Source organism: Enterobacter sp. 342, from assembly GCF_036663495.1.
Classification (GTDB): Bacteria; Pseudomonadota; Gammaproteobacteria; order Enterobacterales; family Enterobacteriaceae; genus Enterobacter.
The window spans coordinates 57,672-115,342 of record NZ_JAWUEI010000008.1 but is presented as its reverse complement, the minus strand read 5'-3'; the positions used below and the strand labels follow the sequence as shown (position 1 = coordinate 115,342).

The following is a 57,671-nucleotide window of genomic DNA, read 5'->3' as shown; positions in this document are numbered from 1 at the left end:
ATCACATGCAGCACGTTCATGAGCTGACGTTTGTACTCATGGATGCGCTTGATCTGCACATCGAACAGCGCTTTCGGGTTGGCGACTACGTTCAGATGCAGCGCAAGATAAACCGATAAACGCTTTTTGTTCAGCAGCTTGGCTTCACGCACGGCTTTGTTGACCGTCGGGAAATCAATGTGCTGTTCAAGTTCGCTCAGTTGGCTCAAATCGGTACGCCAGGTGCGACCGATATTCTCATCCAGCACCTCAGAGAGCGGCTGATTGGCCAGCGCCAGCCAGCGTCGTGGTGTAACGCCGTTGGTCACATTGCAAAAACGTGTCGGGAAGATCTTCGCGAAGTCAGCAAACAGCGACTGCACCATCAGGTTTGAGTGCAGTTCGGACACCCCGTTCACCTTGTGGCTGATCACTACCGCCAGCCAGGCCATGCGCACACGGCGGCCGTTCGACTCATCAATGATCGACGTACGACTCAGCAGGCCGGTATCGTTCGGGTACTGCTCCTGCAACGTCTTGAGGAAGTAATCGTTGATCTCAAAGATAATCTGCAGATGGCGCGGCAGGATTTTGCCGAGCATATCCACCGGCCAGGTCTCCAGCGCTTCGCTCATCAGCGTATGGTTGGTGTACGAGAACACCTGACAGGTCACTTCAAACGCATCATCCCAGCTGAACTTATGTTCGTCGATCAGCAAACGCATCAGCTCAGGAATGGAGAGCACCGGGTGGGTGTCGTTGAGGTGAATCGCGGTTTTCTCCGCCAGGTTGGCGTAGGTTTTATGCAGTTGATAATGGCGATTAAGGATGTCCTGTACCGTTGAGGAGACAAGGAAATACTCCTGACGCAGGCGCAGTTCGCGACCGGAGTAGGTAGAGTCATCCGGGTACAGCACGCGGGACACGTTCTCGGAGTGGTTTTTATCTTCCACCGCCGCGAAGTAGTCACCCTGGTTGAATTTACCGAGGTTAATTTCACTACTGGCCTGGGCACTCCACAGGCGCAGCGTATTGGTGGCATCGGTGTCGTAACCAGGGATGATCTGGTCATAGGCCACGGCCAGGATCTCTTCGGTTTCCACCCAGCGGGATTTTTTCCCTTCCTGCTGAATACGTCCACCAAAGCGCACTTTATAGCGCGTGTTATGGCGTTTGAACTCCCACGGGTTACCGTATTCCAGCCAGTAGTCCGGCGACTCTTTCTGACGTCCGTCGACGATGTTCTGCTTGAACATGCCGTAATCATAGCGAATCCCGTAACCACGCCCCGGCAACGCCAGCGTCGCCAGCGAGTCCAGGAAGCAGGCCGCAAGGCGTCCCAGACCACCGTTACCGAGGCCAGGGTCATTCTCTTCGTCAATCAGTTCTTCTAAATCTAACCCCATCTCTTCCAGTGCGGTTTTGACGTCGTCATAAATACCGAGCGACAACAGCGCATTGGAAAGCGTGCGGCCAATCAAAAATTCCATCGACAGGTAGTAAACCTGACGCGTTTCCTGTGAGAGCTGGGCACGGTTGGAGCGCAGCCAGCGTTCAACTAAACGGTCACGCACGGCAAACAGGGTGGCGTTCAGCCACTCGTGTTTGTTCGCGATGACCGGATCTTTCCCGATGGTGAACATCAGCTTATAGGCGATAGAGTGTTTTAACGCCTCAACGCTGAGTGTGGGTGAAGAGTAGCTAAAAGGTGCATTCATATCAGTGACTCCGCCTTGTTACATCAAGCGTTGATAAAGATCGCGGTATGACTGCGCCGCAACGTGCCAGCTAAAGTCCATGCTCATCGCCTGGCGCTGAACATAACGCCACAAGGAAGGACGGGACCATAAAACGAAAGCACGCCGAATCGCCCGTAACAACGACCAGGCATTACTGTCTTCAAACACAAACCCGCTGGCGATACCGTCCGCCAGATTTTCCAGAGAACTGTCGGAAACTGTATCCGCCAGCCCACCCGTGCGGCGCACCAGCGGTAACGTGCCGTATTTCAGGCCGTAGAGTTGCGTCAGACCGCAGGGTTCGAAACGGCTTGGCACCAGGATGACGTCCGCGCCGCCCATAATGCGGTGCGAAAACGCTTCGTGATAGCCAATCTGCACCCCAACCTGCCCGGGATGTTCCGCTGCTGCCGCCAGAAAACCCTCCTGCAGCACCGGATCACCCGCGCCGAGCAGCGCCAGTTGCCCTCCCTGCTCCAGTAAACCAGGCAGAGCTTCCAGCACCAGATCCAGCCCTTTCTGGCTGGTCAGGCGACTGACCACGGCGAACAACGGTACTTTGTCGTTCACCTTCAGGCCCATGGCAATTTGCAGCTGGCGCTTGTTTTCGGCTTTGTCCTCGACCGAATCACGGCCATAGCGCGACGCCAGCAGGAGATCGGTTTCCGGGCTCCAGATCTTTTCATCAACACCGTTCAAAATACCCGACAGGCGCCCCTCACGATGACGCTGCCGCAGTAGCCCTTCCAGGCCATAACCAAACTCCGGCTGGGTAATTTCCCGGGCGTAAGTCGGGCTCACGGCGGTAATATGATCGGCATAGTAAAGCCCGGCTTTCAGGAACGAGATCTGCCCGTTAAACTCCAGCCCGTGCATGTTATAGAACGACAATGGCAGATCGATTTCATGCATGTGATGGGCATAGTACATCCCCTGATATGCCAGGTTATGCACAGTAAAAACTGACCTGGCCGGGTGGCCGCGCGCGGCCAGATACGCCGGGGCAAGCCCGGCGTGCCAGTCGTGCGCGTGCACCACATCCGGACGCCAGAACGGATCCAGCCCCGTCGCCATTTCTGCACCGACCCAACCGAGCAACGCAAAGCGCAGCACGTTGTCCGGGTAAGCAAACAGGTTGGTGTCGTGATACGGACTCCCGGGCCTGTCATATAAGTGCGGCGCGTCAATCAGGTAGATCCCAACGCCATTGTAATGTCCAAACAGCAGGGTGATGCGCCCGGCAAAGGTCTCACGACGCGTCACCACTTTTGCATCGGGAATACCACGCCGGATATCCGGAAATGCGGGCAGCAGGACTCGGGTATCCACCCCTCCGGCGATTTGCGCCGCCGGTAATGCACCAAGAACATCCGCCAGGCCGCCCGTTTTTAACAACGGGAACATCTCAGAACATACGTGTAAAACCTGCATCATCGCTCCTGTTTGATCTGCAGCTTCCGCAACATTTCCCGTGTTACTAACACGATTCCCTCTTCCGAACGGTAGAAACGACGCGCGTCTTCTTCCGCGTTTTCACCAATGACCATCCCCTCAGGAATGACGCAGGCGCGGTCGATAACGCAACGACGCAGGCGACACGAACGTCCAACCCAGACATCTGGCAATAAGACTGCCGAATCAATATTACAGAATGAATTTATCCGCACGCGGGGGAACAGCACTGACTGCACCACCACCGACCCTGAAATAATGCATCCGCCAGAAACCAGCGAGTTCAGTGTCATACCGTGACTACCCGAACGGTCCTGAACGAATTTGGCTGGCGGGAGCGATTCCATATGAGTACGAATCGGCCAGTTCTGATCGTACATATCCAGCTCAGGGGTCACCGAGGCCAGGTCGAGGTTCGCCTTCCAGTACGCTTCCAGCGTTCCCACATCGCGCCAGTAAGGTTCCGCATTTGGGTCGGATTGCACGCAGGACAACGGGAAGGGATGTACATACGCCATGCCAGCTTGCGTAATTTTCGGGATGATGTCTTTGCCAAAGTCATGGCTGGAATTTTCGTCTTTGTCGTCTTCTTCCAGCAGTTCATAAAGGTAATCTGCATCAAAGACATAGATCCCCATACTGGCGAGTGACTTCGTATCATCTCCCGGCATGGTCGGCGGGTTTGCAGGTTTTTCGACGAAGTCGATAATTTTGTCGTCCGCATCCACGTGCATTACGCCAAACGCCGTCGCTTCAGCAACGGGCACCGGCAGACACGCCACGGTGCAACGCGCCCCTTTTTCGACATGGTCGATGAGCATGTGGGAGTAGTCTTGCTTGTAAATATGATCCCCGGCGAGGATCACGATGTATTCCGCGTTATAACGACGAATGATATCGAGGTTTTGCGTCACCGCATCCGCCGTGCCCCGGTACCAGTTTTCGCCATGAACGCGCTGCTGGGCCGGGAGGAGATCGACAAACTCATTCATCTCTTCGCTGAAGAAGGACCAGCCGCGCTGGATATGCTGCACCAGCGTGTGTGATTGATACTGCGTAATGACGCCAATACGGCGGATGCCAGAGTTGAGGCAATTGGAGAGTGCGAAATCTATGATACGGAACTTACCACCAAAGTGAACAGCCGGCTTGGCGCGTTTGATGGTCAAATCTTTCAGACGGGTACCACGCCCACCAGCGAGTATCAGGGCAACCGTTTTTAATGGTAGCTGGCGTGCCAACATTAAGGGATCGTTTTTCTCTAATCTAACCATGACTAACTCCTTTTTTATCATCTTTGGAATACACACACTCCGTGCGCAGGCCCGTGCCAGACAGCCATTACTACCGGATTATCCGCTCCGGCAAAGGGGGGAACGGCGCGCCATTCCCCTTCAGGTAAAACAATCTCTGCGACATCATCCGTCGCGTTCAGCGTAACCAGCCATTTATCCGAAAGCAGGATTTGCAGCCGTGGTACACCGTGTTGCCACTCTTGCGCGCTTAGTGGTTGCGCGTCTTTATTCAACCAGCGAACGTTTCCGTCCCCCTCTTCCCACCAGCGGTCGGTGGTCAGGGCCGGGATTTGCTGGCGAAGGTGGATCAGCGCAGCGGTAAAATGGATCAACCCGCTGTTCGCCTCCCCCCAGTCAAGCCAGGTTAAGGTGTTGTCCTGGCAATACGCATTGTTGTTACCGTGCTGGCTGTGGCCGTGCTCATCGCCCGCCAGCAGCATCGGTGTCCCCTGCGACAACAGAAGCGTTGTCAGCAGTGCATGAACGCTGGCGCGCCGCCGCTCGATAACGTCAAGGCTTCCGCCTAACCCTTCTATACCATGATTGAAGCTATGGTTATTGTTAGTGCCATCGCGATTCTCTTCGCCGTTCGCCTCATTGTGTTTCTGATTGAAACAAACGCAGTCCCTGAGCGTAAAACCGTCGTGCGCCGTCAGCAGGTTGACGGTGGCCGACGGTCGCTTACCGTCGCGCTTAAAGAGATCGCTTGACGCGGCAAAGCGCCCGGCAAATTCCCCCAGCGAGAGATTTCGCTCAAGCCAGAAGCGGCGCGCGGCATCGCGATAGTGATCGTTCCATTCGGCAAACAAGGGGGGAAAATTCCCGACCTGATATCCCCCTTCCCCAATGTCCCACGGCTCGGCAATGAGCTTCACTTGTGATAGCACCGGGCAGTTTCTTATCGCCTCAAACAGCGGCGCCTGCTGGCTGAATGCCGGTGTCCGCCCCATCACAGGCGCCAGGTCGAAACGAAAACCATCCACGTGGTACGTTTCCACCCAGTATTTCAGGCTCTCATATGCAAATTGCATGACCGACGGATGGCTGAGATTGAGCGTGTTGCCGCAGCCGGTCCAGTTCTCATAATCACCATCCTGCCTGATCCAATAATAGCTACGGTTATCAATTCCGCGCATGGAGAGCGTTGGACCATCAAGATCGCTTTCAGCGCTGTGGTTCAGCACCACATCCAGAATGACTTCAATTCCCGCGGCATGGAGCGCTTTCACCGCATCGCGGAATTCGTCCCGCGCTTTTTCCGGATGGACGGCATAGCGGGGTTCGAGCGCGAACATCGCCAGCGGGTTGTAGCCCCAGTAGTTGCTCAACCCCAGCCGCTGCAGACGCGGCTCGCTGGCAAAATGGGCGACGGGTAACAGTTCAAGAGCGGTGATGCCGAGGTGTTTCAGGTAGGCGATCATGGTCGGATGCCCGAGCGCCTTGTAGGTGCCGCGCATCTCTTTGGGGATGGACGGATGCAGATACGTCAGCCCTTTGACATGGGCCTCATAAATGACGGTGTTGCCCCACGGCGTGGCTGGCGGCGCATCGTCTTCCCAGTCATAGTGATCGTGCACTACCACGCTTTTTGGCACCACATGGGCACTGTCACGATGGTCAGGTTCACCATAACCGACATGAAAAATCGGGTCGTCTTTAAACTCACCGTCCACGCGGTGCGCACACGGATCAATCAACAGCTTTGCAGGGTTAAACCAGTGCCCTTGAGCAGGTTCCCACGGACCATGAACACGAAAACCATAGTGCATACCTGGCCGTCCTCCGGCCAGGTAACCGTGCCAGGTATCCCCCGTGCGCGACGGTAAATCGTAACGGTGCTCGTTACCCTCACCGTCAAAAACACACAGTTCTACCCGCTCAGCGTGAGCAGAAAAGAGGGTGAAATTCACACCCTTTCCGTCGAAACTCGCCCCGAGCGGTTCGGGTTGACCTGCCGTAAGTTGCGTCATTCACCCTCCCGCATCAGCCAGATGGTGCCAAGCGGCGGTAACGTGAGACTCAGAGAGTTTGGCCGCCCATGACTTTCGATGGCATCACTTTGCACCAGACCACCATTACCGGTATTGCTGCCGTGGTAGTGCATGGAATCGGTATTCAGGATTTCGCGCCATTTACCCGGCTGGTTAATGCCGAAGCGATAGTGCTGGCGCGGCACCGGTGTGAAGTTGCTGGCGACGATGATCTCGTTACCCGCTTTATCTCGCCGCACAAAGACAAACACCGAGCGCTCATGGTCATCCACCACCAGCCACTCAAAGCCGTACGGGTCAAAGTCGAGTTCGTGCAGCGCTTTGTGATGACGATAGGTCAGGTTCAGGTCACGCACCAGACGTTGCACGCCATGGTGCCAGTTATCGCCACCTTCCAGCAGATGCCAGTCGAGGCTGGCGTCGTGGTTCCACTCGCGTCCCTGAGCGAACTCATTGCCCATAAACAGCAGTTTTTTGCCCGGGAACGCAAACATCCAGCCGTAGTAGGCGCGCAGGTTGGCAAATTTCTGCCACGCATCGCCCGGCATGCGGTCAAGAATGGATTTTTTGCCGTGTACCACTTCATCATGCGACAGCGGCAGCATGAAGTTTTCGGTGTAGTTGTAGAGCATCCCGAACGTCAGCTTATCGTGATGATACTGACGATAAACCGGATCGAGCTTCATGTAGTCGAGCGTGTCATGCATCCAGCCCAGGTTCCACTTGTACCAGAACCCCAGGCCACCTAATGACGGTGGTCGGGAGACACCCGCAAAGTCGGTCGACTCTTCTGCCATTGTTACCGCGCCGTCCACCTGCTCACCGATAATGCGGTTGGTGCTGCGCAGGAACTCAATCGCTTCCAGGTTTTCACGGCCACCAAACTCGTTCGGGATCCACTCTCCCTCTTTGCGGCTGTAATCGCGATAGATCATGGATGCCACCGCATCAACACGCAGAGCATCAATGCCAAAGCGCTCAATCCAGTACAGGGCATTTCCGACCAGGTAGTTCGCGACTTCGCGGCGACCGTAGTTGTAGATCAGCGTATTCCAGTCCTGGTGATAACCTTCTCGCGGGTCGCTGTGCTCGTACAGCTTCGTACCATCAAACTCTGACAAACCAAAGTCATCCGACGGGAAATGGCCAGGCACCCAGTCGAGGATCACATTCAGCCCGGCGGCATGCGCGGCATGGATGAAATAACGGAAGTCATCGCGCGTGCCAAAGCGGCGCGTAGGCGCATACAGTCCGGTTGGCTGATAACCCCAGCTACCATCGAACGGATGCTCGTTGACCGGCAACAGCTCAAGGTGAGTAAAGCCCATCCATTTGGCATACGGTACCAGTTGTTCGGCGAGTTCCCGGTAGCTGAGCCAGAAGTTGTTATCCGTGTGGCGACGCCAGGAGCCAAGATGCACTTCATAGACGGAGATAGGTGCATCGAAGCGGTTAGCCTGTTTGCGCTCTTCCGTCTGGGTGATCTTCTCCGGCAGGCCACAAATCAGCGACGCCGTATCCGGGCGCATCTGGGCTTCAAAGGCATACGGGTCGGCTTTAATGCGCAACTTGCCGTGGGCATCGATCATCTCGAATTTGTAGAGCTGTCCGTTGTGCGCCCCAGGGATAAACAGTTCCCAGATCCCCGTTTCCCGGCGCAGGCGCATCGGGTGACGACGACCGTCCCAGTAGTTGAACTGTCCGACAACGGAGACGCGTTGGGCGTTGGGTGCCCACACAGCAAACCGCGTGCCGGTGATACCATCCATCGTGTCTGCGTGGGCACCCAGCGTTTCATAAGGTCGCAAATGGGTTCCTTCAGACAGCAGCCAGGCATCCATCTCCTGCAAAAGAGGACCAAAGCTGTAGGGATCATCAATGAGATTTTGCTGGCCGTGCCAGATGACGGCAAGCTGATAACGAAAGGGGTTTTTACGACGGGGCATCACGCCTGAGAAGAAACCACGCGAGTCGAGGCATTCCAGATTGCCCACTTTGCGGCCGGTTTTGGGTTCGATAACCCACACTTCTGTCGCATCCGGTAACAACGCCCGAACTTCCAGCCCGGCCTCTGTACGGTGCATCCCCAGCACGGAAAAGGGGTCGGCAAAATGACCCGCAATAAGCGCATTAATCACGTCTCTATCCACACGATCGGACATGGTATTCATCCTGTTTTTTATGTCGTCCTTTTTTAGCGCCTGGGACGACTTTAATGTGACCTGAACGAGCATCCTCACAGCCCGTCCTAACCTCAGGTAAGAAATGACTCTTCCTTAAAGCATAGCCAACGCTCTAAATGACTCCTGATAAAAATAAGACATACGCGTTTTACTCCATGTAGTACGCAAAAAAAGGGGGCGAAAATCACCCCCGGTAGTTAACAAATTATTACGCCAGCTGGCGCAGCATGCGGCGCAGCGGCTCCGCTGCTCCCCATAAGAGCTGGTCGCCAACGGTGAACGCGGAGAGGTACTCCGGCCCCATGTTCAGCTTACGCAGACGGCCAACCGGCGTGGTCAGCGTGCCAGTCACGGCAGCCGGGGTCAGTTCACGCATGGTGATCTCGCGATCATTTGGCACCACTTTCGCCCATGGGTTGTGTGCAGCCAGCAACTCTTCCACGGTCGGAATAGACACATCTTTTTTCAGTTTAATGGTGAAGGCCTGGCTGTGGCAGCGTAGCGCGCCGATGCGCACGCACAGACCGTCTACCGGAATGGTATTCGCGGTGGCGAGAATTTTGTTGGTCTCGGCCTGGCCTTTCCACTCTTCGCGGGTCTGGCCGTTATCCAGCTGTTTGTCGATCCACGGGATCAGGCCACCCGCCAGTGGTACGCCAAAGTTGTCCACCGGCAGCTCGCCGCTGCGGGTCAGTTGAGTGACTTTTCGCTCGATATCGAGGATCGCGGACGCCGGGTTTGCCAGCTCGTGCGCCACGCTGTGGTGCAACTGGCCCATCTGGGTAAGCAGCTCACGCATATGACGCGCACCGCCACCGGAAGCCGCCTGGTACGTCGCCACGGAGACCCACTCCACCAGATCCTGAGCGAACAGACCGCCCAGAGACATCAGCATCAGGCTGACGGTACAGTTACCACCAACAAAGGTTTTCACGCCGTTATTCAGGCCGTTGGTGATCACGTCCTGGTTAACCGGATCAAGAATGATGATGGCATCGTCTTTCATACGCAGCGAAGAGGCCGCGTCAATCCAGTAGCCCTGCCAGCCGCTTTCACGCAGCTTTGGATAAATTTCGTTGGTATAATCGCCGCCCTGGCAAGTGACAATAATGTCGAGTGCCTTCAGCGCTTCCAGATCGAAAGCATCCTGCAACGTGCCAGTGGTGCCGCCGAATGAAGGCGCAGCCTGACCGAGCTGGGAAGTAGAGAAGAAGACCGGGCGGATGGCGTCGAAATCGCGCTCTTCAACCATGCGTTGCATGAGTACAGAGCCGACCATACCGCGCCAGCCGATAAAACCAACGTTTTTCATAGCATTTTTTTCCTGCAGAGGGTGTGTGCTGTTTGTGCAAGCCAGTATTGAACTGGGATATGCTTCACATTACAAAATGCAGCCAAAGTCGCAAGCGAAATTAATCGATGATTGCCCGGCAATCAGAAAAAGAGCTAATCATCATAATAACCATAGAGAGTTTCAGGGATAATTTACATGAGTGAAATCATTTCCGCGGCGGTTTTATTGATCCTGATAATGGATCCTCTCGGAAACCTGCCGATCTTCATGTCGGTGCTAAAACACACCGAACCAAAGCGCCGTCGGGCAATCATGATCCGCGAGCTGCTCATCGCCCTGCTGGTGATGTTTATCTTCCTGTTTGCGGGCGAAAAAATCCTCGCATTCCTGAACCTGCGCGCCGAAACCGTTTCCATTTCCGGCGGGATTATCCTGTTCCTGATTGCCATAAAGATGATTTTCCCGAGCGCAGAAGGCAGCAGCAGCGGCCTGCCTGCGGGTGAAGAGCCGTTTATTGTGCCGCTGGCAATTCCACTCGTCGCCGGGCCGACCATTCTGGCCACGCTGATGCTGCTGTCACATCAGTATCCGAACCAGATGAGCCATCTGGTGATTGCCCTGCTGATCGCCTGGGGCGGGACATTTATCATCCTGCTGCAGTCGTCCCTGTTCCTGCGCCTGCTGGGTGAAAAAGGGGTGAACGCGCTGGAACGTCTGATGGGGCTGATTCTGGTGATGATGGCAACGCAGATGTTCCTGGACGGGATCCGGGTGTGGATGAAAGGATGACTTTCTCCCTCTCCCCGTGGGAGAGGGCCAGGGTGAGGACATCAGGCCGCGGAGGACTAACCCTTACGAATCAAATACCGGTACGGCAGCGCCTCGGTCTGCTGTGCCACCAGCTCATGCTCCATAAAGGTACAAAACCCGGGGATATCGCGGGTGGTCGCCGGGTCGTCGGCGATGATCAGCAGCGTTTCACCGGATTGCATGTTACGCACGGTTTTGCGCACCATCATTACCGGCTCCGGGCAGCGAAGGCCCTGGGCATCAAGGGTGTGGTCTGGGCTGGAAAACAGGTCGGTCATGATCTTCTCGGTCAGGTAAAAACGGCTGTAGTTTACGCCCCGTAGCGATCAATGCAAACCAGGTTAACGATTGCGTAAAAACTAACCATTGCAATGTCTGACCAAAGCAGTATCATGCTGCGGTTTTTATTGGGTTCCCTCACCCCAACGTATAAAAAGGTCAAAATATGACGCAGTTTTCTGAATCGCAGCGCGTAAAAGCGTTGTTCTGGCTTTCGCTTTTCCATTTGCTGGTGATCACCTCCAGCAACTATCTGGTGCAGCTCCCCATCTCCATCTTTGGTTTTCATACCACCTGGGGCGCGTTCAGTTTTCCGTTTATTTTTCTCGCCACCGATTTGACCGTGCGAATTTTTGGCGCACCGCTGGCTCGCCGCATTATTTTTGCGGTCATGCTCCCGGCACTGTTCGTGTCTTACGTGATTTCGTCCCTGTTCTACATGGGTAGCTGGCAGGGCTTTGAGGCACTAACCCACTTCAACCTGTTTGTCGCACGCATCGCCACCGCAAGCTTTATGGCTTATGCGCTGGGGCAGATCCTCGACGTGCATGTGTTTAACCGCCTGCGTCAGAATCACCGCTGGTGGATGGCCCCGACCGCCTCGACGCTGTTCGGTAACGTGAGCGATACGCTGGCCTTCTTCTTCATCGCCTTCTGGCACAGCCCGGATGCGTTCATGGCCGAGCACTGGATGGAGATCGCCCTGGTGGACTACTGCTTCAAGGTGCTCATCAGTATCGTCTTCTTCCTGCCAATGTATGGTGTATTGCTGAATATGATGCTGAAAAGGCTGGCAGATAAATCTGAAATCACGGCATTGCAGGCTGGTTAAGGGTTCGCTTTATCAGTTGTGATAAGATGAGCGAATGAGCCGTTATGGCCGTTTATCGAAAGGAAGAAGTCAATGCGCAATCTGGTTAAATATGTCGGGATTGGCCTGCTGGTTGTGGGTCTTGCAGCCTGTGATAACAGCGACACGAAAACGCCTGCTCAGGGTGCATCTGCAGAGAGTAATGCGACCGGTCAGCCGGTGAATCTGCTGGATGGGAAACTCAGTTTCTCTCTGCCAGCCGATATGACTGACCAGAGCGGTAAGCTGGGCACTCAGGCGAACAATATGCACGTTTATTCCGACGCAACCGGGCAGAAAGCCGTCATTGTGATTGTGGGTGACGACACCAGCGAAGATCTTGGCGTGCTGTCAAAACGTCTGGAAGATCAGCAGCGCAGCCGCGATCCGCAGCTGCAGGTGGTCACCAATAAATCCATCGAACTGAAAGGCCACACACTGCAACAGCTGGACAGCATCATCTCCGCAAAAGGCCAGACCGCATACTCTTCAGTGGTGCTGGGTAAGGTTGATAATAAACTGCTGACCATGCAGATCACCCTGCCAGCGGACGATCAACAGAAAGCGCAGACTGCGGCTGAAAACATCATTAACACCCTCGTGATCCAGTAATCCTTCACGAGGATGACGTGGCCTCCGGTGCCTGCACCGGGGGCCATTTTTTTAGCTGCCATGTCAGCATCAATGCGATAACCACCAGACCCGCCGCAGCAAGATAAATAACCGGTACCCCTGCCCAGGTCATCACCAGCCCCGCCAGCGGGCCGGTAATGCCTAAAGACATATCCATAAATACCGTATACGTTGCCAGCGCCGCCCCCTGGTTCTGCTGCGGCACGGCTTTTACCGCCACCACACCCAGTGCCGGGAAGACCAGTGAAAAACCCGCGCCGGAGAGAAATACGCCTGTTTTCGCCATCCAGGGTGCCATAGCAATGCCGGTCAACAGCAGCCCAACTATCTCTACTGCAAAGCAGATCATCGCCACGTTCAGTCCACCCAGACGGTTGATACCGTTCGGGAAAAGTAAACGCGCACCAACAAACGCACAGCTAAACAGGGTTAACGCAAAAGCTGCACCGTCCCACCCTTTGGCATCATAGAACAAGGTAATGAAGGTCGCGATCACGCCGAACCCCGTAGTTGCCAGTGCCAGAGCCATACCATACGGCCAGACGCGCCCCAGCACTGCGCGAAACGGTAGCGGTTTGCCTTTGCTGGCCTTCACTTTCGGACGTGGCAACGCAAAGATAATCGCCAGAGCAGCGACCGCCATAATGGTAATCGCCAGTCCATACAGGCCGCCAAACGCATAACAAGCCACACCAAGCGGTGCCCCCAGAGCCATTGCGCCGTATGTGACAATGCCATTCCACGAAATCACCCGGCCAATGTGCGGCGCACCCACGACACCCACGCCCCACAGCGTCGAACCGGTTCCCGCCAGACTTTGACCGATACCCAGGATCACGCGCCCAAGACAAAGCAGCACCAGGCTAACCAGGGGCCAGTGGCTGGTTGTGGCGGCCAGCAAATAGCTCAGACCACTCAGGAAACAGCCGCATAGTCCCACAATAACGATGCTTTTTGGCCCGAACAGATCTGCGTAGCGCCCGGCATGTGGGCGACTCAGAAGTGTGGCGAAATACTGGAGGCTAATCACCAATCCCGCCCAGAACGCACTAAAGCCCATCACGTCATGGACATAGCCAGGCAAAACCGCCAGCGGCAGGCCAATGGTCAGATAACTGGCAAAATTGAAAATAACAACGGTAACGATGCGCAGATTGAGGCGCAGTCCGCTCAGCGCCGGTTCAGCGGCAGGTTCGGGCATGAGGTTCTACCTGGATTTTTACAACAGTGTTTCACTATTACCACGACACAATAAGAAAATCAGCACCGACTTTCAGATTAACGGAGCCAGACGAAGCGAAGCCCGGACACTACACTTTATGGGTCAGCATATTAAGGAACACGCATGATCGCCAACCCGTCCGACAAAGCAGGGCTCCACATCTTATTAAAACTCGCCTGCCTGGTGGTTATCCTTGCGGGTATCCATGCTGCCGCTGACATTATTGTTCAGCTCCTGCTGGCGCTCTTTTTCGCCATTGTGCTTAACCCGCTGGTGACCTGGTTTTTACGTCGGGGCGTCAGCCGCCCGGTGGCCATCACCATTGTGGTTATCGTCATGCTAATTGCCCTGACAGCGCTTTTTGGTGTGCTGGCGGCATCACTTAGCGAATTCTCCACGATGCTGCCACAGTACAACAAAGCGCTGACGCGTAAGCTAGTCGCACTACAGGAGATAGTGCCCTTTCTTAACCTGCATATCTCGCCAGAACGGATGCTACGCAGGATGGATTCAGAAAAAATCATGACCTACGCCACCACACTGATGACCGGCCTTTCCGGGGCAATGGCCAGTATTCTACTGCTGGTGATGACCGTGGTGTTTATGTTGTTCGAAGTGCGCCACGTGCCCTATAAGCTGCGTTTTGCACTCAATAACCCGCAAATCCACATCGCCGGTTTACATCGCGCATTAAAGGGCGTCTCCAAGTATCTGGCACTGAAAACGCTTTTGAGCGTCTGGACGGGTGTGATTGTCTGGCTGGGACTGATGTTGATGGGCGTGCAGTTCGCGTTGATGTGGGGCGTACTGGCGTTTTTGCTCAACTATGTGCCCAATATTGGCGCGGTACTCTCCGCCGTACCACCGATGATTCAGGCATTCCTGTTTAATGGTTTCTACGAATGCATGTTGGTCGGGGCACTTTTTCTGGTCGTGCATATGGTGCTGGGGAATATTCTCGAACCGCGCATGATGGGGCACCGGCTGGGCATGTCGACGCTGGTGGTATTCTTATCTTTACTGATTTGGGGATGGCTTCTGGGCCCGGTCGGCATGTTGTTGTCAGTCCCGCTAACCAGTGTGTGTAAGATCTGGATGGAGACCACCAAAGGCGGCAGCAAACTGGCGATTCTGCTTGGACCTGGGCGCCCCAAGAGTCGGCTCCCGGATTAAGCATCCGGAGCGGGGCAGCATAGTACTCTACGGGAAATTTTTAGGATAAACGTTATTCGCAAGCCTACAACAACACTGTACGATGTATGCTGCAACATAGCGCTTGCGAAGAAACATCACAGAAACAGGTTTATCGCGGACGCGCGTAGATGAAATTTACACTCTCTCTTATCGACTGGCAGGCAAGAGCGCCAGGACTCAGCGATGCCAGCGCATGGCAGGCATGGTCACGCCAGTCTGACGCCATCGATCCCACCGCGCCGCTTGCGAAACTGACCGACCTGCCGATGATGACCGCCCGCCGTCTCAATTCAGGCAGTAAGCTGGCCGTCGATCTCGGTCTTGCGATGCTGCATAAACATCGTATTGATGCCGTGGTCTACAGCAGTCGCCATGGCGAACTGGAACGCAATTATCGTATTCTGCAAGCGCTGGCGACAGAGCAACCCGTCTCCCCCACCGATTTTGCGATGTCTGTCCACAACGCCGCGGTTGGCAACCTCACGATAACCGCTGGTCAGCCTATTGTTTCATCCTCGGTCTCCGCCGGTATGGACACTTTCCAGCAAAGTTTGTACGAAGTATTGAGTCTGCTCCACGCGGGCTACTCCCGCGTTTTGCTGGTAGATTTTGACGGCGTCCTGCCTGAGTTTTATCAAGCCGGGCTCCCCCCGCAGATGCCTGTCTGGCCTTACGCCCTGGCGCTGGTGATTGAAGCCGGTGACGCACTCTGCTGTGAAACCCAAAGTGGGCGTGCCGGGGAAGAGCCGGCGTTGCCGCAAAGCCTTCAGTTCCTGCGACATTACCTGAGCGACACACAGCGATTTGCCCTTACGGGCGAGCGTTTGCAGTGGCAGTGGACACGCCAATGAGCCGTCTTCTGTCCCGCATCAATCGGTTATGGCGCATGCTGATGACCGGCTTCTGCTTTGCGCTGTTTGGCCTTGGCGGGCTGCTGCTGTCGCTGGTCTGGTTTAACCTGCTGCTGATTTTTCAGCGCGATCGCACGAAACGCCGTCGACTGGCGCGACGCAGTATTTCAGCCAGTTTTCGGCTGTTCCTCGCGGTCGTTCGCGGTACCGGCGTGCTGGATTACCGCTTCAACAACCTGGATGTTTTACGCGCCGAGCGCGGCTGCCTGGTGATAGCGAACCATCCTTCGCTACTGGACTATGTGATCCTTGCTTCGGTGATGAACGAAACCGACTGTCTGGTGAAAAGCACCTTGCTGCGTAACCCGTTCGTCAGCGGCGTGATCCGCGCAGCTGACTACCTGATCAACAGCGAAGCAGAAACGCTGCTTCGTGCCAGCCAGCAGCGTCTGACCCAGGGCGACACCCTACTAATCTTTCCGGAAGGCACCCGCACCCGCGTTGGCGAAGCCATTTCCCTGCAACGGGGCGCGGCGAATATTGCCGTTCGTTGCAACAGCTCCCTGCGCGTGGTGGTGATCCACTGTAGCGAACGCATGCTGGATAAACACAGCCGCTGGTACAATGTGCCGCCTGATAAACCAATTTTTACCGTGGATGTTCGCGAACGCATCAACATTCATGATTTTTACGATGCAAGCCAGCACGAACCTGCGCTGGCGGCAAGGCAGTTAAACCGGTATATGCAGCAGCAATTAACATCCGGTCTTCAATCTTTGTCAGGAATGAAAGATGCAAGCGCTCTATCTTGAAATTAAGAATCTCATTATCTCTACGCTGAATCTGGAAGATCTTACCCCAGAGGATATTGATACCGACGCTCCGCTGTTTGGCGACGGACTGGGTCTGGACTCTATTGATGCCCTGGAACTGGGGCTGGCTGTGAAAAATCAGTACGGCGTAGTGCTTTCTGCCGAAAGCGACGAGATGCGTCAGCACTTCTATTCCGTTGCCACGCTCGCCGCTTTTATCCATCAACAACGCGCCTGAGAATGACCCGCTATGACAGAACAAGAAACGATTTATCAGGAAGTCTCTGCGCTTCTTATTAAACTTTTTGAACTCGACCCTGAGATCATTACACCGCAAGCCCGGCTTTACGAAGACCTGGATCTCGACAGCATTGATGCCGTGGATATGGTGGTTAACCTGCAGAAGAAGACGGGTCATAAAATTAAACCTGAAACCTTCAAAGCGGTGCGTACCGTTCAGGACATCGTCGACGTTGTGGAACAACTCCAGCGCGACGCCTGACGTGCCTGCCATTCCATTCATCCCGATACTGACGGGTCTGATGCTGCTGGCATGGCCATTTTTGATTGGCTACGGCCTTGCAAGCCACAATCTGCAGTGGATATTGCCCCTGATGGTTCTGGTGTTGCTGCTGCGTGTCTGGCAGGTGCGCCAGCATCGCGGTCCTTTGCGCTACGTGATCCTGAGTGTGGCACTGGCCGGGGTGGTGCTGTGCGTGGCGAGCGCGCTTTTGCACGCTCACCAGTGGGTGCTGTTTTATCCGGTGGTCGTCAATCTGGTGATGCTGGTGGTATTTGGGAGTTCGCTGTGGACAACCATGCCGATGGTAGAACGGCTGGCGCGGATACGGGAACCCAACTTGTCTCCTGCCGGAGTTCGTTACACGCGCAAGGTGACTAAAGTCTGGTGCGGTTTTTTTATTGGCAACGGGGCTGTCGCGCTGTTTACCGTGCTGTACGCCGACATGCGCCTATGGACGCTGTGGAACGGGATAATTGCCTACATCCTGATGGGCACGTTGATGGCGTGTGAATGGCTGGTGCGACAACGGGTAATTAAACACGATGTATAAACCGCTTCCTCTTAGCCAGTGGCTAAATGCCCCGCGTCCTGATGATACGCCGATCGCCTGGCTTGACGACCGTATCTGGACGCTCGGCGAGCTGCGCCACGATGTCACGCAACTGGTCGACATACTGCGTCAGGAAGAGGGTGAGCGCTGGGCGCTCTGTTTTGATAACGGCTATCTTTTTATCGTCGCCCTGCTGGCGGCGCTGCATGCAGGAAAAATCCCCGTGCTTCCCGGGCACAGCCGGGCGGCACAGCTTAACGAACAGCGGTCCCTGTTCAGTGGCGTCCTGAGCGACACAACGCTCGATTTTTCGGGGCGACAGCAGTTGCTCACTTCCACAGTGCCGACTAGCAACGACTTTTCCCCCTTGCCTGCCATTGACGATACGCGCGTGATCGAGCTTTACACTTCTGGCTCTACTGGTGCGCCGCAGCGAGTCATTAAGCCTGTTATCAGTCTGGATCGTGAAACCCGTTTACTTGCTGACCGGTTTGGCGAACGATTGACAGGCTGTCGCGTCGTGGCTTCCGTGGTGTTGCATCATCTGTATGGCCTGACGTTTCGTGTCGTCTTACCCATGGCGCTCGGTCTGCCGGTGCATGCCAGCCTGCTCAACTATGCCGAGCAACTCTCAGCCCTTCCCCACGACAAACGCTATCTTTTCATCAGCAGCCCGGCATTCCTCAAGCGGCTGGATACGGCCCTGACGCCTCCTCCCGTTGCCCTGCTTTTCTCCGCAGGTGGCGTACTGCCCTGGCGGGATATCACTGCGTTTCAGGGCTGGCTGAATATCTGGCTTGATGAAATCTACGGCAGCACCGAAACGGGCGTTATGGCCTGGCGTCACCGTCAGGATGAGACGACACTCTGGCAGCCGTTCCCCGGTGTGACGTTCCACGGCGATCGTGTGACGTCGCCGCTGATCCACGAGGCGGAGGGAATAGTGCTGGATGATATCCTGCATTTCGCGGCTGACGGACAGTTCAACATCGTCGGACGCCGTGGTCGGGTGGTCAAAATTGAAGATAAACGAATTTCGCTCGATGAGATTGAACAGCGATTGCTGGCGCTGGACGGCATCTGCGACGCCGCCGCGCTGGTAGTGATGCGCGGGGGACGCCAGAGTATTGGCGTGCTGCTGGTGCTCAATGACGCGGCGCGTTTGCACAGAGATAACGTGGGTAAAAATGCCCAGGAATCAGCCTGGCGTCGCGCCCTTCGTCCCTGCCTTGAGCCGGTTGCCGTGCCTCGCTACTGGCGGATCGTTGATGAAATCCCGGTCAACAGCATGAACAAGCGTGTGACTGCGCAGCTACAGGAGTTATTTCATGAAGATCCATGAAATCGAACGCCACCAGACGCATCCGGAGCATCTGGAGATAACGCTCTATCTGGATCCTGACCTTCTCTGGTTTAAGGGACATTTTGCCATCCAGCCGCTGCTCCCTGGCGTGGCACAACTCGACTGGGTAATGCATTACGCCATCACCCTGATGGCTCCAGGCTACCGTTTTCACAGCATTCAGAATGTGAAGTTTGCGGCCCCACTGTTGCCAGACAACACAGTGACGCTGGTCCTTGACTGGCACCCTGCCCGTGAGATGCTCAGCTTCAGCTACCAGCGCCATGCGGGCAGTGAGCGCCATACCGCCAGCAGCGGGAAGATTCGCCTATGTCAGTAACCTTCCGCCCCTGCGTGTTGATCCCCTGCTACAACCACGGTGCGATGATGGCAACGGTGCTCGCACGACTGGCACCGTTTAACCTCCCGTGCCTGGTGGTGGACGACGGCAGTGAAGAGCATACGCGTCGTACGCTTGCGTACTTAGCGGAGCAGCATCCTCAGGTCACGTTACTACACCTGGCAAAAAACAGCGGCAAAGGCGCGGCGGTGATGGCGGGACTGAAAGCCTGCGCAGAGCGCGGCTTCACCCATGCGATCCAGGTGGATGCCGACGGTCAGCACGCCATTGAAGATATCCCCCGCTTTCTGGCGCTGGCGCAACGTCATCCTGATGCACTGATTTCCGGTCAACCTGTTTACGATGACTCAATTCCACGCGCGCGTCTCTACGGACGCTGGGTAACCCACGTCTGGGTCTGGATTGAAACCCTGTCCCTGCAACTGAAAGACAGCATGTGCGGCTTTCGGGTCTACCCGGTTGCGCCGGTGATGCAGCTTGCCGCGCGTACCCCGCTCGGCAAGCGAATGGACTTTGATACCGAAGTAATGGTCCGCCTCTACTGGCAGGGCACGCCCAGCTATTTTCTGCCCACCCGCGTCACCTATCCGCCAGACGGTGTCTCTCACTTCGATGCGCTAAATGACAACGTGCGCATCTCGCTGATGCATACCCGCCTGTTCCTGGGAATGTTACCGCGCATCCCTTCCCTGCTGATGCGCCGTAGGCCGCAGCACTGGGCGCAACAGCAGGAAGTCAAAGGGCTGTGGGGAATGCGCCTGATGTTACGCGTCTGGCAGTTACTTGGGCGCAAGGCCTTCACCCTCCTGCTGTGGCCGGTCACAGCCGTTTACTGGCTTACCGCCCGTTCGGCGCGTCAGGCGTCGCGGCAATGGCTGAGGCGGGTTAAGCAGGTCATGGCACAGCGACAGATCTCTCAGCCCCCCCGGCTGCACAGCTTTTTTCACTTCCTGCGTTTTGGTCATGCCATGCTGAACAAAGTGGCGAGCTGGCGCGGCGAGATGCACCTTCATCGCGATCTGGTGTTTGCGCCGGGGGCCAGCGAGGCGCTGGGGCTGGATGACCCTCAGGGTAAATTGCTGCTGGCCTCGCATCTTGGCGATGTGGAAGCCTGCCGCGCGCTGGCGCAGCGTGAAGGAGGGAAAACCATCAACGCCCTGGTCTTTAGCGATAACGCCCAACGCTTTAAGCAGATCATGGAAGAGATGGCTCCACAGGCGGGTATTCACCTGATGCCCGTCACCGACATCGGCCCTGAGACCGCTATTCTGATCAAAGAAAAACTGGATCGCGGCGAATGGGTGGCCATCGTGGGCGATCGTATCGCCGTCACGCCGCAGCGCGGCGGCAACTGGCGTGTGATCTGGAGCGATTTTATGGGCCAGCCCGCACCGTTTCCGCAGGGGCCGTTTATCCTGGCCTCCATTCTGCGTTGTCCGGTGGTGCTGATTTTTGCCCTCAGCCAGCAGGGAAAGCTGACCCTGCACTGCGAACCGTTTGCCGACCCGCTGCTGTTACCGCGCGCTGAGCGCCAGCAGGCGCTGCAACACACCGTCGATCGCTACGTCCGGCGGCTGGAGCATTACGCCTTACTGTCGCCGCTCGACTGGTTTAATTTTTTCGATTTCTGGCAACTGCCCGAGATCACCGAGAAGGAGTAAAGGGTGCTGACCGATCCCCGCTTTACGACGGAAGTCGAGATGACCATCCCGTTCCACGACGTCGATATGATGGGCGTGGTCTGGCACGGCAACTATTTCCGCTACTTTGAGATCGCCCGCGAGGCGCTGCTCAATCAGTTTGATTATGGCTATCGCCAGATGAAGGCCTCCGGCTATGTCTGGCCGGTTGTCGATACGCGGGTGAAATATCGCGATGCGGTGACGTTTGAGCAACGCATCCGGGTCCGGGCGCACATTGAAGAGTATGAAAACCGCCTGCGTATTGCCTATCAAATCTTCGACGCGCAGACCGGTAAACGCACCACCACCGGTTACACCATCCAGGTAGCAGTCGACGAGGCCACCCGCGAAATGTGCTTTGTCAGCCCGGCGATATTGTTTGAACGTATGGGAGTAACGCCATGAAATGGTTGCCTTTACTGGCGTTGATCTTCAGCCCGCTGGTCAGTGCCGTAACGCTGGATGAGCTGCAGCAGCGTTTCACAGAACAACCTGTGGTGCGCGCGCACTTCGAACAGGTTCGCACGATCAAAGATATGCCGCAGCCGCTGCGTTCGCAGGGCGAAATGGTGATCGCCCGTGACAACGGCCTGTTGTGGGATCAAAAAGCCCCGTTTCCGATGACGCTGCTGCTGGATGACAAACGGATGGTGCAGACCATCAACGGCCAACCGCCACAGACCATTACCGCCGACAATAACCCGCAGATGTTCCAGTTCAACCACCTGCTGCGGGCGTTATTCCAGGCCGATCGTAAGGTGCTGGAAGAAAATTTCCGCATTGATTTTAAAGACCTGGGGGAAGGGCGCTGGTCTCTGGTGTTGACCCCCACAACAACACCGCTGGACACCATTTTCGCTACCCTCGATTTGGGCGGTGCAACGTATCTGGAGTCTATTCGTCTCAACGACAAACAGGGCGACCGCACGGATATCACCCTCTCTAATCACCGACTGACACCCGCCAGCCTGACCGATGACGAACGCCAACGCTTTGCCGCACCGTAAATCGCTGCGCCCGGCACTGCTGTGGACCACGGTATGCCTGATCCTGCTGGGTCTGCTGGTGTCGCTGCTGCCCGGCGCGCGCCTGAACAGCAGCGTGCTGGCCATGTTGCCGACACAGACGCTGGGAGCCGTTCCTCCGGCGCTCAACGACGGGTTTATGCAGCGGCTCGACCGTCAGCTTGTCTGGCTGGTCAGCCCCGGCAAAAAACCCGATCCGCGCGTTGCACAGCAGTGGCTGACGCTGCTGCAAAGCAGCGGAGCGCTGAGCGAGGTCAAAGGGCCAATGGACGCCGCCGGACAAAAAGCCTGGGGTGAGTTTTTCTGGCAGCATCGCAACGGGCTGATTGACCCCGCTACCCGCGCCCGCCTGCAAAACGGCGGTGAAGCACAGGCGCAGTGGGTTTTATCCCAGCTCTACTCGGCCTTTTCCGGCGTGAGCGGCAAAGAGCTGCAAAGCGATCCGTTGATGCTGATGCGCGGCGCGCAGCTCGCGCTGGCGCAAAACAGCCAGAAGCTGCGTCTGATGGACGGCTGGCTGGTGACGCGGGATGAAGCCGGAAACTACTGGTATCTGCTGCATGGCGAGCTGGCGGGTTCCTCCTTTGATATGCAGCAAACCCACCGGCTGGTCACCACCCTGAACGCACTACAGGCGACGCTGAAAACACATTATCCACAGGCACAGCAGCTGTCTCGCGGCACGGTGTTTTACAGCGATTACGCCAGCCAGCAGGCCAAACGGGATATCTCCACGCTGGGTGTGGCCACCCTTCTGGGCGTGTTCCTGTTGATAGTGGCGACGTTCCGCTCCCTGCGTCCGTTGCTACTATGCGCGATCTCCATTGCCATCGGAGCGCTGGCAGGCACGGTCGCCACCCTGCTGCTGTTTGGCGAACTGCATCTGATGACGCTGGTGATGAGCATGAGCATCATCGGTATTTCGGCAGATTACACCCTCTACTACCTGACCGAACGGCTGGTACACGGTGGCGAAAATTCACCGTGGCAAAGCCTGGATAAAGTACGTAATGCCCTGCTGCTGGCGCTTCTGACAACCGTCGTGGCATACCTGATTATGATGCTGGCCCCCTTCCCCGGGATCCGCCAGATGGCGCTGTTTGCTGCCGTGGGGCTGAGCGCCTCCTGTCTGACGGTGATATTCTGGCACCCCTGGCTGTGCCGTGGGTTGCCGGTCCGCCCGGTTCCGGCCAGGAGAGTGATGTCGCGCTGGCTGACCGCCTGGCGACGTAAAAAAACGCTCGCTGTTGGCCTGCCTGTCACGCTGGCGCTCCTTTCCGCTGTCGGGATTGCTACTCTGAAGGTGGACGACGATATCACCCAGTTGCAGGCGCTGCCGAAAACGCTTCTGGCGCAGGAGAAAACCATCACCGCCCTGACCGGCCAGCGCGTCGATCAGAAGTGGTTTGTGGTTTACGGCGCGTCAGCCCAGCAAACGCTGGAGCGGCTGGAGGCCTTTACCCCGGCGCTGACTCAGGCGCAAAAAGCGGGTGAGCTTGCCAGTTGGCGAACCCTGCCACTCAACTCAATGAAGCGTCAAAAAAGCGATCTTGCGCTCCTGCACAACGCTGCACCTGCGGTAACGAACGGGCTGCGCAGCGCGGGCCTTAACACCGTATCACCGAATCTGGCGGCGATGCCTGTCAGCGTGGAGGCCTGGCTTGCCAGCCCGGCCAGTGAAGGCTGGCGTCTGCTCTGGCTGACCCTGCCAGACGGCGAAAGCGGCGTGCTCGTCCCGGTGGATGGCGTCAAAAACAGCGCGGCACTGAGTGAACTGGCTGCACAGCATAAAGGCGTCGTCTGGGTCGATCGCAAGGCCAGTTTTGACAACCTGTTTGCCCTCTACCGCACGCTGCTGACGGGGCTACTGTGCGTGGCGCTGGCGGTGATCGCCTGCGGCGCGATGATCCGTCTTGGCTGGCGCCAGGGACTTATCAGCCTGGTGCCATCGGTGCTGTCGCTCAGCTGCGGGCTGGCGGCACTGGCCGTCGTCGGGCACTCCGTCAATCTGTTTTCACTGCTGGCGCTGGTGCTGGTACTCGGCATTGGCATCAACTACACGCTGTTTTTCAGCAACCCGCGCGGTACGCCGCTAACGTCGATGCTGGCCATCACCCTGGCGATGATGACCACGCTGCTGACGCTGGGCATGCTGGTATTCAGCGCGACGCAGGCCATCAGTAGCTTTGGGATTGTACTGGTAAGCGGTATTTTTACCGCCTTCCTGCTGGCCCCGCTGGCGATGCCGGTCAAGAACGAGAGAAAACGATAATGAACGCTTTTTACCGCGCCGCCGCGCTGGCAGCGACGCTGCTACTGGCAGGCTGCAGCCATTCAACCGATACTGAAGGGAATCGCCCGCAGGCCTGGCTTCAGCCTGGCACTCAGGTGACGCTGCCACCGCCGGGCATTACGCCGGCCATCCGTTCTCAGCAGTTGCTGACCGGTCGTTTTAACGGCCAGACCCAGTCGCTGCTGGTTCTGCTGGACGCCGACGGGCAAAAAGTGACGCTGGCCGGGCTCTCCTCAGTAGGGATCCGCCTGTTCCTCGCAACCTATGATGGCACCGGGATCCACACCGAGCAGTCAGTCGTGATGCCGCAGCTGCCGCCCACCAGCCAGGTACTGGCAGATGTGATGCTCAGCCACTGGCCACTCAGCGCCTGGCAGCCTCAGTTGCCGAAAGGCTGGACGCTAAAGGATACTGGAACCCGACGCGAACTGCGTAACCCCGACGGCAAGCTGGTGACAGAGATTGTCTACCTGCAACGCAAAGGTAAGCGTGAGCCGATCAGCATTGAGCAGCACGTCTTTAAATACCACATCACCATTCAATATCTGGGTGACTGAGATGATTTACATTTCCGCTGTTGGCATGGTCAACGCGCTGGGCAACTCAGCCGATGAGATCGCGGCAAACCTGAACGCCGGGGTTGCGCCGGGTATGCGTCATCGCGCCGGATGGCTGCAAGGGTTACCCGATGCCATGCTGGGTGGCGTAGAGGGTGAACTACCGCCGATACCGGATAACATGTCAGCACATCGCAGCCGTAACAATCAGCTGTTGTTAGCTGCGCTGGCACAGATTCTGCCTGCCGTCGAGGCAGCCATTGCGCGCGTGGGTCGCGACCGCGTGGCGGTGGTGCTTGGCACCAGCACCTCGGGGCTGGATGAAGGCGATGAGTACGTGCGCCTCTCCCTGAACGGCGAGCGCAGCCCGCAATGGCAGTATCCGCAGCAGGAGCTGGGCGACCCCTCTCGCTTCCTGGCCAACTGGCTGCAACTGGATGGCCCGGCATATACCATTTCGACCGCATGCTCCTCCAGCGCCCGGGCGATCATCAGCGGACAGCGTCTGATCGATGCCGGACTGGTGGACGTGGCTATTGTTGGTGGTGCAGATAGTTTAAGCCGGATGCCGGTCAACGGCTTTAACAGCCTTGAATCGCTCTCGCCGACGCAGTGCGAACCGTTTGGCCGCGACCGCCGGGGGATCACCATCGGTGAAGCGGCGGCACTCATGGTACTGACCCGCGAACCGGATCAAGTTGCGCTGCTGGGGGCGGGAGAATCGAGCGATGCTTACCATATCTCTGCCCCACATCCCGAGGGGGAAGGCGCTATTCGCGCGATTACCCAGGCACTGAACGAGGCGGGAATGACGGCAGATGACGTGGGCTATATTAATTTGCACGGCACCGCCACCCCCCTCAACGATCGCATTGAGGCACACGTGATTAACGCCCTCTTTGGCGACCGGGTACCGTGCAGTTCTACCAAACACCTCACCGGCCATACGCTTGGCGCAGCCGGGATCACCGAAGCCACATTAAGCTGGCTGATCCTGACTCGTGATCTGCCGCTGCCACCGCAGGATTTTTCCCGCTACGCGCCGGACGACACGCTGCCGCCTTGCGGTTTACTGCATCAGAGTGCGCCGCTAAAAAAACCGGTGATTTTATCGAACTCATTCGCCTTTGGCGGTAACAATGCCAGCCTTCTGCTGGGGAGAGTGTCATGAGTTATTTATCCCCCAGTGACTACCTGCCTCACGACGCGCCGATGATGCTGCTGGAGCGCGTTGAGCGTGTCACCGACAGCAGCGCGGTGTGCAGCGTCACGGTCGACGGGCACGGTGTGCTTGCTCCGTTCCTGAACGCTGACGGCGATCTGCCTGGCTGGTTTGCGCTGGAACTGATGGCCCAGACTGTGGGCGTCTGGTCTGAATGGCACCGTCTGCAAAAAGGCTTGCCCCACAGCGCGCTGGGCATGGTGTTGGGTGCGCGCGAGCTGGTATGCAGCGCAGGGCGCTTTACCGCAGGCACCACGTTAACCATCACCATCGAACGCCTGATGCAGGATGAACGCTTTGGTAGCTTTGAATGCATTATCCAGACAGATAACGCCCCTCTTGCCACGGGCCGCGTAAATACCTTCCAGCCCAGCGAGGACGAACTCACCTCACTTTTCACTCAGGGAGCTCCATCATGACGCGTTCCGTACTGGTTACCGGTGCCAGCAAAGGCATTGGCCGCGCAATCGCCTGTCAGCTTGCGGCTGACGGTTTCACCGTGGGCGTGCATTATCATCGTGATGCTGACGGCGCTCAGGAGACGCTGGATGCGATTGTTCAGGCCGGCGGCACAGGCCGTTTACTGATGTTTGACGTGGGTAATCGCGAGCAGTGCCGCGAGGTTCTGGAACAGGAAATCAGTACGTTTGGTGCATGGTATGGCGTGGTCAGTAATGCCGGGATCGCCCGCGATGGCGCATTTCCGGCGCTCAGCGAAGAGGACTGGGACAGTGTCATCCACACCAACCTCGACAGTTTTTATAACGTCATTCATCCCTGCATTATGCCGATGATAAGCACCCGCAAAGGCGGGCGAATTATCACCCTGTCGTCCGTGTCAGGCGTGATGGGCAATCGTGGACAGGTGAACTACAGTGCCGCCAAAGCCGGTATTATCGGCGCCACCAAAGCGCTGGCCATTGAACTGGCAAAGCGCAAAATTACCGTTAACTGTATCGCGCCAGGGCTGATTGATACCGGCATGATCGAGATGGAAGAGGCTGCGCTGAAAGAGGCAATGTCCATGATCCCGATGCAGCGCATGGGACAGGCCGACGAGGTGGCCGGTCTGGCGAGTTATCTGATGTCGGACCGGGCAGGCTATGTGACACGCCAGGTGATCTCGATCAACGGGGGGATGTTATGACACGTCGGGTGGTGATCACAGGAATGGGGGGCGTGACCGCCTTTGGCGAGGACTGGCCGACCATTTCACAGCGTCTGCTTGGCTACGAAAATGCTGTACGCACCATGACGGAGTGGCAAGAGTATGCCGGTCTGCAAACGCTGCTGGCCGCCCCCATCGAGGATTTCACCCTCCCGGCACACTATACCCGCAAGCGCATTCGAGCCATGGGCCGCGTGTCGTTGCTCTCCACCCGCGCCACCGAACTGGCGCTTGAGCAGGCGGGCTTGCTCGATGACGCGGTACTGACGCAGGGGCAAACCGGCATCGCCTATGGTTCATCCACGGGCAGTACAGGACCGGTCAGCGACTTCGCCTCCATGCTGATGGAAAAACACACCAATAACATTACCGGCACCACCTATGTGCAAATGATGCCACACACCACCGCGGTCAATACCGGCCTGTTCTTTGGGTTACGTGGCCGCGTAATCCCGACGTCGAGTGCCTGTACTTCCGGCAGTCAGGCCATCGGTTACGCCTGGGAAGCCATTCGCCACGGCTATCAGACCGTCATGGTCGCCGGGGGTGCCGAGGAGCTTTGTCCGTCAGAAGCGGCGGTATTTGATACGCTGTTCGCCACCAGCCAGCGCAACGACGCGCCGAAAACCACGCCGTCACCCTTCGATACAGAGCGCGATGGTCTGGTCATTGGTGAAGGTGCTGGCACGCTGATTCTGGAAGAGCTGGAGCACGCCAAAGCGCGCGGGGCGACCATCTACGGTGAGATCGTGGGCTTTGCCACCAACTGCGATGCGGCGCACATCACCCAACCACAGCGTGAAACCATGCAGATTTGCATGGAGCAATCGCTGGCGATGGCAGGTTTACGCGCAGCGGACATTGGGTATATTTCTGCGCACGGTACCGCCACCGATCGCGGTGATATCGCCGAAAGCCAGGCCACTGCTGCCATCTTTGACGACAGTGTCCCCATCTCCTCACTGAAGAGCTATTTTGGCCACACGTTAGGTGCGTGTGGTGCGCTGGAAGCGTGGATGAGTGTGCAGATGATGCGTGAAGGCTGGTTTGCCCCAACGCTCAATTTAACGCAGCCGGATGAGCAATGCGGTGCTTTAGATTATATTATGGGAGAGGCCCGTCAGATTGACTGCGAGTATCTGCAAAGCAATAACTTCGCATTTGGCGGCATCAATACCTCTATCATCATCAAACGCTGGGCGTAACTATGTACCAGTTTATACTGGGAAAAATCTCCACCCTTAGCGCGGACCCGCTGGCGTCAACGCTCGCAGATATGGCACCTCAGGGTGCGAGACACCGTTCCTGGCTGGCTGGCAGGACGCTGCTCGCCCGGGCATTGTCCCCTTCTCGACTGCCTGACATTGTGTACGGCGAACAGGGAAAACCCGCCTTTGCAAAAGACCATCGGCTCTGGTTTAACCTGAGTCATAGCGGGGACGACATCGCCCTGCTGGTGAGCGATGAAGGCGAAGTGGGCTGTGATATCGAAGTGATACGCCCGCGCGAGAACTGGCAGGCACTGGCGAACGCCGTTTTCAGCGTGGCGGAACATGCGGAGCTGGAGCGCGAAGCGCCGGAGGCAAAGCTACCGGCGTTCTGGGGGATCTGGACGCGAAAAGAGGCGATTGTGAAGCAGCGAGGCGGCAGTGCCTGGCAAATTGTCAGTATCGACAGCACCTCACAGAGCCACTCAGTGAGCCAGCTTCAGTTTGGCTCGCTCAGTCTCGCCGTCTGCACCCCCACCCCGTTTACCCTTACTCCCGGGGTGATTTTGTACCACGAGACGTGCGGGGCAGAAATATCACCAGCACGCCGAGAATAATAAACCCCACCCCCACCAGCCCGTGCCAGGAGAAACGTTCCCCCCAGCCTGGCAACAGGATTGCAGCGCCCCACACCAGAATATAACTGAGACTCAGCAAGGCATACGCTTTGCTGAGCGCCATACGATGTAAGGCCAGATACCAGCAGCCCATAGAGGCTACATACCCCGTTAACCCCAGCAGCAGCGCACCGGTACCGGATGAGAAGTGCCACAGGGCAGAAATTAACGCCAGGACATCACTGACAGGGGGAAGCGCCTGCATGGCGCTTCGCAGCAGCAGCTGCGCGGCGCTGACTAACAGTACGCTGCATAAGGCCCAGAACGTCCCTTTCACAGGCTTCCTCCCAGCACAATAATGCCAATGATGATAAACCCGACCCCCAGCCAGTGATGCGAAGCAACGTTCTCACGCCAGACGGTCTTCGCCGCCAACGTCACCCAGACAAAATTGAGGCTTAACATAGGGTAAGCAATGCCCACAGGCAGACGTTGTAAGACCACCAGCCAGACCAGCATCCCGCAGCCCAGTGCCAACAGGGCCAGGCCAAGCCACAGCGCGATATGTACACCACGCCGCCCGACTTTCGCCGGACGGGTGGCTTGCTTCTGGCAAAGCTGCCCCGCGCAGCTGAGCAAGCTTGCCAGTATCAGCCAGAGCCAGGTCATCACTTCGGTAGATACTGAAGGTAGGCCAGACGACCCTGGATATACAGGCTATCCGGTTCTGGCAAATTAGCCCGCTTAAGATCGTCGCGTTTTGACAGCAGAATCACCAGCGATATACGCCCCTGCTGGCGATGTTCCGCCAGCCACCCGTCGAAATCAGATTTACCGACAAAACGGTCTTTCGCATCAAGGTAATCCAGGCCATAGCGCAGTTCGCCACTCTGACCAAACAGAATGATGTCATTACGCTTAAGCTCCCACGCCAGGCCAGAGGCCACACCGACGTTATTGGCCAGCACAAACCGGCTTTCCTGCAGCGGTTCGCGCACGGTGTCGACCAGCGATTGCGGCTGTTTGGAATCCACCACCAGGTTAGGGATCGCATAACCAATCAGCAGCGCCAGACCCGCTGGACACAACGCTGCCAGCCACCAGCGTTGCTGGCTCTGCCTGAGAGTAAACCAGCCCACCACGGCCCAAATGAGGAACGCGACCACCGCGCAGAAGACTTTATACAGTTCTACCGACGTCCAGACCGGGTGTTTAGAGAGCCCCCACGGCGAGACGACCAGAGCGGCCACCACGCCGATGGCACCAAACGCCAGGTTGATCCCCCCGTTAATGCGCAGCACTCGGGCACTTTTCTCTGCCGCGAGGCAGGCATAGCGCGCCATCAGAATCGCCAGCGGGGCAAAACAAGGCAGGATATAGGTCGGGAGCTTGCCTTTGGCAATACTGAAGAACAGCAGCGGCATCACCACCCATCCCAGCAGATAGAATCCACCAGCCGTGTTTTGTCTGTCATTCCAGCCAAGACGGAACGCGCCTGGCAACAACGCTAACCACGGCAGACTACCCGCGACCAGGAATGGCAGGTAATACCAGAATGGCGCTTTGTGCTGGGCATCGCTCTGGGCAAAACGCTGAATATGCTCAACCCAGAAGAAGTAACGCCAGAAATCAGGTTCACGATGTGCAATCGCCAGTGCCCAGGGCAGAACGATAAGCACACAGCTCAGGATCGCCAGCCAGCCAAAAATCAGCACCTCTTTCCAGCGCTTCTGAGCGATGACCCACGGCAGCACGCCAATCACCGGTACTGCCAGCGCCAGGAAGCCTTTGGTCATCACTCCCATGCCGCAAGCCAGCCCAAGGAGCACGTACCCCCCTGCTTTTCCGGCTACGGTTTCAGCCTGAGAGGCCAGCCAGAAGCTGCACATCGCCGCCACCAGCCACAGGGTGATGATGGGATCCAGCACGGCATAAGTACCGATGCCGTAAACCAGGAACAGCGTCAGGAAGATAAGGCCGGAGAATATGGCAACGCGTTTATCCCGCCAGAGACGCCAGGCCATCCAGATGACCAGCAGCGCCGCAAACCCGGTGGAGAATATGGCCCCGGCACGCACGGCAAGGTTGGTATGCCCAAACAACAATTGCCCGATACTGTTGATCCAGTAGCCAGCAATCGGCTTTTCAAAGTAACGCAGCCCCAGGAAATGCGGGACAACCCAGTCTCCTGATGCCAGCATTTCGCGGCTGATTTCTGCATATCGCGTTTCATCAGGTTGCCACAGCAGGCGGATATCGACAGGGATGAGGTAGTAAACGATAAACAGTGCGAGAAGCGCTAAGCCATAACGGGCTGTTTTCATGGGACCGGACTCACGGTTTGTTGATAGCCAAGCCAGCCTTCCCGGCCAGCCATTTCATTACGTACTATTTTGCCCGCGGGCAGGACGCTGAGATCGTCTGGCAGCAGCTCACTCAACGGACAGAACTGAATTCCCTCCTGAGCAGCCATCGTCAGCAGTTCATCGAAATCATGCTGATACGCAATCCCTTCCACTTCTGCGTGGATGGTATACACCGGCGTACCGGTATCGCGATGCATGCGGTCCAGAATGTAGCGATTGAACTCCTCAGCCTTCACCTCGCGGCCAACCACTTCATCCCAGGTGGGAAGCGTGACCGGGATCTGCACCGTCCCGTAGCGATTTTCCCCTAACAGCGGTAAGAATGGCCCGGTACCGCGACAGTCGCTGTTGTAGCGGAATGCGAAGGATTCTTTGGCTTTCACAACACGTTGATCCGCACGCCATCCCGCCACGGCGGAACAACGCACAGGCTGGCAGGTAATGGCCTCCAGCTCCAGCATACCGCGCTCGACTTCACGGGTCAGGCGCGATATGTCCCAGACGCCAGCCCACGCTTGCCAGGCATGGTGATCCCAGGCATGCAGGCCGACCTCATGTTGCCGTGTCGCTTCACGGATAATCGCTTCATTACCCGCACCGATACGCCTGCCGGGCCATGCGGTCCCGGCCAGCAAAATATCCCAGCCATAGAGGGATGCTGCGCGTGAGCGCAGCATTTTGAACAGAAATGCCGGTTTAATCAGACGCCATAAATGGCGTCCCATGTTGTCAGGCCCCACGCTGAAGAAAATGCTGGAACGCACATCGTGCTTGCTCAGCAGTTCCAGCAGTTTGGGTACGCCGTCACGCGTCCCCCTGAAGGTGTCGACATCAATGCGTAAACCGACTTTTTTCATGAGTCCTGTTCCGAAAGCTCCACAGTGCGCAGGAAGAAATCGAGCGTCTCATCAATGGTCTGCTCCATCTTAACCGTTGGCGTCCAGTTCAGGCAGCGCTTCGCATTGCGAATGCTTGGCTTACGGTGCTCAACGTCCTGATACCCTTTGCCATAATAGCTGCTGCTTTCCACTTCACGGAAACCGGCAAACGGCGGGAATTTATGGCGCAGTGGATGGCGCTCAAAGCTTGCCAGCAGCATCTCTGCCAGTTCACGAATGCTCGCTTCGTTGTCCGGGTTACCGATGTTGATGATCTCACCGTTGCAGCGGTTATCTTTGTTTTCGATGATGCGGAACAGCGCTTCGATACCATCGCTAATATCAGTAAAGCAGCGTTTCTGTTTGCCACCTTCGATAAGCTTGATTGGGGAGCCCTCAACCAAGTTCAGGATCAGCTGCGTGATCGCACGTGAGCTACCGATGCGCGCCGCGTTCAGGTTATCCAGACGTGGACCCATCCAGTTAAACGGACGGAACAGGGTAAAGCGCAGGCCCTCTTTCTCACCGTAGGCCCAAATCACGCGGTCCAGCAGCTGTTTGGAGACAGAGTAGATCCAGCGCTGTTTGTTGATCGGCCCGACCACCAGATTGGAGGTGTCTTCATCGAAGTTTTTGTCGGTACACATGCCGTACACTTCAGAGGTAGACGGGAAGATGATGCGTTTGTCGTATTTTACGCAATCGCGGATGATCTTCAGGTTCTCTTCGAAGTCCAGCTCGAACACGCGCAGCGGGTTACGGGTGTACTCAATCGGCGTGGCAATGGCGACCAGCGGCAGCACCACGTCGCATTTTTTAATGTGATATTCGATCCATTCGGAATGGATGCTGATATCCCCTTCCACGAAGTGGAAACGCGGGTTATCAAGGAAACGGCTGATCGCATCAGAGCCGATATCCAGGCCATAGATTTCGTAGTTATCGTCCTTGAGCAGACGTTCAGTCAGGTGGTTACCGATAAAGCCGTTCACGCCGAGGATCAACACACGGGTGCGGCGTTTGATGGCAACAACTGGCGCACTGGTGATCAGCGCCCCTGTCACCAGACCTAAAGACTGTGCCAGTTGAGTACCCTGAACATACAGACCGTTATCGGTTTGTCCGGTAACGATCTCCAGAGCCTGCTCACCACAGCTCACGATCAGCGGGGAGACAGAAACAACGGTACCTGGTTTTGCCGCTGGAATGTCGTCGCGCACGCGGGATTTCCAGACGATAAATTTGCTGACACCCGCAAAGCTGTATGCACCCGGCCACGGGTCGGTTACCGCACGCACCAGGTTGTGCAGCTGGCGAGCGGGTTTGTTCCAGTCCAGACGACCATCTTCCGGCGCGCGGCGGCCAAAGGTGCTCGCTTTGCTCTCATCCTGTGCAGTTTCGCTGAAGGTGCCATTGAGGATGGTGGGAAGCGCATCACGCAGCAGTGTCTGCGCGGTTGCATTCAGTTTTTGATGCAACTGCAACGCCGTTTCGTCGGCATCAATAGCCACTTTCTGCTGTGCCACGATAGCGCCTGCATCCGCACGATGCACCATACGGTGCAAGGTCACGCCGGTTTCGGTTTCACCATTGACCAGAACCCAGTTCAGCGGCGCGCGACCACGGTAGGCCGGCAGCAAGGAGCCGTGAAGGTTGAATGCCCCTTTGGCGGCCAGACCTACGATCTCGTCGGAAAGCAGGTTACGGTAGTAGAACGAGAAAATAACATCAGGCGCGAGCGCGCGGATGCGATCCACCCACAGCGGGTGGTTTACATCGTCTGGCGCATAAACCGGAATACCACGCTCAGCGGCGATACGCGCTACAGAGCCGAAAAAGTTATTCTCTCCCGCCGTGTCCGGATGAGTAAAGATTGCAACAATGTCGTAGCCCGCTTCCAGCAGGGCCTGCGTGCCCGTGCACCCCATATCGTGATAGGCAAATACAACAGCTTTCATGGGTGTTTTTCCTCTTGAGATGCTTTGTGTTCCTGGCGGACAACACGTTGAATAAAGTAGCGCGGACGTGCGCGAACATCGTTATAAATACGGCCAATGTACTCACCCAGCAGACCCATCCCGACAAACTGGGCACCGATGAACATAAACAGCACGGCAAAGAGCATGAAGACCCCTTCTGCCGCCCACTGTGGGCCAAAAACCAGGCGCAGCACGACCAACAGCACGGACAGCGCAAACCCGGCCACGGCGATGATGCTGCCGAAAACGCTCAGCAGACGCAGCGGTGTGGTGGTCAGGCAGGTGATGAGGTCGTACATCAGGTTGATGAGGCGCATAAAGCTGTACTTCGACTCCCCATGCTCGCGCTCGGCATGCATAACCGGGATTTCCGTTGCCTTACGGGCAAAGGTATTAGCGAGGATCGGAATAAAGGTGCTGCGTTCATGACAATGAAGCATGGCGTCGACAATATGGCGGCGGTAGGCGCGCAGCATGCAGCCATAATCGCCCATCGCTTTACCGGTGGTGCGCTGGATAAGGCGGTTGATGGTGCGTGAGGCCAGCTTACGGAACATACTGTCCTGGCGGTTCTGACGCACTGTACCGACGACGTCATAACCCTCATCAGCTTTCGCCACCAGACGCGGGATCTCTTCCGGCGGATTTTGCAGGTCAGCGTCCAGGGTGATGATCAGATCGCCCGTGACATGGCTGAACCCGGCCATAATGGCGGAGTGCTGGCCGTAATTACGGTTGAGCAACACGGCAACAACATGGCTGCCCTCTGCCTGTGCGGCTTCGGTCAGCATCAGTGCGGAGTTATCGCTGCTGCCATCATCCACCAGCAGAATTTCATACGCTTTGCCCATGGTGTCGCAGGCGGCGGTTGTGCGGCGGATCAGTTCAGGCAGGCTCTCCTGCTCGTTATAAACGGGGATCACCACAGAAACTTTTTGTACAGGCGGTGCACTGAACATATCAATTTCCTGCAAGCTGATGGAGCGCGGTAATGACGCGGGTTGTGTCGTCATGAGTCATGTCCGGGAAAAGAGGGAGAGAACAAATACGCGCGCTATTCCATTCTGAATTCGGGAGCGATACATCAGGAAAACGCTCGCGGTAGTATTTTTGGGTGTGAGCCGCGCGGAAATGGAGGCCGGTACCGATGCCTTTCTCTTTCAGCGCTGCCATCAGGTTATCGCGTGAAATCCCGCAGCGAGCTTCATCAACACGAATGATAAACAGATGCCAGGCGTGCACATGCGGCCATGACGGAATAGTGAGTGGCTGGAACGGGGTATCGGCAAGCTCCCGCAGGTAGCGTTCAGCAATTTCCTGGCGACGTTTGTTGGCTTCTTTCAGTTTGCCCAACTGCACCAGCGCCAGCGCGGCGTTAATATCCGCCAGGTTGTATTTATAGCCCGGGGAAATCACTTCTGCCTGCGGAGCGCGACCGTGCGTCTGGCGGTCATACGCGTCGACACCCAGACCGTGGAATTTCAGGCTGCGGATCCGTTGTGCCAGTTGGGCATTGTCCGTGACGACTAAGCCGCCTTCTGCACAGGTCATATTTTTAATGGCGTGGAAAGAGAAAATCGCTGTTCCCTTCCAGCCGACATGACGGTCTTTGTAGTAAGTACCGGCAGCATGGGCCGCATCTTCAATTACCGGAATACCATGGCGTTCGCCAATGGCGTGGATGGCGTCGATTTCACACGGCGCGCCGGCATAATGAACGGGAATAATCGCTTTGGTACGCGGAGTGATGGCAGCTTCAACCGCTTCGGGTGTCACCATCAAGGTATCTTTGTCCACATCAATCATTACCGGCGTTGCACCCAGTAACACGATCATATTCAGTGTGGAGACCCAGGTCTGGGAAGGAGTAATGACTTCATCGCCCGGGCCAATATCCAGCGCCATCAGCGTGACGTGCATTCCCGCGGTTGCTGAACAGACGGCAATTGCATGCTGATTTCCGGTAAGCTCACAAAATGCCTCTTCAAGCGCCTGATTTTTCGGCCCGGTCGTGATCCAGCCGGAGGTTAATACCTCCTGCAACGCCGTTAATTCCTCATTGCCCATGGACGGGCGGGAAAAAGGCAAAAAATCGCTCATCATTAATTTCCTTGCAATAAAAATGGTACGCTTCTGATATTAACCAATTACCGGCTCGTTTATTTCAACGGTTCATCAACTCATATCAAGGTAACGCTCATTTCTTAGGGAAAAATTAAGATGGGCATTTAAAATGTAATGAAAGGCATGTAATTAAGTTTATAAACAACAGGTTGCAGAATTATGAATTATTTATTTTGTGATCACGTTCAATTTTTGCAAAATGTAACGATTAAACTAAACCTCAACAAACAAAAAAAATCCCAGTTATTTCTACAAATAGCAGAAATAACCGGGAACTTTTCTTTTCAGTTAATTGTCGCGCTTATTATAGGTTTTCTGGAAAGTTTTTGGGTAATTCGCTGGCTGCGCAGGCGATAACGCTTTCATTATCCGCACCGCAATCGCGCACAAAGGTAATAGTGGCAAACTCATCAATGACTTCCGTTGGATAAGCTGGACCAGCATCGCGATAGCTATTCATTAGAGGAATATGATCGTTCTGGAAACAGACGGTTTTTTCCGGGTTGTTCATGACCCAACGTGGGAAGAAGATAGTGCCATGGAACAGTTTGTCACCCAGGTTCACAATCAGGCTAACATCGGTTCCGGTTGGCTCGGTCCAGGAAATTTTATAAATACTCTCCCCTACTCGCACAATGTAAGCTCGTTGATCTTTTACCCAACGATTGCCTACCAGGCCGCTGTGAATACGGTAGTCGAGCGTGTTTTCATTTTTGACGTAAATCTCGTAGTTCCAGCCATTGTCATAAGTATAAACAAGGTGTTTGCCAACGAAGCCGCTTAAATCATGTTTGTCGAAGGTGTTCATAAGATGTCTCCTTTGTTTTGATGAGACGATCGTACCCCTTCAAAAAATGGATGAATAACGCTATGTTTTAATCAAATTCATCCAAAATTTAGATATTTTCATGCATAAGACGACACTGGAACAATGGTCTTTACTGGTGAAAGTGGTTGAGGCAGGCAGCTTTGCCAAAGCCGCGGAAGAAACCCACCGTAGCCAGTCTTCAGTCAGTTATAACCTGTCGCTGTTGCAGGAGCGACTGGGCGTGGCGCTGCTGGCGCCAGAAGGACGACGAGCGGTGCTAACCCCCGCAGGAGAACTTCTTCTCAACCAGGTGAAACCGTTGCTGAAAGCCTTTTCGTATGTCGAGACGCGCGCAGGAACCCTTCGCAACGGGATGCGCACGCGGTTGGATCTGGTAGTAGACACGGTTTTCCCGCGTCGCCGCCTGTTCGCCATTCTGCGTCAGTTCCAGCAACAGTATCCGCAAACTCAGGTACGCCTAACCGAAGTGCTGGAAACTTCCCGTGCCGATGCCATGAATGACGAAGCCGATGTAATGGTCCTGACGCGCCGCCAGGACATGACCGGGCTCGGCGAATGGCTGATGAATATCGACTTTGTTGCCGTGGCGCATCATCAGCATCCCCTCTTTAACCTCGACGCACCGCTTAACGACGACATGCTGCGCCCGTGGCCGCTCATCCAGATTGCGGACAACCAGACTACCGCGCGTGCTGCCGGCGAGTCATGGACCTTCTCCACCATCGATGCCGCCATTGAGGCCGTCGTCTCTCAGGTTGGCTACGGCTGGCTGCCAGAAGAACGCATCCAGACCCAGTTGGATCAAGGTGTACTGAAACGTCTGCCGCTGAGCCACGGCGCGCGCAGGGCAACGCCGCTTCACCTGATTGTTAAGCGCTCCTTCGCCCCGCTTGATGAGCAGGTCGAAACGCTATTGCGCCTTTTTAGCCAGGAGCCGTCATCATCACCTGCTACGCTTTAAGGTCCGAACGTTAAAACGATAGGGAGCAGATGATGAAAATCGACTTTGCGGGAAAAGTGGCGCTGGTGACTGCCTCAACCGGTGGGATCGGGTTCGCGATTGCCAGAGGTCTGGCGGAAAGTGGTGCGGAAGTGATCGTCAATGGCCGTAGCACGGAATCAGTAAATAAAGGCATTCAACAGCTCCAGCAGGTAGTGCCTGGCGTACAGGTGCGTGCCGCGATTGCCGATCTCAGCACAGCAGAAGGGGTCGAAGCGCTTCTGAAGGTCGCGGGCAACGTCGATATCCTGGTCAACAACGCCGGGATTTACGGACCGCAGGATTTCTACGCCACCGACGATGAGACCTGGGAACGTTACTGGCAGACCAACGTGATGTCCGGCGTGCGCCTCTCCCGCGCCTTACTGCCGGGCATGGTGCAGAAAGGCTGGGGACGCGTGGTATTTATTTCCTCCGAGTCAGCCTGCAATATCCCGGCGGATATGATCCACTACGGCGTGACCAAAACGGCACAGCTTTCACTGGCGCGCGGCCTGGCGAAGTTCGTGGCGGGAAGTGGTGTGACGGTCAACAGCGTGTTGCCAGGGCCGACGATGTCTGACGGTTTCGCCGAAATGATGAAAGATGAAATCGAAAAAACCGGCAAATCGCTGGAACAGCTGGCGAAAGAGTTTGTGATGGCCAACCGCCCCAGCTCGGTTATCCAGCGTGCGGCCACGCTTGAAGAGGTGGCCAATATGGTGATTTATGTCTGTTCGACCCAGGCCTCCGCCACCTCGGGTGCGGCATTGCGCGTTGATGGTGGCGTCGTGGATGACATCATTTAATGTCGTCAGGCCGTACTGCCTGCGACCCGACGGGCAGTAATGTAGTGTTCTTGCCAGTAGTCATCCGTCAGAGTGGAGACCGTTACTCCCTGGCTACTTGAGGCGTGAATAAACTGGCTATTGCCAATATAAACGCCAACGTGCTTGCGGTTCGGTCCCGTCTGGAAGAACACCAGGTCTCCTGCCTTCAGGCGATATTGCGCCACCTGCACACCGCGATGGATCTGTTCGCTCGTCGTGCGCGGTAAATTAAGGTGTACCGCTTCGCTGAACAGATGTTGTATCAGTGCGGAGCAATCCACTCCGCGATGCGTGGTTCCGCCCCACTGATAGTGAGTCCCCTTCCACTTCTGGTATTGATCGAGAATGCGCGAGCGTAGCGGGCCTGTTTCCTGGTGAAACAGAGCCGATTTCGCTGGCGATACTGCAAATGCGCTGTTCATCGAAATCATGGACGCGGGCAATTGAAAACTGAATGCAGAAAATGAAGCAAAACTTAACGTGAGGATTGAAATAAGCGATCTGAACGTCATATATAAAAAAGGATCTGAGAGTGAATTATTCCTTACCTGTGAGGGCCAATGTTCCCCCGAAAAATCTTTCAATGCGGCGATAATATAGGCAGGTCATTTTTTCACCAATCTTTATGGTGACTAAAATTGGACTCATTTCAGATCGCAAGATCGAGAAAAAAGTGGTTGTGATGTAAGGACTGTCCAGGTAAAGCAGGTAAACTGATCAACAGAATGTGTATTTCAGCTAAGACGTATTTATGACCAATATGATTGCCGACGAGACGGTGGCAAAATCCAACGTGCTCTCTGTCTTTGACTTTGATGGAACATTAACGCACCACGACAGCTTTATCCCTTTCCTGCGTTTTGCCTTTGGTAAACGTTACTTCGCGGGCCGTCTGGTGCGTATGGCGCTGCCAACGCTCCATTGCGTTCGCCGCAAGCTGACGCGCGATGAACTGAAGGAAGTGCTGATTAAAACGTTCCTGACAGGTGTGGATGAGCACTGGTTACGCCAGCAGGCGGAAGCCTTTTGCGAAAAATACTGGAACAAGCTGATGCGCCCGGAAGGGGTTCTGGCGGTGGCGGCTGAGGTGAACTCCGGTGCAGAAGTAACGATCTGTTCCGCGTCTCCTGCGCTGGTATTGCAGCCGTGGGCTGACAAACTTGGCATTAAGTTAATTGGCACGCAGCTGGAAGTGAAAAACGGTAAGCTGACAGGACGTATCACGGGCAATAACTGCCGCTGTGCTCAGAAAGTGGCAAGGCTGGAAAAGGTGTATGGCGATCTCAACGCGTATCACCTGCGCGCCTGGGGAGACACCCGTGGCGATCACGAACTGCTGGCAGCCGCGCAGGATCCGCACTGGCGACATTTCCATCACCCGCGTAAGCGCCGGAACTCACCGATTAAGTAGCCTTTTCTCCCTCTCCTGCATGGAGAGGGAGAAAAGCGGGGCATCAGGCCTCACGTTTCCCAGGGAACATCACACTCGCAATAATGCCCAACGCCAGCACGCCTAATACCACAAACAGGCTGGCCGTCGCGCCAATGCTGTAACCATGATGCCAGAAGTGGTCGGTTGCATTCAGACCCAGCTTGAAGGCCACGAAGAACAGCAACAACACCACTGCTTTCTCAAGGTGCACCAGATACTGTTTCAGCGCTTCCAGTACGAAATAGAGCGTACGCAGGCCGAGAATGGCGAACATCATGGCGCTATAGATAATCAGCGGTTCACGGCTAACGGCAATAATCGCCGGGACCGAGTCAAAGGCGAACATTACGTCAGAAAGCTCCACAACCGCCACGCAGAGCAGCAGTGGTGTTGCGTAGCGCTTCGCCTTCTTAACACGCCCAACCATCACGTCCTGGTTTTCCGGTTTTTCAAGCTCAGCATCGACCTCTTTCTGGGTCAAAATAAAGGCATTGCTGCTGATTTTCGGCCAGACAGGATAGAAGCGTTTCACCAGACGATAAGCGAGATGACCAGAGTAATCTTCCACTTCGTCACTCTCTTCATTGCGTTTGAGCATCATCACCGCTGTCCAGCCGACGACTAGCGCGAAAATCACTTCGACGTAAGGTCCAAGACTCAGCAGGCTGGTACCAATGGCCACGAAGATGCCACGGAATACAATCGCGCCGAGCACACCCCAGTAAAGTACGCGATGACGATACTTATCCGGCACACCAAACCAGGCAAAAATGGCCATCATTACAAACAGGTTATCGACAGAGAGCACCTCTTCAAGCGCGTAACCCGTGAGGAACAGACTTGCCATCTCTGCGCCGTGGTGAACATACAAGAATCCGGCGAACGCCATTGCCATCATGACCCAGAACAGGGACCACATGGCGGCACTTTTGAGCGAGATCGGTTTATCGTGACGGTGCATAAAGAGGTCGATAAACATCGCCCCAACGGCCATCACAACAAAGACAACAACGGTTTCCGTCGGGAAACCGAGATGAGCAGCAGACATACACAACACCATACAAACTGACATAAGCCAGTAACAGAAAAAGATCGTTACTTTAGCACACCCGTTGTTCAGGCGCTCATGCCACGCAAACGCTGCAGTACCGCCACCAGAACCGCCACAGACCAGCCCACCATCAGCGCGCCCACTAGCCCTTCCACACCACCGATCAGCCGCCAGTGCTCGGGTAACGTGACGTCGCCGTAGCCGACAGTGGCGTAACTGACCAGTGAAAAGTAGAAACTGGTGTTCCAGTCATTAAATGCATCAATGACAAAATAAAACGCCGCAAATAGCCCGGCTTCAAGAAGATGGGCGAAAATCATGGAGATAACGATGCCGACATTACGTAAAACAATACGTACCGCAGAATCGACTTCTAACTTAATGAATTTGAGAACGATAAACATCCACAGTGAATGGATAACCACAGTAAGGCTAAGCAAAATAATAATGCTGAGTATCTGCATGACGTGTGCTCTGACCAAAAGGAATACGGCCCCGCGAACGCAGCGGGGCACCTGGTCGAAGCTTAGTTGAATGGACGGAAAAAGTTGGTGCAATAATTGCGGGGCGTGATTATTTCTCTGCCAGCGCCTGAGCACACGCCCAGGCACTTGCCCATGCCCACTGGAAGTTATACCCGCCAAGCCAGCCGGTCACATCCATCACTTCGCCAATAAAATAGAGTCCCGGTACGTTGCGCGCTTCCATGGTGCGGGAAGAGAGTTCATTCGTGTCGACCCCGCCCAGCGTGACTTCCGCGGTGCGGTAGCCTTCCGTGCCGTTTGGCTGCACACGCCAGTTTGTCAGCGTCTCAACCAGCATCTCCTGCTCGCGGCTGTTAAGCTGCTTGAGCGAAACATCCGGGATCTGACCAAGCACCTGCAAACATTCCACCAGACGCTTCGGCAGCAGCATTGCCAGGGTGTTTTTCAGGCTCTGATTCGGGTGCGCAGTACGTTGCTCGTTGAGGAACGCGTCCAGATCGCAGTCCGGCACCAGGTTCACAGTGACAAACTCTCCCGGCTGCCAGTAACTGGAGATCTGCAGTACTGCCGGGCCGGAGAGGCCACGATGGGTGAAGAGCAGGTTTTCGCGGAATACCGTACCGTCTTCGGCGGTGATGACAGACGGAACCGAGACGCCAGAAAGTGTCTGGAGTTGTTCCAGCAGCGGTTTATGCAGCGTAAACGGCACCAGACCCGCACGCGTTGGCAGCACCTTCAGGCCGAACTGCTCGGCAATCTTGTAGCCAAACGGCGAGGCGCCCAGACCCGGCATGGAAAGACCACCGCTGGCGATCACCAGGCTATCGGCGCAGACGGTTTCACCGTTGAGTTGCAGCATGTAACCTTGCTCATCACGCGCAACGTCCAGCACTTCCGTGCGCAGGCGCATCGTTACACCACCCTTCTCGCACTCGGCCACCAGCATATCGACAATCTGCTGCGCGGAATCATCGCAGAACAGCTGGCCCAACGTCTTCTCATGCCACGCAATGCCATGCTTCCCAACGAGGTCGATAAAATCCCACTGGGTGTAACGCGCCAGCGCAGATTTGCAAAAATGACGGTTTTGGCTCAAATAGGCCGCGGGTTCAACATACAGATTCGTAAAGTTGCAGCGCCCGCCGCCAGACATCAGGATCTTACGGCCTGGCTTTTTACCGTTATCCAGCAGCAGCACGCGACGACCCGCCTGTCCGGCCATCGCCGCACAAAACATACCCGCCGCACCGGCGCCAATTACCACGGCATCAAACCTTTCCACGTCAAAACCCTCTTTGTTAACTGCCGCGGATTGTAAAGTTTCCTCTGTGGTCACACCAGCGTAAAAAGATATTACAAAGCCATTTCATTGAAATTTAAAGAATATCCTTTCAGGCACTTTTCTCAAATCAGGTGGTATGTCAAAAAAAGTCTATATTTCACTTTGCCCGCCGTGCATTTGTCCTGGATAATGCGCCGCGTTCATGTCCTCAAAATGGCGTAACGTCCTATGCTACATTTGTTTGCCGGCCTGGATTTACATACCGGGCTTTTATTATTGCTTGCTCTGGTTTTTGTACTGTTTTACGAAGCGATCAACGGCTTCCACGACACTGCAAACGCAGTAGCGACGGTTATCTACACTCGCGCAATGCGATCGCAACTGGCGGTCGTTATGGCGGCGGTATTTAACTTTTTTGGTGTCCTTCTGGGTGGACTGAGCGTTGCGTATGCGATTGTGCATATGCTGCCAACGGATCTGCTACTTAACGTAAGTTCTGGCCATGGCCTCGCTATGGTGTTCTCAATGCTGCTTGCTGCAATTATCTGGAACCTCGGTACCTGGTATTTCGGCCTGCCTGCATCCAGTTCTCACACTCTCATTGGCGCGATTATCGGTATCGGGTTAACTAACGCCCTGATGACCGGTACATCGGTTGTTGATGCGCTGAACCTTCCTAAAGTACTGGGTATTTTCGGCTCTCTGATCATCTCCCCTATTGTGGGTCTGGTGGTTGCAGGTGGATTAATTTTCATCCTGCGTCGTTACTGGAGCAACACGAAAAAGCGCTCCCGTATTCACCTGACTCCGGCAGAGCGTGAGAAGAAAGACGGTAAGAAAAAACCGCCATTCTGGACACGTATCGCTCTGATCATTTCAGCAATCGGCGTGGCTTTCTCACACGGTGCGAACGATGGTCAGAAAGGCATTGGTCTGGTGATGCTGGTTCTGATTGGCGTTGCGCCAGCAGGTTTCGTGGTTAACATGAATGCCTCCGGATACGAAATCACCCGTACCCGTGATGCGGTGAACAACGTCGAAATCTATTTCCAGCAGCATCCTGATCTTCTGAAGAAAGCGACCGGTGTTGACCAGTTGATTCCTTCTCCGGAAGCGGGTGCCACCACTGTGCCAGGCGAGTTCCATTGCCATCCGGCTAATGCGATTAACGCGCTGGAACGGGCGAAAGGTATGCTGGGTACTATCGAGAGTTATGACAAACTGACCGTTGAGCAGCGTGGTCAGCTACGTCGCATTATGCTGTGCATCTCTGATGTGACAGATAAAGTGGCGAAGCTGCCTGACGTGAATACTGACGACAAGCGTCTGCTGAAGAAACTGAAAAGCGATATGCTCAACACCATTGAGTACGCGCCAATCTGGATCATCATGGCTGTCGCGCTGGCACTCGGTATCGGTACGATGATTGGCTGGCGTCGTGTGGCGACCACCATCGGCGAGAAGATCGGTAAGAAAGGCATGACCTATGCGCAGGGTATGTCCGCGCAGATGACGGCAGCCGTGTCTATCGGTCTGGCGAGCTATACCGGTATGCCAGTGTCTACCACCCACGTACTCTCCTCGTCCGTGGCAGGTACCATGATTGTTGACGGTGGCGGTCTGCAGCGCAAAACCGTGACCAACATTCTGATGGCCTGGGTATTCACCCTCCCGGCCTCTATCCTGTTGTCTGGCGGTTTGTACTGGATTTCGCTGAAGCTGATCTAATCAGTTGAAGGCGACAAAAAAGCGGGTCAGGAAACTGACCCGCTTTTTTTATGCTCAATGCCAAATCATCAATGCAACCATACTGACCACGACCAGACCACATAAGGCGCTGGTCAAAATGAACTGACGACGCAGGCGCTCGCAACGACGGATAAACTCTTCATCGTGATGATCGCGGTAGCGCTGGTAGTAGATGTATCCCACCAGACGCATCTGTTTGCTGGGCTGTCCATGCGAGGTGAAGAAACCTCCACCGTCCACATACTGATAAAGCAACGGATCGCAACCACGAAGTACCACCAACAGCGCACGTAACGATGAGAAGTAGCGCGCCATATTCACTATGCAAACCACACATAGCGCCCAAAACAATGCGACGGTGCTAATCATACATCCTCCCCGGCGTCCGCCCACGAAGCAAGGCTTCTGAGCTACCGCACCCCAATGCCCTGACAGACAGTTCAGTGAAAGAATGACCAAAAATCGATCCGGTTCGCATTTTAAAATCCGAACGGCTCATTAAATAGTGTAGGAGATCCGTTAATTTTTTTGCCACAAGGTTAATCGTTATCAACACCAAAGCTTGAAAAATATGTTTAACTGGGCCGTAATGAATGTATCAGACGACGGCATTCTCGTATTAGTCATCGATAACTTAAGGAAGGAGTAACACTATGGCTTACAAACACATTCTCATCGCGGTAGACCTCTCCCCGGAGAGCAAAGTACTGGTTGATAAAGCAGTATCCATGGCGCGTCCCTACAACGCGAAAGTTTCCCTGATTCACGTTGATGTGAATTACTCCGACCTCTATACCGGTCTGATCGACGTCAATCTCGGCGATATGCAGAAACGCATCTCCGAAGAGACTCACCACGCTCTGAGCGAACTGTCGACTAACGCAGGTTATCCGATCACCGAAACCTTAAGCGGTAGCGGCGACCTGGGTCAGGTGCTGGTCGATGCGATTAAGAAATACGATATGGATCTGGTGGTATGCGGTCACCATCAGGACTTCTGGAGCAAGCTGATGTCTTCAGCGCGCCAGCTGATTAACACCGTTCACGTGGATATGTTGATTGTTCCACTGCGTGACGAAGAAGACGAGTAAGTGCGTTAAATTCCCCTCACCCTAACCCTCTCCCGTTGGGAGAGGGAATAGATCGAGGACATAGGCCGGGTAAGGCGAAGCCGCCACCCGGCTTTTTTTATTCCGGCGTACCGGCATAAATATCAAACCGGTGCCCTTTGGTGGTCACCGCATTGGTCGTCGCAACGTCCGCCAGCGGCGGCGCATAGTCAGGGCGTTTTACCACCACACGCTTCGTCGCTAACTGGCGAGCAGGCCCCAGCAAACCATCTGCATCCAGGTCCGGTCCCACCAGCGACTGAAACACACGCATCTCTTTCTTCACCAGCGCACTTTTCTGCTTATGCGGGAACATCGGGTCAAGATAGACCACCTGCGGGCGCGGAGTGATATCGGTCAGCGCCGTCAGGCTGGAAGCGTGGATCAGTTGCAAACGCTCCTGCAACCACGGGCCGATTTCCGGGTCTGCATAGCCACGCACCAGACCATCGTCGAGTAGTGCGGCCACCACCGGATTACGTTCCAGCATCCGCACATGACAACCCACGGAAGCCAGCACAAACGCATCACGCCCTAACCCCGCCGTGGCATCCACCACATCCGGCAGATAGCTCCCTTTGATACCGACCGCTTTGGCAACCGCTTCACCACGACCGCCGCCAAACTTACGTCGGTGTGCCATAGCACCGCCGACAAAGTCGACAAAAATACCGCCGAGTTTCGGTTCGTCGCGCTTACGTAATTCGAGATGCTCTGGCGTCATCACCAGCGCCATCAGGTTTTCATCATCGTGCTCCAGCCCCCAGCGGGCGGCCAGAACAGATAAGGCGCCGTCTCCGGCGCCTGTTTCATCGACTAAGCAGATCTTCACGTAACAATCAGCCTTTAATCCCGTAATGCTCAAGCATCGCATCCAGCTGTGGCTCGCGGCCACGGAAGCGTTTGAACAGCTCCATCGGCTCTTCAGAACCCCCGCGGGTCAGGATGTTATCGAGGAACGACTGGCCCGTTTCGCGGTTAAAAATCCCTTCCTCTTCGAAGCGAGAGAAGGCATCTGCCGCCAGCACGTCGGCCCACAGGTAGCTATAGTAACCTGCCGCGTAGCCGCCTGCGAAGATGTGGCTGAACGCGTGCGGGAAGCGGCCCCAGGTTGGCCCAGGAATGACGGCAACCTGCTTTTTAATCTCAGCCAGAGTCTCGAGGATTTTAGCCCCCTGTTCCGGACTGAACTCGGCGTGCAGGCGGAAATCAAACAGGCCGAATTCCAGCTGACGCAGGATAAACATCGCCGCCTGGTAGTTTTTCGCCGCGAGCATTTTATCCAGCAGTTCTTTCGGCAGCGGTTCGCCGGTCTCATAGTGACCAGAGATAAACGCCAGCGCGTCCGGCTCCCAGCACCAGTTTTCCATAAACTGGCTTGGCAGTTCGACCGCATCCCATGGCACACCGCTGATCCCGGCCACGCCTGCGGTTTCGATGCGGGTCAGCATATGGTGCAGACCGTGACCAAACTCGTGGAACAGGGTGATCACTTCGTCGTGGGTAAACAGCGCAGGTTTACCATTCACCGGACGGTTGAAGTTACAGGTCAGGTAGGCGACCGGTTTCTGCAGGGAACCATCCGCTTTACGCATCTGTCCCACACAGTCATCCATCCACGCACCACCGCGTTTGTTTTCACGCGCATAGAGATCGAGGTAGAAACTGCCGCGCAGTTCGTTCTTCTCGTCATACAGTTCGAAGAAACGCACGTCCGGATGCCAGACGTCAATGTCGGTACGTTCTTTCGCGGTGATGCCATAGATGCGCTTAACCACTTCGAACAGACCGTTAACGGCTTTGTTTTCCGGGAAGTAAGGACGCAGTTGCTCATCGCTGATGCTATAGAGGTGCTGCTTCTGTTTTTCGCTGTAGTACGCGATATCCCACGGCTGCAGCTCATCCACGCCGAACTCCGCCTTCGCGAAAGCACGCAGTTGGGCCAGTTCTTTCTCACCCTGAGGACGGGCACGTTTGGCCAGGTCGGTCAGAAAATCGAGTACCTGCTGTGGGTTTTCCGCCATTTTGGTGGCAAGGGATTTATCGGCATAGTTTTCAAAGCCCAGCAACTGCGCCAGCTCGTGACGCAGGGCGAGGATTTCCGCCATCACCGGGCTGTTGTCCCATTTACCGGCATTCGGCCCCTGATCGGAGGCGCGGGTGCTGTAAGCGCGGTACATCTCTTCACGCAACGCCTGGTTGTCGCAGTAGGTCATGACCGGCAGATAGCTCGGGATATCCAGGGTTAACAGGAAACCCTCCTGCTCTTTCGCTTCGGCCTGGGCTTTTGCCGCCGCCAGCGCGCTTTCCGGCATGCCCACCAGCTCGGCTTCGTCGGTAATCAGCTTCGTCCAGCCCATGGTGGCATCGAGCACATTGTTGCTGTACTGGTTGCCCAGTTCAGACAGACGCGCGGCAATTTCACCGTAGCGGGTCTGCTTCTCTTTTGGCAGACCAATACCGGACAGCTCAAAATCACGCAGAGCATTATCGACAGATTTTTTCTGCGCCGTATTCAGTTCGGCGTAGTGGTCGCCATCACGCAGGTCGCGATACGCTTTGTAGAGCCCTTCGTGTTGACCGACCCAGGTGCTGTACTCTGAGAGCAGCGGCAGCGTCTGTTCATAGGCTTCACGCAGTTCCGGGCTGTTTTTTACCGAGTTCAGGTGACTTACCGGGGAGAAGATACGTCCCAGCACGTCGTCCACTTCGGCCAGCGGCTGACACAGATTTTCCCAGCTGTACGGCGCGCCCTGCGCTACCACGCTTTCTACCGCCGCGCGGCAGTTGTCCAGCGACTGCGTAACAGCTGGAACCACATGCTCAGGGAGGATTTTAGAAAATGGCGGCAACGAAAAAGGCGTCAGTAATGGATTGGTCATAAACGCTGTCCTGTTGAATAAGATGAATGAAGCGCGCATCCGGCGCAGTGCATATGGTCCAGTAATGGGGTTAAGTGTAGAGGATTTCAATGGCTGCGCTTACCGTGCCGACGGGTAATCTGTGCCGTTCTGCTGTAAACTGTGGCAAATCGTCATTTCAGCGGAATTTCATTACCCATGCTCAGTTATCGCCACAGCTTTCACGCAGGCAACCACGCCGACGTCCTAAAACACACCGTTCAGAGTCTGATCATCGAATCACTCAAAGAGAAAGAGAAGCCGTTTCTCTATCTGGACACCCACGCGGGCGCGGGGCGCTATCAGCTGAGTGGCGAACACGCCGAGCGTACCGGTGAATATCTGGAAGGGATCGCCCGCATCTGGCAGCAGGACGATCTGCCCGCCGAGCTGGAGCCGTATATCGGCGTGGTGAACCATTTCAACCGCAACGGCCAGCTGCGCTACTACCCTGGTTCTCCGCTGATTGCCCGTCAACTGCTGCGCGAGCAGGACAGCATCCAGTTGACCGAGCTGCACCCAAGTGATTTTCCGCTGTTGCGCGCTGAATTCCAGAAAGATAACCGCGCTCGCGTGGAAAAAGCCGATGGCTATCAGCAGCTGAAAGCCAAATTGCCACCGGTTTCCCGTCGTGGCCTGGTACTGATCGACCCGCCGTACGAAATCAAAACCGACTATCAGGCAGTGGTGACCGGTATCCACGAAGGTTACAAACGCTTTGCGACTGGTACTTATGCCCTGTGGTATCCGGTAGTGCTGCGCGCGCAAATCAAACGCATGATCAAAGACCTGGAAGCGACCGGCATCCGCAAAATTCTGCAGATTGAACTGGCAGTACGCCCGGACAGCGACCAGCGCGGCATGACCGCCTCCGGTATGATTGTCATCAACCCGCCGTGGAAGCTCGAAGCGCAAATGAACAACGTGCTGCCATGGCTGCACAAAACGCTGGTACCGGCCGGGACAGGACATGCCACCGTCAGTTGGATCGTGCCTGAGTAATCACAGCCATCGGTGGAAACTATTGATTTCAGGTATACAATCGCGGCAATTCACGATTAAGGATAAAAGCTATGACTAAGCATTATGACTACATCGCAATCGGCGGCGGCAGCGGCGGCATCGCCTCCATCAACCGTGCAGCCATGTATGGCCAGAAATGTGCGCTGATTGAAGCCAAAGAACTTGGCGGCACCTGCGTGAACGTGGGTTGTGTACCGAAGAAAGTGATGTGGCATGCGGCGCAGATCCGTGAAGCTATCCATATGTATGGCCCGGACTATGGCTTTGACACCACGATCAACCACTTCGACTGGGACAAACTGATCGCCAGCCGTACTGCCTACATCGACCGTATTCACACCTCGTACGACAACGTACTGGGTAAAAATAACGTCGACGTGATCCGTGGTTTTGCCCGCTTTGTGGACGCGAAAACGATCGAAGTGAACGGCGAGACGATCACTGCCGATCACATCCTGATCGCCACCGGCGGCCGTCCGAGCCACCCGAATATCCCGGGCGTGGAATACGGTATCGACTCCGACGGTTTCTTCGAACTGCCAGCCCTGCCAAAACGCGTTGCCGTGGTGGGTGCGGGTTACATCGCGGTTGAGCTTGCCGGCGTGATTAATGGTCTGGGTGCCGAAGCGCATCTGTTTGTGCGTAAACACGCACCGCTGCGTAGCTTTGACCCGCTGATCGTCGACACGCTGGTCGAAGTGATGAACGCTGAAGGCCCAACCCTGCACACCAACGCCGTACCAAAAGCGGTAGTGAAAAATGCAGACGGCAGCCTGACCCTGGAGCTGGAAGATGGCCGCAGCCAGACCGTCGATTGCCTGATCTGGGCGATTGGCCGTGAACCCGCGAACGATAACTTCAACCTGGCCGTCACGGGCGTGAAAACCAATGATAAAGGCTATATCGTCGTCGATAAATTCCAGAACACCAGCGTACCGGGCATTTATGCTGTCGGTGATAACACCGGTGCGGTTGAGCTGACTCCGGTTGCCGTTGCAGCGGGTCGCCGTCTCTCCGAGCGTCTGTTTAACAACAAGCCGGAAGAGCATCTGGACTACAGTAATATCCCTACCGTGGTCTTCAGCCACCCACCAATCGGTACTGTCGGCTTAACCGAGCCGCAGGCGCGCGAGCAGTATGGCGACGACCAGGTGAAAGTGTATAAATCGGCGTTTACCGCGATGTACACCGCCGTCACCTCACACCGTCAGCCGTGCCGCATGAAGCTGGTCTGCGTCGGTCCGGAAGAGAAGATTGTCGGTATCCACGGCATTGGCTTTGGCATGGATGAGATCCTGCAGGGCTTCGCCGTGGCGCTGAAGATGGGCGCAACCAAGAAAGACTTCGACAACACCGTGGCGATCCACCCGACGGCCGCGGAAGAGTTTGTGACCATGCGTTGATGTCAAAACGTCAGAGAGTCTCACCGCTCTCTGACGACAACTGCTGATTAAACCGGGTCATCTCTTCCAGCACGCGATCGACGAGGCTCTCAATCTCTTGCCAGGATCCCTCGTCGTGACAGGCTGTTTCCAGTTGTTCGCAGGCTTTCTGCAACGCTGCCATATTCATCATCCGTGCACCGCCGTTGATACGGTGCGCCATACGACCCACCTTGTCGCGATTTTTCTGCTCGAGCCACTGCGTCAACTTGCTGGCATCTTGTCTGTTGACCTCCACCATCTCGGCATGCAGCGTTTGCGTGGTATCACTCCCCAGGGCAGGTTTCACGCTGCTGACGGAAAAATAGCGTTCCAGCAGCGCCTGGAGTTTTTCCGCCGTCAGCGGTTTTTCCAGATATTCATTCATACCTGCCTCAAGACAACGCGCTGCCGTTTCTGTGCCGCTCATCGCCGTCAGGCCGAAGATCGGGATCGGTGGCTGGCCGTTAAGCTGTTCGGTATGGCGGATCTGCTGCGCCAGTTCATAACCGTCCATCTCCGGCATCGTACAGTCGGTAATAATCACATCGTAGCGGCCAGGATTTTGCTGCCACATCGATAACGCTTCCGCCCCCTGCGTTGCCAAGGACACCTGGTGCCCCCAGGACTCCAGCCGCTGCTGCAGCGCACGGCGCGCTGGCGGATAGTCGTCCACGCCAAGAATATGCAGGCTGCGCGCCTGTTCGACCGGCGGAGGGGTCAATACTTTGCTGGTAGCAGGCACGGCGTTGAAATGCAGGCTCACCACGCAGCCCTCATGCGGTTCACTGTCGATACGCACTTGCGCACCCGCGGCATGCGCCATATGCAGGCAGGCCGGTAAGCTGAACCCGGTGTCGGTCCACTCTGATTTCAGCGTCACATGGTGAGCACGCCTGGTAATTTGCTCCAGCATTTCCCCATCAATTCCCTTACCCTGATCGCACACTTCAATAACCAGTGGGATCGTCGTGGCATCGGGATCTCTGCTCCCCTCATACACCTCAACATCAATCTCCTGGCACTCCGAATGCTTAATGGCGTTACGCAGCAGGCTTGAGAGGATGCGAATAATCAGCAGCGGATCAGTAGTAAAACGCTCGGTAGACAGCTCGATCAGCACATTCAGGGTGATCCCTTTTGCTTCGGCCTGCTGCCGGTAGAGCGCCACGGTACTGTCGATTAACTGCGGCAGATGCGTGCTACGCGTCGTTCCGTTCAGTTGCGGGTTATCGGCACGGAAGACATCGAACATGTCGCCGATAAGCGAAAGCAGGTTAAGTGAAGATTCCCAAATCAGATTCAGGTTTTCATTGTGCTCATGCCGTGCATCCAGCCCCTGAAGCTCCATCTCCAGCAGGCCGGTGATCACGCTGAGCGGGGTGCGCACTTCATGCCCCATGCTCTGCATAAACGCATTCTTGCTGGCAATGGCCTGTTCCAGGTTGCTTTTGGTTTCTGAGAGCTGCGTAATCAGCTGCTCTTTTTCCGTAATATCCAGCCAGCCGCCAATTAAACCGCCAACCTCTCCCTGACTGTCATGCCACGGCACAACCCAACCCTGTAAGTAACGCGACCGCCCGTCTGTCTGGAATCTGACGGACCACTTTTGCGGTAAACCATCCTGCAGCGCCTGGTTATATTTGGCTTCAATTGCCGCGAGTTCAGAAGGTTCGATTGTATTAATGGCGGTAATTGGCAGACCTATCAGCTCCTGGCCTGACTGACCGATAGCCTCGCTCCAGGCCTGGTTATAACGCAGTAAATTCCCCTGCCGATCGCGCACATAGAGCGCCACGGGCGATGCGTCGATCAGCGCCTGGGTAAACGTCAGTTGTTCCGCCAGCTTCTGCTGCCAGACGTTGCCACGACGGAGTGCGGCACGTAAGTATTGGATCCACAGCCAGCAGCCCAGCACCACCAGCAGTAACAGCACACCCCAGACCAACGAATTCAGCAGCGTGCTTTTATCCCAGGTTTCACTGTTTTCTATCGCCGCCTGACGCCAGTTTCCCGCCATTTGCATCAGCGCCTGCGGCTGCATATCTGCCAGCGCTTTATTGATGATGTTAACTGGCTGGCTGTGCTCCGTTTGTGCTGACAAAACCAGGTCGACCGGCGTGACAGGCAGGGTCACGGCCAGATGAAAGCGAGTTGGGTGATGAAGGGTCACCAGGTAGTTAGCAATAAACTGCGGCGCAATCACCCCGCGCACTTCCCCATTTTTTAACCGCTCAAGCGCATCATCCATATGGGGAACCATCACCAGCTTAATGGTGGGATACCAGGTCTCCAGCCACGGTATCAGCGGGTCGCTGGCCTGAATGGCGATTTTCTCGCCTTTCAGCTGCGTAAAATCATCCGGACGCTTGATGTCCTGATCCATCACTACCACAGCGGGTGTCGTGAGCAATGGTGGCGTTTTAGCGGTACCATCTTTCGTCTGTTGCGGCGTATCGATCACCTGCTCGACAAAAAGTGCATCAGGATAAGCGCGTTTCAGCGCAAGCATTTCAGTGTCGTTTTCAGCAGGCATGACAGTAAAGCGAAGGCCGTACTGCTCATGGAACTGATTAAGCAGATCCACCACCAGACCTGCGGACTCGCCCTCACTGACAAAAGAGATGGGACGCTGGCGCTGGTCAATAATGACCTTAATATCCCCATGCTCGCGCAGCCAGTTTTCCTCCTCCTGATCCAACCCCAGAGGATTGCTGGTGATAACAAAACTGCGGTTCAAACCCCAGTTGATCGCAATGCGCAGGCGGCTGGCTAACGGAATATGTTTGAAGACGGTGTCAATGGCCTCTGCCAGCAACGGGAGCTGACGGTCGACGCCAAAACTCATGTTCAGATTGGGTATCGCCGGGCTAAACGTCCAGCTCAACCCTCTGGCCTGATGATATTGAGTGAGATACTCCGCGCTGGCCCGGTTAATCCACAAGGCATCAAGTTGTTTAAAGGCAAGCGCACTCACCGCGGTGGTATACCACGTCTGGTAACGCAGCGTACTCTCCGGGTAATAACGGCGTAGTGCATCGCCAGCATGGCTACCAGCGACCAGCCCAAGCACTTTGTTGCGCAGATCGAGGGGGGCTTCACCTTGTGGTTTCGAGGTCATCAGCACCGCTTTGTCCAGCAGCCATGGCGGCGTGGCTTGCAGATCAGGGCTTGGCCACAGTTCGGGGTTCCAGATTGCGACCATCTGTATTTCATGTCGCTGCAGTGCGGCGAGCGCATCATGGCTCTGATCATAGTAATGCAGCTTAATTTTGACCTTGAGGCTATCTTCCAGCAGTGCCAGATAATCTGCGGCAATACCGCTGAAGACACCGTGCCCCATTCCTTCGCTCAGCGGTGGGTGCTCTTGCCCCCATACGCCAACATGCAGCGTCGGGTTGTTATTCAGCCAGCGTTGCGCCTCATCACTGAACTGAACATGAGGGGCATTCACCTGAACACGAGGTTGTAGCACCAGTTCCTGCGCAGGCAATTGCCATACAAAGAACACGGTGAAAAACAGGCTAATTAACCGGGCTGATAAAAAGCGCATCGTAAGAGTCGATCCCTGAATGAAAACATGCTGGAGAATAAAATTATACCGTCCCCACTTACCGAACTAAGTAAGTCTTGTCTTGTTCTGGTAACACTCCTGAGAGTATAAGACCGAACTTGTTGGCGTGCCCCACTCCTCCTGGTAAAAAGCCCGGGCTATGTTGTAAAGGGGCTGTTGGCGATGAATAAACATGAATGTCCGGCGATGGTAGAAATCACGGTCGACGATATTTTAATAAAAAATGAAGAGTACCTTTTTTCCGATGATCATTATGCGCAGTTGCTTATCAAAGGAAATGATGGAGAAAAAATAAACCTGGCAGATCTGTTACCCGCCGATGTCGAACTGGGTGCATGGTCAAAAGCCACAGGCTCTGTCACCGTGGATGGCGTGCAGTATGAGGTTTATCAACATTCGGGTATAGAAACAGAGGTGTTAGTCCAGGTGGGAATGCGCACGGGGCTTAGCGATGTATAAACATGCGGCCCCACCAGTCAGCGGGGCCGTATAATTTCAGCGACGCGTCACCACATCAACCTGCAACTTACCACTGCGAAAATCATCCGCAAGGAAAAAGGGGACGGGCAGTTTCCACTGTCCCTGACGCACGTTCGCCATGTAGCGCCAGGCGTTACCCTCTATTTTCAACACCACAGTCTCTGTTTCTCCGTCGTTTTTAGCGCTGGGCCCGGCCAGGATCGTAAAGCCAGCATTACTTCCCACATGAAAATGCTCAGCCTTCCAGCGAACAGGCGGGTGTGCAGGCCAGGGTTCAGCGTGATGAAAACCAAAAATATCATCATGGTTGAGAATACTTTGCCGCACAGTGGACCACAGCACCGCCTTCAGGAAATACTGATCGGTGAAACGCGCACTCCCCTTATAGCGGGACACAAAATCACGCATCATTCCTTCGACATCCGGGAACACACCACCGCATCCCCCCCACATGCCCGCCAGCAAAAGTTCCGTGTGGGTGAAGTAATCGCGCATATGGTGAAAATAACAGGATGAACCCAGCCATGCTTCTACACAGACCTGCTCACGCTCGGAGAGCAGTGAGTCGGCATCACGCACCAGAAAGCGCTCAACCTGTGGATCGTCCATGACCAGAAAACGCCACAACGTGGGATAAATACCTTTCTCATGACTCATGTCGACCAGTTGAGCGCCTGCGGCCTGCAGACGTTGCCAGACATGCTGCGGCACCGAATTGTCCAGATAAACACGGCAACGCCAGCCAGGAAACAGCGACGTTGCCGCTTCAATGTTTTTAATCAGCGTTTCGCAGTAGCGCGGCTGATCGCCATACAAGCTGAACGCGATGATGTTCTTCTCAGGTTGAGAGGGGTTAAATGGTCGCGGAGCAGTGGTGGGCAGCGGCCAGTGTTTGCCATTGCCGAAGCGTTGATCTGACTGCATGAGCGACTCTAGCCCATAGGTGCGCATCTCCTGAGTTTTCCCCATATGCCCGCACAGCTCCGCAAAGCCATCCAGCCACGTTTCAGATGCTTCATGCCGCAACGGTGACTGATAAATCTGGCGGTATACCTTATACGCCTGCTCATGTTTTCCCTCACGCATCAGGCTCAGCGCATAGTCACTCTGCACAGACATATTTTTTGGTAATACGGCCAGCGCTTTTTCACAGCACAGGGAGGCCATGGCGTAATCGCCTGTTGCCATGGCATGTCGATATTTCTCTGCCAGGGCACTAAATTGCTGGCTCATGGCCGCGTGGTTAGCGGGACGATGGTGAAAAGCAGGGCGCATACAGGTTCGCTCTTGAGTTGATCATCAAAATAACGCGTATTTTTTCATCACCTCAGATAGCAAACGATAAGACCCGTCTCGATATATCGCTATCAGATCATTACATTAAGAATCCAAAACGTACAAATATGGCGCTTAATTTGAAATTTAGGTTAAGTCACTTAATTTACAGTTAATTATAATAAGACGTAAAAGCTTTTAATGCTGCATTAATTCGTGATAATAACCAAGCCTTGTCTTATAACAATGTTCCGAATGTTTCGGCAGAATAAAACCCTCAAATAAATTATTATTAAATCGACAGATGCCGACTATGGTCTGCGAGAATCCCTTATCACGACGAGGTTATTCTACAGCTATACACTACGCCTCGCGTTCAGGAGTCCGTTAAAAAGATATGCGCAACTATTTCCGCCACTTTTGGCTGCTGATTTTACTCTTGCTTTCGCTATCCCCGGCGATGGGTGATGAGTATAAAATCCTGATGCGAACGCCCATTCAGGGTTTGCACCGATTAGCCCTCAGCGACGAACAAGCGGCATTTATCAGGCAACATCGGCAATTGATTGTTGGCGTCACCCATTATGATGCGCCACCTTTTGGTATGCGCAACATTCGTAACGAGTATGAAGGTTTAAGCGCCGATTATATTGGGCTGGTGGCCTGGCAACTGAACCTGCCGGTTAAAGTGAAAGTCTTCGATTCCTCCGATGAGGTCTGGCAAGCCCTGGCACGAGGTGATATCGACCTGATACCCTCCGTGGCGGCGTTTC

General features: G+C 55.5%; 54 protein-coding genes and 1 pseudogene (2 of these 55 cut by a window edge). 30 read left to right on the top strand and 25 right to left on the bottom strand.

Annotated features, from left to right (window positions below; genetic code table 11):
• The 6 genes from glgP to asd form a co-directional block, all read right to left on the bottom strand.
• Positions 1–1,697: the 5' portion of a glycogen phosphorylase gene (gene glgP, locus V6E55_RS08930; protein ID WP_114979333.1), read on the bottom strand. It extends 751 nt beyond the left edge of the window; 1,697 of the gene's 2,448 nt are visible here — the first part of the coding sequence; it begins with the start codon at positions 1,695–1,697; its stop codon lies beyond the left edge, outside the window.
• 18 nt (positions 1,698–1,715) lie between these two features.
• The gene (gene glgA, locus V6E55_RS08925; protein WP_028018042.1) at positions 1,716–3,149 is read right to left on the bottom strand and encodes a glycogen synthase GlgA; all 1,434 of its coding nucleotides are present in this window, start codon (positions 3,147–3,149) and stop codon (positions 1,716–1,718) included.
• Positions 3,149–4,444: a glucose-1-phosphate adenylyltransferase gene (gene glgC, locus V6E55_RS08920; RefSeq protein WP_316942633.1), complete on the bottom strand. Its 1,296-nt coding sequence runs from the start codon at positions 4,442–4,444 to the stop codon at positions 3,149–3,151. The genes glgA and glgC overlap by 1 nt, the downstream gene beginning before the upstream one ends.
• 17 nt (positions 4,445–4,461) lie before the next feature.
• Positions 4,462–6,435: a glycogen debranching protein GlgX gene (gene glgX, locus V6E55_RS08915; RefSeq protein WP_316942632.1), complete on the bottom strand. Its 1,974-nt coding sequence runs from the start codon at positions 6,433–6,435 to the stop codon at positions 4,462–4,464.
• The gene (gene glgB, locus V6E55_RS08910; protein WP_114979330.1) at positions 6,432–8,618 is read right to left on the bottom strand and encodes a 1,4-alpha-glucan branching enzyme; all 2,187 of its coding nucleotides are present in this window, start codon (positions 8,616–8,618) and stop codon (positions 6,432–6,434) included. Before glgB ends, glgX begins: the two co-directional genes overlap by 4 nt.
• A gap of 229 nt (positions 8,619–8,847) precedes the next feature.
• Positions 8,848–9,951, bottom strand: a complete 1,104-nt coding sequence (asd, locus tag V6E55_RS08905; RefSeq protein ID WP_129994824.1) for an aspartate-semialdehyde dehydrogenase — start codon at positions 9,949–9,951, stop codon at positions 8,848–8,850.
• Between the two features lie 177 nt (positions 9,952–10,128).
• On the opposite strand from asd, the gene yhgN reads away from it, so the two are divergent.
• On the top strand, positions 10,129–10,722 hold the full coding sequence (gene yhgN / locus V6E55_RS08900; RefSeq protein WP_039269593.1) for an NAAT family transporter YhgN: 594 nt from the start codon (positions 10,129–10,131) through the stop codon (positions 10,720–10,722).
• A 56-nt stretch (positions 10,723–10,778) separates the two neighbouring features.
• Here yhgN and tusA read toward each other — a convergent pair whose 3' ends face one another.
• The gene (gene tusA, locus V6E55_RS08895) at positions 10,779–11,021 is read right to left on the bottom strand and encodes a sulfurtransferase TusA (protein ID WP_028018047.1); all 243 of its coding nucleotides are present in this window, start codon (positions 11,019–11,021) and stop codon (positions 10,779–10,781) included.
• A gap of 167 nt (positions 11,022–11,188) precedes the next feature.
• Between tusA and V6E55_RS08890 the strand changes: the two genes are divergently transcribed.
• Both V6E55_RS08890 and V6E55_RS08885 read left to right on the top strand, forming a co-directional pair.
• Entirely contained in the window at positions 11,189–11,854 is a 666-nt protein-coding gene (locus V6E55_RS08890) for a 7-cyano-7-deazaguanine/7-aminomethyl-7-deazaguanine transporter (protein ID WP_129994823.1), read from the top strand.
• 72 nt (positions 11,855–11,926) lie between these two features.
• A complete protein-coding gene (locus V6E55_RS08885; protein WP_049005375.1) occupies positions 11,927–12,484 on the top strand; it encodes a DcrB family lipoprotein in 558 nt (185 codons plus the stop codon).
• Between the two features lie 4 nt (positions 12,485–12,488).
• On the opposite strand, the pseudogene V6E55_RS08880 reads toward V6E55_RS08885, so the two are convergent.
• A pseudogene (locus V6E55_RS08880) lies at positions 12,489–13,741 on the bottom strand (MFS transporter).
• A gap of 109 nt (positions 13,742–13,850) precedes the next feature.
• Here V6E55_RS08880 and V6E55_RS08875 point away from each other — a divergent pair.
• The 18 genes from V6E55_RS08875 to acpT all read left to right on the top strand — a co-directional run bounded on the left by V6E55_RS08875 (position 13,851) and on the right by acpT (position 29,132).
• Complete coding sequence (locus tag V6E55_RS08875) at positions 13,851–14,900, top strand: AI-2E family transporter (protein ID WP_114979326.1); 1,050 nt, start codon at positions 13,851–13,853, stop codon at positions 14,898–14,900.
• Positions 14,901–15,049: 149 nt separating this feature from the next.
• Entirely contained in the window at positions 15,050–15,772 is a 723-nt protein-coding gene (locus V6E55_RS08870; protein WP_316942629.1) for a beta-ketoacyl synthase chain length factor, read from the top strand.
• A complete protein-coding gene (locus tag V6E55_RS08865) occupies positions 15,769–16,584 on the top strand; it encodes a lysophospholipid acyltransferase family protein (protein WP_316942628.1) in 816 nt (271 codons plus the stop codon). The genes V6E55_RS08870 and V6E55_RS08865 overlap by 4 nt, the downstream gene beginning before the upstream one ends.
• Positions 16,565–16,822, top strand: a complete 258-nt coding sequence (locus V6E55_RS08860) for a phosphopantetheine-binding protein (RefSeq protein ID WP_114979323.1) — start codon at positions 16,565–16,567, stop codon at positions 16,820–16,822. Before V6E55_RS08865 ends, V6E55_RS08860 begins: the two co-directional genes overlap by 20 nt.
• Before the next feature lie 12 nt (positions 16,823–16,834).
• Complete coding sequence (locus V6E55_RS08855; protein WP_114979322.1) at positions 16,835–17,086, top strand: acyl carrier protein; 252 nt, start codon at positions 16,835–16,837, stop codon at positions 17,084–17,086.
• Positions 17,058–17,657 (top strand): hypothetical protein, encoded by a 600-nt coding sequence (locus V6E55_RS08850; RefSeq protein ID WP_236919891.1) that lies wholly within the window; start codon positions 17,058–17,060, stop codon positions 17,655–17,657. Before V6E55_RS08855 ends, V6E55_RS08850 begins: the two co-directional genes overlap by 29 nt.
• A complete protein-coding gene (locus V6E55_RS08845; RefSeq protein ID WP_316942627.1) occupies positions 17,650–18,999 on the top strand; it encodes an AMP-binding protein in 1,350 nt (449 codons plus the stop codon). The genes V6E55_RS08850 and V6E55_RS08845 overlap by 8 nt, the downstream gene beginning before the upstream one ends.
• Complete coding sequence (locus tag V6E55_RS08840) at positions 18,986–19,339, top strand: ApeI family dehydratase (protein WP_316942626.1); 354 nt, start codon at positions 18,986–18,988, stop codon at positions 19,337–19,339. Before V6E55_RS08845 ends, V6E55_RS08840 begins: the two co-directional genes overlap by 14 nt.
• The gene (locus tag V6E55_RS08835) at positions 19,330–21,021 is read left to right on the top strand and encodes a glycosyltransferase family 2 protein (protein ID WP_316942625.1); all 1,692 of its coding nucleotides are present in this window, start codon (positions 19,330–19,332) and stop codon (positions 21,019–21,021) included. The genes V6E55_RS08840 and V6E55_RS08835 overlap by 10 nt, the downstream gene beginning before the upstream one ends.
• Before the next feature lie 3 nt (positions 21,022–21,024).
• Positions 21,025–21,447: an acyl-CoA thioesterase gene (locus V6E55_RS08830; protein WP_114979317.1), complete on the top strand. Its 423-nt coding sequence runs from the start codon at positions 21,025–21,027 to the stop codon at positions 21,445–21,447.
• Entirely contained in the window at positions 21,444–22,049 is a 606-nt protein-coding gene (locus V6E55_RS08825) for a LolA family protein (protein WP_129994815.1), read from the top strand. The genes V6E55_RS08830 and V6E55_RS08825 overlap by 4 nt, the downstream gene beginning before the upstream one ends.
• Positions 22,018–24,339: an MMPL family transporter gene (locus tag V6E55_RS08820; RefSeq protein WP_316942624.1), complete on the top strand. Its 2,322-nt coding sequence runs from the start codon at positions 22,018–22,020 to the stop codon at positions 24,337–24,339. Before V6E55_RS08825 ends, V6E55_RS08820 begins: the two co-directional genes overlap by 32 nt.
• Positions 24,339–24,917 carry a DUF3261 domain-containing protein gene (locus V6E55_RS08815; RefSeq protein ID WP_316942623.1) on the top strand — a complete coding sequence of 193 codons (579 nt, stop codon included), beginning with the start codon at positions 24,339–24,341 and terminating at the stop codon, positions 24,915–24,917. Before V6E55_RS08820 ends, V6E55_RS08815 begins: the two co-directional genes overlap by 1 nt.
• Before the next feature lies 1 nt (position 24,918).
• A complete protein-coding gene (locus V6E55_RS08810) occupies positions 24,919–26,088 on the top strand; it encodes a beta-ketoacyl-[acyl-carrier-protein] synthase family protein (protein WP_316942622.1) in 1,170 nt (389 codons plus the stop codon).
• Entirely contained in the window at positions 26,085–26,558 is a 474-nt protein-coding gene (locus tag V6E55_RS08805) for an ApeP family dehydratase (RefSeq protein WP_316942621.1), read from the top strand. Before V6E55_RS08810 ends, V6E55_RS08805 begins: the two co-directional genes overlap by 4 nt.
• The gene (locus V6E55_RS08800; RefSeq protein ID WP_316942620.1) at positions 26,555–27,286 is read left to right on the top strand and encodes a 3-ketoacyl-ACP reductase FabG2; all 732 of its coding nucleotides are present in this window, start codon (positions 26,555–26,557) and stop codon (positions 27,284–27,286) included. The genes V6E55_RS08805 and V6E55_RS08800 overlap by 4 nt, the downstream gene beginning before the upstream one ends.
• Positions 27,283–28,512 (top strand): beta-ketoacyl-ACP synthase, encoded by a 1,230-nt coding sequence (locus V6E55_RS08795; RefSeq protein WP_316942619.1) that lies wholly within the window; start codon positions 27,283–27,285, stop codon positions 28,510–28,512. The genes V6E55_RS08800 and V6E55_RS08795 overlap by 4 nt, the downstream gene beginning before the upstream one ends.
• A 2-nt stretch (positions 28,513–28,514) precedes the next feature.
• Positions 28,515–29,132 carry a 4'-phosphopantetheinyl transferase AcpT gene (gene acpT / locus V6E55_RS08790; RefSeq protein ID WP_316942618.1) on the top strand — a complete coding sequence of 206 codons (618 nt, stop codon included), beginning with the start codon at positions 28,515–28,517 and terminating at the stop codon, positions 29,130–29,132.
• Here the strand turns inward: acpT and arnF are convergent.
• The 8 genes from arnF to V6E55_RS08750 form a co-directional block, all read right to left on the bottom strand.
• Complete coding sequence (gene arnF, locus V6E55_RS08785; protein ID WP_316942617.1) at positions 29,065–29,469, bottom strand: 4-amino-4-deoxy-L-arabinose-phosphoundecaprenol flippase subunit ArnF; 405 nt, start codon at positions 29,467–29,469, stop codon at positions 29,065–29,067. The two genes, acpT and arnF, sit on opposite strands and share 68 nt — an antisense overlap.
• The gene (gene arnE, locus V6E55_RS08780) at positions 29,466–29,801 is read right to left on the bottom strand and encodes a 4-amino-4-deoxy-L-arabinose-phosphoundecaprenol flippase subunit ArnE (protein WP_410493442.1); all 336 of its coding nucleotides are present in this window, start codon (positions 29,799–29,801) and stop codon (positions 29,466–29,468) included. The genes arnF and arnE overlap by 4 nt, the downstream gene beginning before the upstream one ends.
• Positions 29,801–31,456, bottom strand: a complete 1,656-nt coding sequence (gene arnT / locus V6E55_RS08775; RefSeq protein ID WP_316942615.1) for a lipid IV(A) 4-amino-4-deoxy-L-arabinosyltransferase — start codon at positions 31,454–31,456, stop codon at positions 29,801–29,803. Before arnT ends, arnE begins: the two co-directional genes overlap by 1 nt.
• Positions 31,453–32,355 (bottom strand): 4-deoxy-4-formamido-L-arabinose-phosphoundecaprenol deformylase, encoded by a 903-nt coding sequence (gene arnD, locus V6E55_RS08770; RefSeq protein WP_316942614.1) that lies wholly within the window; start codon positions 32,353–32,355, stop codon positions 31,453–31,455. The genes arnT and arnD overlap by 4 nt, the downstream gene beginning before the upstream one ends.
• Positions 32,352–34,334 carry a bifunctional UDP-4-amino-4-deoxy-L-arabinose formyltransferase/UDP-glucuronic acid oxidase ArnA gene (gene arnA, locus V6E55_RS08765; protein ID WP_114979304.1) on the bottom strand — a complete coding sequence of 661 codons (1,983 nt, stop codon included), beginning with the start codon at positions 34,332–34,334 and terminating at the stop codon, positions 32,352–32,354. Before arnA ends, arnD begins: the two co-directional genes overlap by 4 nt.
• Positions 34,331–35,314, bottom strand: coding sequence for an undecaprenyl-phosphate 4-deoxy-4-formamido-L-arabinose transferase (arnC, locus tag V6E55_RS08760; RefSeq protein ID WP_114979303.1), 984 nt, complete (start codon positions 35,312–35,314; stop codon positions 34,331–34,333). Before arnC ends, arnA begins: the two co-directional genes overlap by 4 nt.
• A 1-nt stretch (position 35,315) precedes the next feature.
• Entirely contained in the window at positions 35,316–36,455 is a 1,140-nt protein-coding gene (gene arnB / locus V6E55_RS08755) for a UDP-4-amino-4-deoxy-L-arabinose aminotransferase (RefSeq protein ID WP_316942668.1), read from the bottom strand.
• A 328-nt stretch (positions 36,456–36,783) separates the two neighbouring features.
• Positions 36,784–37,287: a phenolic acid decarboxylase gene (locus V6E55_RS08750; RefSeq protein ID WP_129994803.1), complete on the bottom strand. Its 504-nt coding sequence runs from the start codon at positions 37,285–37,287 to the stop codon at positions 36,784–36,786.
• 100 nt (positions 37,288–37,387) lie between these two features.
• Between V6E55_RS08750 and V6E55_RS08745 the strand changes: the two genes are divergently transcribed.
• Together V6E55_RS08745 and V6E55_RS08740 are read left to right on the top strand one after the other, a co-directional pair.
• Entirely contained in the window at positions 37,388–38,269 is an 882-nt protein-coding gene (locus V6E55_RS08745) for a LysR family transcriptional regulator (RefSeq protein ID WP_316942613.1), read from the top strand.
• 32 nt (positions 38,270–38,301) lie between these two features.
• A complete protein-coding gene (locus V6E55_RS08740; RefSeq protein ID WP_316942667.1) occupies positions 38,302–39,096 on the top strand; it encodes an SDR family NAD(P)-dependent oxidoreductase in 795 nt (264 codons plus the stop codon).
• Between the two features lie 5 nt (positions 39,097–39,101).
• Here V6E55_RS08740 and V6E55_RS08735 read toward each other — a convergent pair whose 3' ends face one another.
• Positions 39,102–39,629, bottom strand: a complete 528-nt coding sequence (locus V6E55_RS08735) for an NlpC/P60 family protein (protein ID WP_410493441.1) — start codon at positions 39,627–39,629, stop codon at positions 39,102–39,104.
• A gap of 239 nt (positions 39,630–39,868) precedes the next feature.
• Here V6E55_RS08735 and V6E55_RS08730 point away from each other — a divergent pair, with 239 nt between their 5' ends.
• The gene (locus tag V6E55_RS08730) at positions 39,869–40,528 is read left to right on the top strand and encodes an HAD family hydrolase (RefSeq protein ID WP_114979299.1); all 660 of its coding nucleotides are present in this window, start codon (positions 39,869–39,871) and stop codon (positions 40,526–40,528) included.
• A gap of 43 nt (positions 40,529–40,571) precedes the next feature.
• Here V6E55_RS08730 and V6E55_RS08725 read toward each other — a convergent pair whose 3' ends face one another.
• From V6E55_RS08725 to V6E55_RS08715, 3 genes are all read right to left on the bottom strand, one after another.
• Entirely contained in the window at positions 40,572–41,597 is a 1,026-nt protein-coding gene (locus V6E55_RS08725) for a TerC/Alx family metal homeostasis membrane protein (RefSeq protein ID WP_028018065.1), read from the bottom strand.
• A 68-nt stretch (positions 41,598–41,665) separates the two neighbouring features.
• The gene (locus V6E55_RS08720) at positions 41,666–42,064 is read right to left on the bottom strand and encodes a potassium channel family protein (RefSeq protein WP_114979298.1); all 399 of its coding nucleotides are present in this window, start codon (positions 42,062–42,064) and stop codon (positions 41,666–41,668) included.
• A 109-nt stretch (positions 42,065–42,173) separates the two neighbouring features.
• On the bottom strand, positions 42,174–43,367 hold the full coding sequence (locus tag V6E55_RS08715; RefSeq protein WP_316942610.1) for an NAD(P)/FAD-dependent oxidoreductase: 1,194 nt from the start codon (positions 43,365–43,367) through the stop codon (positions 42,174–42,176).
• Positions 43,368–43,595: 228 nt separating this feature from the next.
• On the opposite strand from V6E55_RS08715, the gene pitA reads away from it, so the two are divergent.
• Entirely contained in the window at positions 43,596–45,095 is a 1,500-nt protein-coding gene (gene pitA, locus V6E55_RS08710; protein ID WP_129994800.1) for an inorganic phosphate transporter PitA, read from the top strand.
• 54 nt (positions 45,096–45,149) lie between these two features.
• On the opposite strand, the gene uspB is transcribed toward pitA, so the two are convergent.
• Positions 45,150–45,485 (bottom strand): universal stress protein UspB, encoded by a 336-nt coding sequence (gene uspB, locus V6E55_RS08705; protein ID WP_028018336.1) that lies wholly within the window; start codon positions 45,483–45,485, stop codon positions 45,150–45,152.
• 284 nt (positions 45,486–45,769) lie between these two features.
• On the opposite strand from uspB, the gene uspA reads away from it, so the two are divergent.
• Entirely contained in the window at positions 45,770–46,207 is a 438-nt protein-coding gene (gene uspA / locus V6E55_RS08700; protein WP_003861223.1) for a universal stress protein UspA, read from the top strand.
• Positions 46,208–46,304: 97 nt separating this feature from the next.
• Here the strand turns inward: uspA and rsmJ are convergent, their stop codons facing one another.
• Positions 46,305–47,057: a 16S rRNA (guanine(1516)-N(2))-methyltransferase RsmJ gene (gene rsmJ, locus V6E55_RS08695; RefSeq protein ID WP_049005596.1), complete on the bottom strand. Its 753-nt coding sequence runs from the start codon at positions 47,055–47,057 to the stop codon at positions 46,305–46,307.
• Between the two features lie 7 nt (positions 47,058–47,064).
• The gene (gene prlC, locus V6E55_RS08690) at positions 47,065–49,107 is read right to left on the bottom strand and encodes an oligopeptidase A (RefSeq protein WP_316942608.1); all 2,043 of its coding nucleotides are present in this window, start codon (positions 49,105–49,107) and stop codon (positions 47,065–47,067) included.
• Between the two features lie 177 nt (positions 49,108–49,284).
• On the opposite strand from prlC, the gene V6E55_RS08685 reads away from it, so the two are divergent.
• Positions 49,285–50,127 (top strand): 23S rRNA (adenine(2030)-N(6))-methyltransferase RlmJ, encoded by an 843-nt coding sequence (locus V6E55_RS08685; RefSeq protein WP_114979293.1) that lies wholly within the window; start codon positions 49,285–49,287, stop codon positions 50,125–50,127.
• A 71-nt stretch (positions 50,128–50,198) separates the two neighbouring features.
• Positions 50,199–51,551 carry a glutathione-disulfide reductase gene (gene gorA, locus V6E55_RS08680; protein WP_134708527.1) on the top strand — a complete coding sequence of 451 codons (1,353 nt, stop codon included), beginning with the start codon at positions 50,199–50,201 and terminating at the stop codon, positions 51,549–51,551.
• Positions 51,552–51,561: 10 nt separating this feature from the next.
• Here the strand turns inward: gorA and V6E55_RS08675 are convergent, their stop codons facing one another.
• Positions 51,562–55,122, bottom strand: a complete 3,561-nt coding sequence (locus V6E55_RS08675; RefSeq protein ID WP_316942606.1) for a response regulator — start codon at positions 55,120–55,122, stop codon at positions 51,562–51,564.
• Positions 55,123–55,305: 183 nt separating this feature from the next.
• Here V6E55_RS08675 and V6E55_RS08670 point away from each other — a divergent pair, with 183 nt between their 5' ends.
• Positions 55,306–55,602, top strand: coding sequence for a Biofilm associated protein A (locus tag V6E55_RS08670; protein WP_316942605.1), 297 nt, complete (start codon positions 55,306–55,308; stop codon positions 55,600–55,602).
• Between the two features lie 36 nt (positions 55,603–55,638).
• Here the strand turns inward: V6E55_RS08670 and V6E55_RS08665 are convergent, their stop codons facing one another.
• On the bottom strand, positions 55,639–56,898 hold the full coding sequence (locus V6E55_RS08665; protein WP_316942604.1) for a tetratricopeptide repeat protein: 1,260 nt from the start codon (positions 56,896–56,898) through the stop codon (positions 55,639–55,641).
• Positions 56,899–57,295: 397 nt separating this feature from the next.
• Between V6E55_RS08665 and V6E55_RS08660 the strand changes: the two genes are divergently transcribed.
• Positions 57,296–57,671, top strand: the beginning of a protein-coding gene (locus V6E55_RS08660) for a transporter substrate-binding domain-containing protein (RefSeq protein WP_316942603.1). Its footprint extends 2,576 nt past the window's final position; 376 of the gene's 2,952 nt are visible here — the first part of the coding sequence; the start codon lies at positions 57,296–57,298; its stop codon lies beyond the right edge, outside the window.

Bases quoted from the DNA above. Each gene is read 5' to 3' on its own strand.
- glgA (WP_028018042.1), bottom strand. From the start codon at position 3,149: ATGCAGGTTTTACACGTATGTTCTGAGATGTTCCCGTTGTTAAAAACG.
- glgC (WP_316942633.1), bottom strand. From the start codon at position 4,444: ATGGTTAGATTAGAGAAAAACGATCCCTTAATGTTGGCACGCCAGCTA.
- glgX (WP_316942632.1), bottom strand. From the start codon at position 6,435: ATGACGCAACTTACGGCAGGTCAACCCGAACCGCTCGGGGCGAGTTTC.
- glgB (WP_114979330.1), bottom strand. From the start codon at position 8,618: ATGTCCGATCGTGTGGATAGAGACGTGATTAATGCGCTTATTGCGGGT.
- asd (WP_129994824.1), bottom strand. From the start codon at position 9,951: ATGAAAAACGTTGGTTTTATCGGCTGGCGCGGTATGGTCGGCTCTGTA.
- yhgN (WP_039269593.1), top strand. From the start codon at position 10,129: ATGAGTGAAATCATTTCCGCGGCGGTTTTATTGATCCTGATAATGGAT.
- tusA (WP_028018047.1), bottom strand. From the start codon at position 11,021: ATGACCGACCTGTTTTCCAGCCCAGACCACACCCTTGATGCCCAGGGC.
- V6E55_RS08890 (WP_129994823.1), top strand. From the start codon at position 11,189: ATGACGCAGTTTTCTGAATCGCAGCGCGTAAAAGCGTTGTTCTGGCTT.
- V6E55_RS08885 (WP_049005375.1), top strand. From the start codon at position 11,927: ATGCGCAATCTGGTTAAATATGTCGGGATTGGCCTGCTGGTTGTGGGT.
- V6E55_RS08875 (WP_114979326.1), top strand. From the start codon at position 13,851: ATGATCGCCAACCCGTCCGACAAAGCAGGGCTCCACATCTTATTAAAA.
- V6E55_RS08870 (WP_316942629.1), top strand. From the start codon at position 15,050: ATGAAATTTACACTCTCTCTTATCGACTGGCAGGCAAGAGCGCCAGGA.
- V6E55_RS08865 (WP_316942628.1), top strand. From the start codon at position 15,769: ATGAGCCGTCTTCTGTCCCGCATCAATCGGTTATGGCGCATGCTGATG.
- V6E55_RS08860 (WP_114979323.1), top strand. From the start codon at position 16,565: ATGCAAGCGCTCTATCTTGAAATTAAGAATCTCATTATCTCTACGCTG.
- V6E55_RS08855 (WP_114979322.1), top strand. From the start codon at position 16,835: ATGACAGAACAAGAAACGATTTATCAGGAAGTCTCTGCGCTTCTTATT.
- V6E55_RS08845 (WP_316942627.1), top strand. From the start codon at position 17,650: ATGTATAAACCGCTTCCTCTTAGCCAGTGGCTAAATGCCCCGCGTCCT.
- V6E55_RS08840 (WP_316942626.1), top strand. From the start codon at position 18,986: ATGAAGATCCATGAAATCGAACGCCACCAGACGCATCCGGAGCATCTG.
- V6E55_RS08835 (WP_316942625.1), top strand. From the start codon at position 19,330: ATGTCAGTAACCTTCCGCCCCTGCGTGTTGATCCCCTGCTACAACCAC.
- V6E55_RS08825 (WP_129994815.1), top strand. From the start codon at position 21,444: ATGAAATGGTTGCCTTTACTGGCGTTGATCTTCAGCCCGCTGGTCAGT.
- V6E55_RS08820 (WP_316942624.1), top strand. From the start codon at position 22,018: ATGACGAACGCCAACGCTTTGCCGCACCGTAAATCGCTGCGCCCGGCA.
- V6E55_RS08815 (WP_316942623.1), top strand. From the start codon at position 24,339: ATGAACGCTTTTTACCGCGCCGCCGCGCTGGCAGCGACGCTGCTACTG.
- V6E55_RS08810 (WP_316942622.1), top strand. From the start codon at position 24,919: ATGATTTACATTTCCGCTGTTGGCATGGTCAACGCGCTGGGCAACTCA.
- V6E55_RS08805 (WP_316942621.1), top strand. From the start codon at position 26,085: ATGAGTTATTTATCCCCCAGTGACTACCTGCCTCACGACGCGCCGATG.
- V6E55_RS08800 (WP_316942620.1), top strand. From the start codon at position 26,555: ATGACGCGTTCCGTACTGGTTACCGGTGCCAGCAAAGGCATTGGCCGC.
- V6E55_RS08795 (WP_316942619.1), top strand. From the start codon at position 27,283: ATGACACGTCGGGTGGTGATCACAGGAATGGGGGGCGTGACCGCCTTT.
- acpT (WP_316942618.1), top strand. From the start codon at position 28,515: ATGTACCAGTTTATACTGGGAAAAATCTCCACCCTTAGCGCGGACCCG.
- arnE (WP_410493442.1), bottom strand. From the start codon at position 29,801: ATGACCTGGCTCTGGCTGATACTGGCAAGCTTGCTCAGCTGCGCGGGG.
- arnT (WP_316942615.1), bottom strand. From the start codon at position 31,456: ATGAAAACAGCCCGTTATGGCTTAGCGCTTCTCGCACTGTTTATCGTT.
- arnD (WP_316942614.1), bottom strand. From the start codon at position 32,355: ATGAAAAAAGTCGGTTTACGCATTGATGTCGACACCTTCAGGGGGACG.
- arnA (WP_114979304.1), bottom strand. From the start codon at position 34,334: ATGAAAGCTGTTGTATTTGCCTATCACGATATGGGGTGCACGGGCACG.
- arnC (WP_114979303.1), bottom strand. From the start codon at position 35,314: ATGTTCAGTGCACCGCCTGTACAAAAAGTTTCTGTGGTGATCCCCGTT.
- arnB (WP_316942668.1), bottom strand. From the start codon at position 36,455: ATGAGCGATTTTTTGCCTTTTTCCCGCCCGTCCATGGGCAATGAGGAA.
- V6E55_RS08750 (WP_129994803.1), bottom strand. From the start codon at position 37,287: ATGAACACCTTCGACAAACATGATTTAAGCGGCTTCGTTGGCAAACAC.
- V6E55_RS08745 (WP_316942613.1), top strand. From the start codon at position 37,388: ATGCATAAGACGACACTGGAACAATGGTCTTTACTGGTGAAAGTGGTT.
- V6E55_RS08740 (WP_316942667.1), top strand. From the start codon at position 38,302: ATGAAAATCGACTTTGCGGGAAAAGTGGCGCTGGTGACTGCCTCAACC.
- V6E55_RS08735 (WP_410493441.1), bottom strand. From the start codon at position 39,629: ATGACGTTCAGATCGCTTATTTCAATCCTCACGTTAAGTTTTGCTTCA.
- V6E55_RS08730 (WP_114979299.1), top strand. From the start codon at position 39,869: ATGACCAATATGATTGCCGACGAGACGGTGGCAAAATCCAACGTGCTC.
- V6E55_RS08725 (WP_028018065.1), bottom strand. From the start codon at position 41,597: ATGTCTGCTGCTCATCTCGGTTTCCCGACGGAAACCGTTGTTGTCTTT.
- V6E55_RS08720 (WP_114979298.1), bottom strand. From the start codon at position 42,064: ATGCAGATACTCAGCATTATTATTTTGCTTAGCCTTACTGTGGTTATC.
- pitA (WP_129994800.1), top strand. From the start codon at position 43,596: ATGCTACATTTGTTTGCCGGCCTGGATTTACATACCGGGCTTTTATTA.
- uspB (WP_028018336.1), bottom strand. From the start codon at position 45,485: ATGATTAGCACCGTCGCATTGTTTTGGGCGCTATGTGTGGTTTGCATA.
- uspA (WP_003861223.1), top strand. From the start codon at position 45,770: ATGGCTTACAAACACATTCTCATCGCGGTAGACCTCTCCCCGGAGAGC.
- prlC (WP_316942608.1), bottom strand. From the start codon at position 49,107: ATGACCAATCCATTACTGACGCCTTTTTCGTTGCCGCCATTTTCTAAA.
- V6E55_RS08685 (WP_114979293.1), top strand. From the start codon at position 49,285: ATGCTCAGTTATCGCCACAGCTTTCACGCAGGCAACCACGCCGACGTC.
- gorA (WP_134708527.1), top strand. From the start codon at position 50,199: ATGACTAAGCATTATGACTACATCGCAATCGGCGGCGGCAGCGGCGGC.
- V6E55_RS08675 (WP_316942606.1), bottom strand. From the start codon at position 55,122: ATGCGCTTTTTATCAGCCCGGTTAATTAGCCTGTTTTTCACCGTGTTC.
- V6E55_RS08670 (WP_316942605.1), top strand. From the start codon at position 55,306: ATGAATAAACATGAATGTCCGGCGATGGTAGAAATCACGGTCGACGAT.
- V6E55_RS08665 (WP_316942604.1), bottom strand. From the start codon at position 56,898: ATGCGCCCTGCTTTTCACCATCGTCCCGCTAACCACGCGGCCATGAGC.